48 protein-coding genes, 1 tRNA gene and 1 pseudogene are annotated in these 52,002 nt (G+C 69.4%); 25 read left to right on the plus strand and 25 right to left on the minus strand.

Annotated features, from left to right (window positions below; all coding sequences use genetic code 11):
* From MKK55_RS12230 to MKK55_RS12240, 3 genes are all read right to left on the minus strand, one after another.
* The coding region (locus MKK55_RS12230; protein WP_243934930.1) for a CsbD family protein at positions 1-201 on the minus strand (201 nt) is incomplete at its 3' end.
* Between the two features lie 116 nt (positions 202-317).
* Positions 318-1,268 (minus strand): PhnA-like protein, encoded by a 951-nt coding sequence (locus tag MKK55_RS12235; RefSeq protein ID WP_243934931.1) that lies wholly within the window; start codon positions 1,266-1,268, stop codon positions 318-320.
* Positions 1,269-1,754: 486 nt separating this feature from the next.
* Complete coding sequence (locus MKK55_RS12240; protein ID WP_243934932.1) at positions 1,755-2,828, minus strand: alpha/beta hydrolase family protein; 1,074 nt, start codon at positions 2,826-2,828, stop codon at positions 1,755-1,757.
* 336 nt (positions 2,829-3,164) lie between these two features.
* Between MKK55_RS12240 and MKK55_RS12245 the strand changes: the two genes are divergently transcribed.
* Positions 3,165-5,384 carry a CHASE3 domain-containing protein gene (locus MKK55_RS12245; RefSeq protein WP_243934933.1) on the plus strand — a complete coding sequence of 740 codons (2,220 nt, stop codon included), beginning with the start codon at positions 3,165-3,167 and terminating at the stop codon, positions 5,382-5,384.
* Between the two features lie 93 nt (positions 5,385-5,477).
* Here MKK55_RS12245 and MKK55_RS12250 read toward each other — a convergent pair whose 3' ends face one another.
* A complete protein-coding gene (locus tag MKK55_RS12250) occupies positions 5,478-5,882 on the minus strand; it encodes a VOC family protein (RefSeq protein WP_313898962.1) in 405 nt (134 codons plus the stop codon).
* Positions 5,883-6,108: 226 nt separating this feature from the next.
* Between MKK55_RS12250 and MKK55_RS12255 the strand changes: the two genes are divergently transcribed.
* Together MKK55_RS12255 and MKK55_RS12260 are read left to right on the plus strand one after the other, a co-directional pair.
* The gene (locus MKK55_RS12255; RefSeq protein ID WP_243934934.1) at positions 6,109-6,483 is read left to right on the plus strand and encodes a response regulator; all 375 of its coding nucleotides are present in this window, start codon (positions 6,109-6,111) and stop codon (positions 6,481-6,483) included.
* Positions 6,484-6,647: 164 nt separating this feature from the next.
* Entirely contained in the window at positions 6,648-7,118 is a 471-nt protein-coding gene (locus tag MKK55_RS12260) for a regulator (protein WP_243934935.1), read from the plus strand.
* Between the two features lie 93 nt (positions 7,119-7,211).
* Here MKK55_RS12260 and MKK55_RS12265 read toward each other — a convergent pair whose 3' ends face one another.
* The 3 genes from MKK55_RS12265 to MKK55_RS12275 are packed head-to-tail and all read right to left on the minus strand — an operon-like array spanning position 7,212 to position 9,172.
* On the minus strand, positions 7,212-7,931 hold the full coding sequence (locus MKK55_RS12265) for a cytochrome c biogenesis CcdA family protein (protein ID WP_243934937.1): 720 nt from the start codon (positions 7,929-7,931) through the stop codon (positions 7,212-7,214).
* Between the two features lie 9 nt (positions 7,932-7,940).
* The gene (locus tag MKK55_RS12270; protein ID WP_243934939.1) at positions 7,941-8,330 is read right to left on the minus strand and encodes a thioredoxin family protein; all 390 of its coding nucleotides are present in this window, start codon (positions 8,328-8,330) and stop codon (positions 7,941-7,943) included.
* Positions 8,331-8,371: 41 nt separating this feature from the next.
* The gene (locus tag MKK55_RS12275; RefSeq protein WP_243934940.1) at positions 8,372-9,172 is read right to left on the minus strand and encodes a pentapeptide repeat-containing protein; all 801 of its coding nucleotides are present in this window, start codon (positions 9,170-9,172) and stop codon (positions 8,372-8,374) included.
* A gap of 635 nt (positions 9,173-9,807) precedes the next feature.
* Between MKK55_RS12275 and MKK55_RS12280 the strand changes: the two genes are divergently transcribed.
* Positions 9,808-10,059, plus strand: a complete 252-nt coding sequence (locus tag MKK55_RS12280; protein WP_243934941.1) for a helix-turn-helix domain-containing protein — start codon at positions 9,808-9,810, stop codon at positions 10,057-10,059.
* 117 nt (positions 10,060-10,176) lie between these two features.
* On the opposite strand, the gene MKK55_RS12285 is transcribed toward MKK55_RS12280, so the two are convergent.
* Both MKK55_RS12285 and MKK55_RS12290 read right to left on the minus strand, forming a co-directional pair.
* Complete coding sequence (locus tag MKK55_RS12285; protein WP_243934942.1) at positions 10,177-12,915, minus strand: PAS domain-containing protein; 2,739 nt, start codon at positions 12,913-12,915, stop codon at positions 10,177-10,179.
* A gap of 172 nt (positions 12,916-13,087) precedes the next feature.
* The gene (locus tag MKK55_RS12290; RefSeq protein WP_243934944.1) at positions 13,088-14,830 is read right to left on the minus strand and encodes a sensor histidine kinase; all 1,743 of its coding nucleotides are present in this window, start codon (positions 14,828-14,830) and stop codon (positions 13,088-13,090) included.
* A gap of 297 nt (positions 14,831-15,127) precedes the next feature.
* Between MKK55_RS12290 and MKK55_RS12295 the strand changes: the two genes are divergently transcribed.
* Positions 15,128-16,027, plus strand: coding sequence for a hypothetical protein (locus tag MKK55_RS12295; RefSeq protein WP_243934946.1), 900 nt, complete (start codon positions 15,128-15,130; stop codon positions 16,025-16,027).
* A 254-nt stretch (positions 16,028-16,281) separates the two neighbouring features.
* Here the strand turns inward: MKK55_RS12295 and MKK55_RS12300 are convergent, their stop codons facing one another.
* The gene (locus MKK55_RS12300; RefSeq protein ID WP_243934948.1) at positions 16,282-17,175 is read right to left on the minus strand and encodes a LysR substrate-binding domain-containing protein; all 894 of its coding nucleotides are present in this window, start codon (positions 17,173-17,175) and stop codon (positions 16,282-16,284) included.
* Between the two features lie 111 nt (positions 17,176-17,286).
* On the opposite strand from MKK55_RS12300, the gene MKK55_RS12305 reads away from it, so the two are divergent.
* Positions 17,287-18,042, plus strand: a complete 756-nt coding sequence (locus MKK55_RS12305; RefSeq protein ID WP_243934951.1) for an SDR family NAD(P)-dependent oxidoreductase — start codon at positions 17,287-17,289, stop codon at positions 18,040-18,042.
* A 186-nt stretch (positions 18,043-18,228) separates the two neighbouring features.
* On the opposite strand, the gene MKK55_RS12310 is transcribed toward MKK55_RS12305, so the two are convergent.
* From MKK55_RS12310 to MKK55_RS12320, 3 genes are read right to left on the minus strand one after another with little or no spacing between them, the layout of a single operon-like run.
* The gene (locus tag MKK55_RS12310) at positions 18,229-18,630 is read right to left on the minus strand and encodes a nuclear transport factor 2 family protein (protein ID WP_243934952.1); all 402 of its coding nucleotides are present in this window, start codon (positions 18,628-18,630) and stop codon (positions 18,229-18,231) included.
* Between the two features lie 32 nt (positions 18,631-18,662).
* Complete coding sequence (locus MKK55_RS12315) at positions 18,663-19,265, minus strand: NADPH-dependent F420 reductase (RefSeq protein ID WP_243934953.1); 603 nt, start codon at positions 19,263-19,265, stop codon at positions 18,663-18,665.
* A 32-nt stretch (positions 19,266-19,297) separates the two neighbouring features.
* Positions 19,298-20,056 carry a 3-oxoacyl-ACP reductase family protein gene (locus tag MKK55_RS12320; protein WP_243934954.1) on the minus strand — a complete coding sequence of 253 codons (759 nt, stop codon included), beginning with the start codon at positions 20,054-20,056 and terminating at the stop codon, positions 19,298-19,300.
* A 109-nt stretch (positions 20,057-20,165) separates the two neighbouring features.
* Between MKK55_RS12320 and MKK55_RS12325 the strand changes: the two genes are divergently transcribed.
* Positions 20,166-21,095 (plus strand): LysR family transcriptional regulator, encoded by a 930-nt coding sequence (locus MKK55_RS12325; RefSeq protein WP_243934993.1) that lies wholly within the window; start codon positions 20,166-20,168, stop codon positions 21,093-21,095.
* A gap of 838 nt (positions 21,096-21,933) precedes the next feature.
* On the opposite strand, the gene MKK55_RS12330 is transcribed toward MKK55_RS12325, so the two are convergent.
* Positions 21,934-22,302, minus strand: a complete 369-nt coding sequence (locus tag MKK55_RS12330) for a hypothetical protein (RefSeq protein ID WP_243934955.1) — start codon at positions 22,300-22,302, stop codon at positions 21,934-21,936.
* Between the two features lie 82 nt (positions 22,303-22,384).
* On the opposite strand from MKK55_RS12330, the gene MKK55_RS12335 reads away from it, so the two are divergent.
* From MKK55_RS12335 to MKK55_RS12365, 7 genes and pseudogenes are all read left to right on the plus strand, one after another.
* Complete coding sequence (locus tag MKK55_RS12335; protein ID WP_279596147.1) at positions 22,385-23,947, plus strand: recombinase family protein; 1,563 nt, start codon at positions 22,385-22,387, stop codon at positions 23,945-23,947.
* A 26-nt stretch (positions 23,948-23,973) separates the two neighbouring features.
* Positions 23,974-24,843, plus strand: a complete 870-nt coding sequence (locus tag MKK55_RS12340; protein ID WP_243934959.1) for a plasmid partitioning protein RepB C-terminal domain-containing protein — start codon at positions 23,974-23,976, stop codon at positions 24,841-24,843.
* Positions 24,840-25,754 carry a plasmid partitioning protein RepB C-terminal domain-containing protein gene (locus MKK55_RS12345; protein ID WP_243934961.1) on the plus strand — a complete coding sequence of 305 codons (915 nt, stop codon included), beginning with the start codon at positions 24,840-24,842 and terminating at the stop codon, positions 25,752-25,754. The genes MKK55_RS12340 and MKK55_RS12345 overlap by 4 nt, the downstream gene beginning before the upstream one ends.
* A 564-nt stretch (positions 25,755-26,318) precedes the next feature.
* Positions 26,319-27,119: a hypothetical protein gene (locus tag MKK55_RS12350; RefSeq protein WP_243934963.1), complete on the plus strand. Its 801-nt coding sequence runs from the start codon at positions 26,319-26,321 to the stop codon at positions 27,117-27,119.
* 107 nt (positions 27,120-27,226) lie between these two features.
* Positions 27,227-28,195, plus strand: a pseudogene (locus MKK55_RS12355) (YifB family Mg chelatase-like AAA ATPase); the annotation flags it as partial.
* A 65-nt stretch (positions 28,196-28,260) separates the two neighbouring features.
* Positions 28,261-28,587: a type II toxin-antitoxin system RelE/ParE family toxin gene (locus MKK55_RS12360; RefSeq protein WP_243934964.1), complete on the plus strand. Its 327-nt coding sequence runs from the start codon at positions 28,261-28,263 to the stop codon at positions 28,585-28,587.
* On the plus strand, positions 28,587-28,919 hold the full coding sequence (locus MKK55_RS12365) for a DNA-binding protein (protein WP_243934965.1): 333 nt from the start codon (positions 28,587-28,589) through the stop codon (positions 28,917-28,919). Before MKK55_RS12360 ends, MKK55_RS12365 begins: the two co-directional genes overlap by 1 nt.
* 52 nt (positions 28,920-28,971) lie before the next feature.
* Here the strand turns inward: MKK55_RS12365 and MKK55_RS12370 are convergent, their stop codons facing one another.
* The 5 genes from MKK55_RS12370 to MKK55_RS12390 all read right to left on the minus strand — a co-directional run bounded on the left by MKK55_RS12370 (position 28,972) and on the right by MKK55_RS12390 (position 33,607).
* Positions 28,972-29,694: a glutathione S-transferase family protein gene (locus MKK55_RS12370; protein WP_243934966.1), complete on the minus strand. Its 723-nt coding sequence runs from the start codon at positions 29,692-29,694 to the stop codon at positions 28,972-28,974.
* Between the two features lie 24 nt (positions 29,695-29,718).
* The gene (locus MKK55_RS12375) at positions 29,719-30,141 is read right to left on the minus strand and encodes a hypothetical protein (protein ID WP_147843604.1); all 423 of its coding nucleotides are present in this window, start codon (positions 30,139-30,141) and stop codon (positions 29,719-29,721) included.
* A gap of 182 nt (positions 30,142-30,323) precedes the next feature.
* The gene (locus tag MKK55_RS12380) at positions 30,324-30,710 is read right to left on the minus strand and encodes a hypothetical protein (RefSeq protein WP_243934967.1); all 387 of its coding nucleotides are present in this window, start codon (positions 30,708-30,710) and stop codon (positions 30,324-30,326) included.
* A 109-nt stretch (positions 30,711-30,819) separates the two neighbouring features.
* On the minus strand, positions 30,820-32,691 hold the full coding sequence (locus MKK55_RS12385; RefSeq protein WP_243934968.1) for a methylmalonyl-CoA mutase subunit beta: 1,872 nt from the start codon (positions 32,689-32,691) through the stop codon (positions 30,820-30,822).
* Positions 32,692-32,803: 112 nt separating this feature from the next.
* Positions 32,804-33,607, minus strand: a complete 804-nt coding sequence (locus MKK55_RS12390) for an undecaprenyl-diphosphate phosphatase (protein ID WP_147727639.1) — start codon at positions 33,605-33,607, stop codon at positions 32,804-32,806.
* A 259-nt stretch (positions 33,608-33,866) separates the two neighbouring features.
* On the opposite strand from MKK55_RS12390, the gene MKK55_RS12395 reads away from it, so the two are divergent.
* From MKK55_RS12395 to MKK55_RS12405, 3 genes are read left to right on the plus strand one after another with little or no spacing between them, the layout of a single operon-like run.
* Positions 33,867-34,559, plus strand: coding sequence for a glutathione S-transferase family protein (locus MKK55_RS12395; protein WP_147727635.1), 693 nt, complete (start codon positions 33,867-33,869; stop codon positions 34,557-34,559).
* Positions 34,560-34,588: 29 nt separating this feature from the next.
* Complete coding sequence (gene queG / locus MKK55_RS12400; protein ID WP_279596152.1) at positions 34,589-35,719, plus strand: tRNA epoxyqueuosine(34) reductase QueG; 1,131 nt, start codon at positions 34,589-34,591, stop codon at positions 35,717-35,719.
* The gene (locus MKK55_RS12405) at positions 35,716-36,585 is read left to right on the plus strand and encodes an SDR family oxidoreductase (protein ID WP_243934971.1); all 870 of its coding nucleotides are present in this window, start codon (positions 35,716-35,718) and stop codon (positions 36,583-36,585) included. Before queG ends, MKK55_RS12405 begins: the two co-directional genes overlap by 4 nt.
* 16 nt (positions 36,586-36,601) lie before the next feature.
* Here the strand turns inward: MKK55_RS12405 and MKK55_RS12410 are convergent, their stop codons facing one another.
* On the minus strand, positions 36,602-37,666 hold the full coding sequence (locus MKK55_RS12410) for an esterase (RefSeq protein ID WP_243934973.1): 1,065 nt from the start codon (positions 37,664-37,666) through the stop codon (positions 36,602-36,604).
* Positions 37,667-37,769: 103 nt separating this feature from the next.
* Positions 37,770-38,333, minus strand: a complete 564-nt coding sequence (locus tag MKK55_RS12415; RefSeq protein ID WP_147843403.1) for a DUF533 domain-containing protein — start codon at positions 38,331-38,333, stop codon at positions 37,770-37,772.
* Between the two features lie 171 nt (positions 38,334-38,504).
* Here MKK55_RS12415 and mdcB point away from each other — a divergent pair, with 171 nt between their 5' ends.
* On the plus strand, positions 38,505-39,374 hold the full coding sequence (gene mdcB / locus MKK55_RS12420; RefSeq protein WP_243934976.1) for a triphosphoribosyl-dephospho-CoA synthase MdcB: 870 nt from the start codon (positions 38,505-38,507) through the stop codon (positions 39,372-39,374).
* Positions 39,371-40,291, plus strand: coding sequence for an acyltransferase domain-containing protein (locus MKK55_RS12425; RefSeq protein WP_243934978.1), 921 nt, complete (start codon positions 39,371-39,373; stop codon positions 40,289-40,291). The genes mdcB and MKK55_RS12425 overlap by 4 nt, the downstream gene beginning before the upstream one ends.
* Positions 40,292-40,418: 127 nt before the next feature.
* Here MKK55_RS12425 and MKK55_RS12430 read toward each other — a convergent pair whose 3' ends face one another.
* Complete coding sequence (locus tag MKK55_RS12430) at positions 40,419-40,772, minus strand: hypothetical protein (RefSeq protein ID WP_147728881.1); 354 nt, start codon at positions 40,770-40,772, stop codon at positions 40,419-40,421.
* 253 nt (positions 40,773-41,025) lie between these two features.
* On the opposite strand from MKK55_RS12430, the gene MKK55_RS12435 reads away from it, so the two are divergent.
* A complete protein-coding gene (locus MKK55_RS12435; RefSeq protein WP_243934980.1) occupies positions 41,026-41,913 on the plus strand; it encodes a transglutaminase-like domain-containing protein in 888 nt (295 codons plus the stop codon).
* 94 nt (positions 41,914-42,007) lie between these two features.
* Here the strand turns inward: MKK55_RS12435 and MKK55_RS12440 are convergent, their stop codons facing one another.
* The gene (locus MKK55_RS12440) at positions 42,008-43,045 is read right to left on the minus strand and encodes an alpha/beta hydrolase (protein WP_147728879.1); all 1,038 of its coding nucleotides are present in this window, start codon (positions 43,043-43,045) and stop codon (positions 42,008-42,010) included.
* Positions 43,046-43,125: 80 nt separating this feature from the next.
* Here MKK55_RS12440 and MKK55_RS12445 point away from each other — a divergent pair, with 80 nt between their 5' ends.
* From MKK55_RS12445 to MKK55_RS12455, 3 genes are read left to right on the plus strand one after another with little or no spacing between them, the layout of a single operon-like run.
* Positions 43,126-43,452: a hypothetical protein gene (locus MKK55_RS12445; protein ID WP_243934983.1), complete on the plus strand. Its 327-nt coding sequence runs from the start codon at positions 43,126-43,128 to the stop codon at positions 43,450-43,452.
* Entirely contained in the window at positions 43,449-44,438 is a 990-nt protein-coding gene (meaB, locus tag MKK55_RS12450; protein WP_147843398.1) for a methylmalonyl Co-A mutase-associated GTPase MeaB, read from the plus strand. Before MKK55_RS12445 ends, meaB begins: the two co-directional genes overlap by 4 nt.
* The gene (locus MKK55_RS12455) at positions 44,435-45,094 is read left to right on the plus strand and encodes a peptidase C15 (RefSeq protein ID WP_243934985.1); all 660 of its coding nucleotides are present in this window, start codon (positions 44,435-44,437) and stop codon (positions 45,092-45,094) included. Before meaB ends, MKK55_RS12455 begins: the two co-directional genes overlap by 4 nt.
* Positions 45,095-45,130: 36 nt before the next feature.
* On the opposite strand, the gene MKK55_RS12460 is transcribed toward MKK55_RS12455, so the two are convergent.
* Together MKK55_RS12460 and MKK55_RS12465 are read right to left on the minus strand one after the other, a co-directional pair.
* Positions 45,131-46,042, minus strand: coding sequence for a response regulator transcription factor (locus MKK55_RS12460; protein ID WP_243934987.1), 912 nt, complete (start codon positions 46,040-46,042; stop codon positions 45,131-45,133).
* Entirely contained in the window at positions 46,035-49,469 is a 3,435-nt protein-coding gene (locus MKK55_RS12465; protein WP_243934989.1) for an ATP-binding protein, read from the minus strand. Before MKK55_RS12465 ends, MKK55_RS12460 begins: the two co-directional genes overlap by 8 nt.
* Positions 49,470-49,754: 285 nt before the next feature.
* Here MKK55_RS12465 and htpG point away from each other — a divergent pair, with 285 nt between their 5' ends.
* Complete coding sequence (gene htpG / locus MKK55_RS12470) at positions 49,755-51,584, plus strand: molecular chaperone HtpG (RefSeq protein WP_243934990.1); 1,830 nt, start codon at positions 49,755-49,757, stop codon at positions 51,582-51,584.
* Between the two features lie 107 nt (positions 51,585-51,691).
* Positions 51,692-51,781: transfer RNA gene (locus MKK55_RS12475), tRNA-Ser, on the plus strand.
* Positions 51,782-52,002 lie beyond the last annotated feature (221 nt).

Consider the following 52,002-nt stretch of genomic DNA (forward strand, 5'->3'; position numbering starts at 1 on the left):
GTCCTTTGCCATGCCACCCGCCTGGTCGGCGACGTCCCGCACCGCGTCCTTGGCCTGTCCGTACAGGTTCTCGACGGTACCCCTCGCCTCGTTGGCGGTGCCCTTGGCCTGGGTCTCGCGGTCGCCCGTGACGTCGCCGACAGCGCCCTGGACCTTGCCGCCGAGTTCCTTGGCGGCGCCTGTGATGCGGTTCTCATCCATGATCGCGCTCCGGATTGGATGGTGATGCTCGACGGCCCACGGCCTGCTTGGCCGTGGGCATTCACAGTGAGCCGGTCACCCCTTGCCGGTTGGCAGGAAGCGACCCGGGACGGGGCTCAGACCCGACGCTGACCGACCGGCGCGACGATGGGGCGATCCGCGACGAGGCCCTTGGCCCCGCCACGGCCGGCGAGGAAGGCGGCGACCGCACCGAGGATCAGCGCGAGGGCGCCGTAGAGCGCACCCTGCGAGCCGACGCGAGCGGCGGTATCGGCTGCCTGCTTGGCCTGCTCCTTGGTCTTGGCGACCGTGTCGTTGAACTGCTTGGTGTAGTCCGCGACCTGGGTCCGGGCCTGATCGACCGGGATGCCCTGCGCCTTGGCGAGAGCCTGGGCGGCCTTCTCCTGCGCATCCTTCTGCTGGGCGGCGTCACCGGTCACGGCGGCGCGCATCGCGCTGACGGCAGTGTTCTTGAGGGCCTCGGGATCGTTGCCGGTGCCGTTGCGGACCTGGCTCTCGATGTTCGAGAACGGGTTGTCCATGCCCGGAAGCGACGGCGCCGCAGCCTGGGCCGCCGTCTTCACCGAGCCGCCGATCAGGTTGCCGGCCCCGCCGAGGGTGCTCGACACCGCGCTCGATGCGCCACTGACCGCACCACCGACCGCCGACGAGAGCAGGTAGATTACCACCAGGGTCGAGACCGCCCAGGCCACCAGGCCATGCAGGCCACCGGTGAGCAAGGCCGGCTTGCCCGAGAGGCGTCCGGCGAGCCAGCCGCCGGCTGCGGAGGCGAGGATGCCCGAGATCACGAACCAGATCCCGGCGCCCGAGGAGAGTGACCCTGCGGTGGGGGTGCCGTTGCCGGCCGGATCGACGGTCGACAGGCCGATGCCGAGGCCGACCATGTTGAGGATGACCTGAGCGACGAGGGCGATGACCGCTCCGGCGAAGATCGCGCCCCAGGCGACCTTGTGGACCGCGACGGTGCGCAGGTCGTCGACGGGGTGCACGCCCGCAGCGGAGCTGCGGTCGAGGTCGGCGCGCGTCGTGTCGGGCGTCAAGGCCATGTGTCGTCCCAATGCTGTTCGAAAAATATCGAGGAGCGCTCCTCCATTCGAGGCACGCCGCCTTGCTCAAGGGTCCACGCTCGACGATGTTCCGCAGATTAACATCTCGGCACGAAATCATTTGGTTCGTACGAGAATACTTGCTCCGAACGAGCGAGGCGTCCGAACACCGCTGTTCACGACGGCAATGAATCGATGTTCGGCGGCAGCGTTGCGATATCCCCGGAACTATCGAGGATACCCGATGCGAGGCCGTAGATTTGCTTTCTCGCCCATCGAACCGGACGCTCCCAATGCACCCGGATGCCGGTGGGGATACGTCTCGTCGGGTATGAGAGCGTGTCGCGCTCGTTCGGATGGTTCCGAGTAGGGCGAGGTATCGTCAGGCCGGATCGTACGCGCGGCCCTCCCTCGGGTCCCTGTAGCCGCCAGCAGGCGGTACAGGTCGCGACGCCACCATGTCGAGCGGTGATGCGGCGCGGGACATCAGGCGCGACGTCGACGGTCCGCCTGCCTCGCCGGGACCGGGAAAGGCACCGGTGCCGCGGCCAGGATCGGCTTCCAGGTCACGTTCCAATCCTCCATCGGAGCGGGATCGGAGCGATGCACGAGATCGAGGAACGCCAAGCCAGCTTCCATCGTCGCACGCTTGACCAGGGGGTTCAGCGGCCCGCCGTTCCTAAGGGACCGGTCGGTGAACACACTGTGCGAACCGCCCTGGAACACGACGAGTGCCTTTCTCTCCGTGGGGATGGCCTTGAAGACGTCGATGCGGTCCTGGACCGGTGAGAAGCGGCCGGGGATGCGGATCGTGTCCTCCGTCGTGGTCACGTGAAGGGTGGGGACGTCGACCGACGCGAGGACCGCTGCGAGGTCGGTTTCGCCGTAGAAGGGCGGGGCCGAGATGACGATGCTCGCCGTGAAGCGCGGGTCCCGGTATCCGATGGGCTTCCCGTCGCGGATCACCTGGGCGCCGGTGAGGATCAGGGTGGTGTTCGCCCCGTAGGAGTGGCCGGCCGCGACGATGCGTTTCCGGTCGATGGCGGCATGGAAGGGATTCTCACGGCCGAGCAGGCGGTCGAGGCCGAAGCTCACGTCCCGCGTCCGCTCGATGGCCTCGCGCTCGTCCGCCGCGCCGTCGAGGCGGTCGAGGAGCAGGATCGGGTTTCCCTCCCACAGCGCCTGGTCGCTGCCGACATGCTGGATGTGCAGGCTGGCGGTTCCGCGCGCCGACCATCCTTCGCCGAGGTAGCTGTAGCCCTTCCGCGAGCCGCCGAGCCCATGGGAGAAGACGATCAGCGGGACCGGCCCCTTGCGGGTCGCTGTGGCCGGCCAGTAGAGCCGCGCCGGCACCGCGCGGTCGCGTGACGGGTCGACCCACTCGAAGTCGATGAACCGTGCCTCGGCGGACACAGGCAGCGCCTCTGCCGACAGGGACGGCAGCCAACTTCCGGCACCAGCCGCCAGGGCCATCGCACCGAACCGCCGCCGGCTCAGGCCACGGGTACTCGTTTCCGACAAGGCGTCCGAGCGTGGCGCGACGTCGGCGATTGTGGTCATGGACGTCTCTCGGATCTCGGCAGGCAAGCCGATCAGGCCGGAGCCTTGTGTCCATCGTTGGGCATCCCCGCGGGGCGCGGAGGCGCCAGCCTTTCGATTGCGGTGGCAGCCCTGGTTCGCGACGGACATCGAATGTTCGCTTACGCTCGGTCCCGCCGGTTCTAAGACACCATTGCCCGGCGCTTTCGCATGACCGTTATTCCCAACCAATCGCCAAGCCCTGTGCTATGAACGAGGCGCAGGCTCCTGAGCGCCCGCCTTCCCCACGTTCGGGAGAGGGATCACGGTCTCGGCCCATGTCGGTGGCCATCGGCGGCGGACGTGGGGAACATCGGCATGACCAAGCACCTCGTCGCCCGCGCGAACGTCCTGATCCTCGCGGTCCTGCTGGCCATCCTCGCCCTCGTCGGCGCGGTGACCTGGGAGCGGCTCAACGCCTCCCGCGACGCGCGGCAGTGGTCGCAGCACAGCTACGACGTCCTCGGCACGCTCAAGGACCTCGCCATCGCCCTGCGCGACGCCGAGACCGGCCAGCGTGGCTACGTCCTCACCGGCAAGGACGAGTACCTCGCACCCTACGACGCCGCCCGCGACCGCATCGGCGTGCTCCAGGGTGAGATGCAGAAGCTCACCGCCGACAATCCGGTGCAGCAGCAACGGTTGCGGGACCTCGCACCCGTGATCCAGCACAAGCTGGAGGAACTCGCCCAGACCGTGCAGGCGCGGCGGGATTCCGGGTTGGAAACGGCGCTACGCATCGTCAACTCGGATGCCGGCAAGGCGTACATGAGGGATGCGGAGACCTCCCTCGCGGCGATGCTCGCGGACGAGGAGAAGCTACTCGCAGAACGCGTCGCCCAGAACGACGCCCGCGCCGGGTGGGTGCGTTGGATGGTGATCGGCGGCTCCGGGCTCGCCATCCTGGTCCTTTTGGCTGCCGCGCGGCTCCTAAACCAGGCATGGTCGCGCTCCCACAAGGCGGAGATCGCCCAGGGCGATCTCGTCCTGCGCCTGCGCACCACCCTCGACAGCCTCAGCCAGGGCGTCGCCGTCTTCGGACCGGATCGAAAGCTCAAGAACTGGAATCATTGCTTCCAGGTCCTGCTCGACCTGCCAAAGGCGATGGTGCGGCCGGGCACCGCCTACGCCGCCTTCGTCGAGCACACTGCGGAGCCGGGCCGACCCGCGCTGGAGACCGAGGACCAGATCCGGCATGGCAGCCAAAGGGCCGGCGAGGCGGTGACATACGAGCGCGAGCGCGCCGACAGCCACCATCTTGAGATCCGCCGCACCCCGATGCCGGACGGCGGGTTCGTGTTGACCCTTTCCGACATGACCAAGCGCGTCCAGGCCGAAGGGGTCCTTCGGGAAGCCCAGAAGATGCAAGCCATCGGGCAGTTGACCGGGGGCATCGCGCATGACTTCAACAACCTGTTGCAGGTCATCCTCGGGAACCTTGAGTTCGTGCGCGCCAAGGTGAGCGACGACCCCAGGCTGCAGCAGCGCATCGAACGCGCTTCATGGGCGGCCCAGCGCGGGGCGACCCTGACCGGCCAGCTTCTGGCCTTCGCCCGCAAGCAGCCGCTCGCGCCTGCCGCCATCGACCTTGCAGCCACCATGCCCGACCTGGTGCCGCTTATGCGTCGAACCCTCGGCGAGCATATCGACGTCCGCTACGTCGAGACCGCGGGGCTGTGGCCAGCCATGGCGGACCCGGCACAGCTGGAGAGCGCCGTCCTCAACCTCGCCCTGAACGCCCGCGATGCGATGCCGGGCGGCGGCCGCCTCACCATCGAGCTCGGCAACAAGGTGCTCGACGAGGCGTATGCCCGCGATAACACCGAGGTGACGCCGGGCGACTACGCCATGGTGGCGGTCTCCGACACCGGCCACGGCATGACCCGCGAGGTTGTGGCGCGGGTGTTCGAGCCATTCTTTACGACCAAGCCCGACGGCAAGGGCACGGGGCTCGGCCTCGCCATGGTGTTCGGCTTCGTCAAGCAGTCGGGCGGGCACGTGAAGATCTACTCCGAGCCCGGTCAGGGTACGACGGTGAAGATCTACCTGCCGCGCGCCCTGAAGGCCGTCTCGGCTGCCGCGACGCGCTCGTCCGCCCCCATCGACCTGCCGCGCGGATCGGCGACGGTGCTTGTGGTCGAGGACGAGGCGGCGGTGCGCGAGATCGCCTGCGCGATCCTGGCTGACCTCGGCTACCGCGTCCTGGAGGCGGCCGACGGCGAGGAGGGCCTGAGGATGTTCGGGCTCCATGCTTCGCAGGTCGACCTGTTGCTGACCGACGTGGTGCTCCCCGGCAAGGTGCACGGACGCGATCTATCCGAGGCCATTGTCGCCATCCGCCCGGAGGTGAAAGTGGTCTTCATGTCCGGCTACACCGAGAACTCCATCGTCCACCAAGGACGCCTCGACGACGGGGTCCACCTCATCGGCAAGCCGTTCAAGCGGGAGCAGCTCGCCCGCAAGGTCGCCGAGGTGTTGGGGTCACCCGCCACTGGCGTGAGCGAGGCGCCGAACGTCGTGGAACTGCGACCGCGTTAGGACTGCTGGCAGCAGACTGCGAGGATCCGCCTACACGTCCCGGAACGGGCCGTGACGGGTGGGGACCATCCTCGACGACAGGGGGTGATCAGGCTACGGCGGCAAGGTGAGGCGGCCATCGTCCGCGAGGACGAAGCCCGGGTTCCAGGCGACCTCCCACAGGAAACCGTCCAGATCGCAGAAGTGCCCGTGATGGCCGCCCCAGACGGCATCCTCGGCATGTCGGGTGATCCGACCGCCGAGGGCTACGGCCTGCGCGAGCACCTTGCCCACGTCGTCCCGGCAGCGCGTGTTGTAGGCGAGCGTGAAGCCCTGCAAGGGCCGGCTCTCCAAGGGTACGCCGGCGTCCTTGGCCAGGTCGGCGCGCGGATATAGGGACAGCCCCAGGCCGCCGAGCTGGAAGAAGGCGACGCCCTGCGCCGACCGCACGTGCCTGGGCCAGTCCAGACCTTCGTAGAACGAGATCGCCCGGTCGAGATCCGCGACGCCGAGGGTGATGAGGCTGAGGCGTGGTTACAAGACCGATGCTCTCCTGCGGTAGGCGCGATGCCTCCAAGAGCCGGTGCCGCCGCCGACCGTCAAGATCTCCACGGGTCTCCGATCCCCCGGCCGAAACGCGTGACCGATAGCAACTGCAGCAGGGCCGTTGGGTCGTATGATGTCGGAAAACCAAAGGACGTAGCCATCGGCGGCAACCAATCCGGCTAGGCCGTGTTGCGAAACGATGGTCCAGAAGCGCTCCATGGAAGCCTCGACCGTCCTCGTCGTAGAGGACGACGACCTCGTGCGCCTCTGCGCCGTCGAGATGCTGGAGGATGCGGGCTTCACGATCATCGAGGCGCGCCACGCCGACGAGGCGTGGTTCATCCTGCACGAACGCTCCGACATCGGCGCGCTCTTCACCGACGTCGACATGCCGGGTTCGATGTGCGGGGTGACCCTGGCCGGGCGCGTGCACGAGGCATGGCCCGGCATCCGCCTCGTCGTGACCTCGGGACGCCGTCGGTTCGCCCAGGAGGACATCCCGGACCACGGCCTGTTCGTGCCGAAGCCCTACAGCGCCGATCAGGTCGTTGACGCCATCCAGCACGCGGTCTGACCGCTGTCCTCTGCCTTCGACCGCATGTGCCAAGCTTAGCCAGTCGAAAAGGCCGCCGCATCGATCCGCCATGCGGGACGTTTCCCTCACGTCAAACCATCTGATGCGGCGGAAAGCCGTGCGTCCGCCAAGATCGGCCGGATGGGGGAGCGGAAGGAAACGGAATGCCGAAGCCCATGTTCGACGAGAGCAACATCACTTGGCGGACGCTCGACTGGCTGCCGCACATCGCCTTCTTCGTTTACAAGGTCGACGAGGAGAACCGCATCGTCGACGTCGTCTTCAAGTTCGCGGCGAACCAGAAGGTGATGCTGCACCGGCACAAGAGCCCCTACGTGACGCTGGTGATGCAGGGCGAGCTCCGGTTCTATCGCCCGGACGGGACGCACAAGGAGACCCGCCCGACGGGCAGCTACGTCTCGGGCGTGGCGAACGGCGAGCCGCATCTCGAAGGCGGCGGCGACGAGGACGCCATCGTGTTTTTTAGCAACCGCAACATCGAGGACGCACTCTACGAGTTCCTCGACGACGCCAGCAATCCGGTCCAGGTCCTCGGGATCGCGGACTTCAAGGCGCAGCTCGAAGAGCAGGTCGCGACGGGCACGTACGAGAAGGTCACCGCCAGGGCCGCATGAAGGCGAGGCAACGCCGGGGATGTGGCAATCATCCCCGGCGTTCGTAGGCGACCGATCTGGTTAGCTCGTACGGACCCGGACCGGTCTCCCGCCTCAGAGGCGGGTGGTGAGGTTGGTCAGCCAAGCCGGGGAGGCGTTGACCAAGGCGGTCTCGGCGGCCTTGTCGAAGCCCGAGGCGATCATCAGGCCCGTGGCGACGAGGATCAGGCCCAGCGCCGCCTTCAGCCCCTTGCCCAGCCCCATCATGAGGTCGCGCCATCGCATCAGTACCTCGCGCGACAGGGTGCCGAGCAGCAGCAGCGGAAGGGCCGCGCCGAGGCCGAACAGGAGCATGGTGAGCGCGACCACGCCGAGGTCGCGTCCCTGGGAGGCGAGCAACGAGGCCGCCCCGAGGGTGGGCCCGACGCAGGGGCTCCAAACCGCCCCGAGCAGCACCCCGACGCCGAACTGGCCGAGCAGGCCGGCGGTTGAGAAGCCGCCGAACCGGCTCTCGGTCCAGTTGCTCACGGGCCCCGCCGCCACGGCCAGCCGCGTCTGGGCCGCCGGGACCATCAGGACCAACCCGATCAGGACCAGCATGATGGCCGCGCCGGTCCGGAAAATGCCGGCGTCGAGGCCGATGGCGAAGCCGACCGTCGCCACGAACAGGCCGATGATCACGAACGACAGGGCCAGGCCGGCGGCGAGGGCAGCCGGGCCGAGCCTGTGCTCCGACGCCGCCGCGCCGAGCACCAGCGGCAGCAACGGCAGCACGCAGGGGGACAGCACCGAGAGGATGCCGGCGAGGAAGGCGAGGCCGAGGCTCGTGACCATGGCGTGGCCTCAGATCGCATTATCGAGGAGCGAGGAGATCGCCTCGGGCTTGGTCTCGCCGGCCGAGCGCCCGGTCTCCTTCTCGCCCTTGTAGGTGATGAGCGTGCTCTGCATCGTCGCGCCGAACTTCTTGACCACGTCCTTGCGGCTGTCGAAGTCGACGTCGAACACCTGAAGGTCCTTGAACTTCGGGTCGGCCTCAAGCTTCGACAGGATCGGCTTCTGGGCGGCGCAGGTCGTGCACCACGGGGCGGTGATGTGCACCAGGATCGGCTTGCCGGCCTTCTGGGCGGCCTCGAACGCGGCGGGGGTGTAGGTCATCTCGGCGGCGCCGGCGGCGGTGCCGAACAGCATGGGGGCGACGGCGAAGGCGGCGAGCAGGATGCGTCGGGTGGTCATGGATGTCTTTCCTTCGTGGATCGGTCGAGGTGGAAGAGGGCTCAGTTCAAGACCTGCGTGATCGCCCGGTCGACGTTCACGCGGGCCGACCAGTCCTTGGCGCTGTCCTGACCCTTGAGATCGATCAGACGGGCGGCGGTGACGTCGACGTTCTTGAAGTCGGCCCCGGCGACGGTCGCGCCGGTGAGGTTGGCCCCCGACAGGTCGGAACCCATGAGGACCACGTCGGTCAGGTCGGCGTCGGTGAGGTCGGCGTATTCGAGGCGAGAGCGACCGAGGTTCGCCCCCTTCAGGTTGGCGCCCTTGAGGTTCACCGAGACGAACACGGCCCGCATCAGGCCCATCGACTGGTTCTTGATGTCGGCGCCGCCCTTGAGGTCGACCAGCGTCGCCCCGGCCATGTTGGCGCCCTTGAAGTCGCCGATGGGCATCGACCTGCTGAGGTCTGCCCCGCTGAGGTTGGCGTCGCGGGCGGTGATGCCGAACATCTTGGCGCCCACCAGCTTGGCACCGGAGAGGTCGGCCTTGATGAACCAGGCCTGCTCCAGGTTCGCTCCGCTCAGGTCGGCGCCGCGCAGGTTGGCCTTGTTGAGCCGGGCGGTGCGAAGGTTCGCGCCCTTGAGGTTCAGGCCGGAGAGGTCGAGGCCGGCCAGCGCCTTGTCGGAGAGGTCGATGGGCTTGCCGTCGGCCTTGGCGATCAGCGCCTCGACGTCGGCCCGGGTCAGCTCGGCCTTGGTCATTGCGGACGAGTTCATGTCGGCGCCCAGGAGCAGGTCCTGCTCGGCATGGGCGGGTGCGGCTAGAAGGATGGAGGCGAGCAGAAGGGGGGCGAGGCGGCGCATGATTTCTCCCGGTTATTCGCCCTGGCCCATCGAAAGCCTGCGCTTCCTCACGGTCTTGCCGGACGGTTTTTTGTTCAGTGACGACAGTGGTATGGAATGCCGACGCAAACGTCTGTGACCCAAGTCACCGAAGGCTACGGATTCCGGAACCATAACGCTTGAGTCATGGGCATCGCGGCATCCAACGACCGCCCGCCCCGGGAGGAGGACCATGCACAGCGCCCATCAGGTCGAACGCTGGATCGAGCGTTTCCCGCTCGTCCGTGAATTCAGCGCGGCCCACCTCCAGATCGCCCGCGGCACGGTGCATTTCCCCGTGCTTGAGGAAGGGGCGATTGCCTACGAACTCCAGGGCGCCTGCGCGAACTACCTCATGTGCATCGACGGCCGGACCCGAGTGTTCCGGATGTCGGAAGGCGGCCGCGAGATGCTAATCTACAAGGTCGGCGCCGGCGGGACCTGCGTGCTAACCACACAGTGCCTGCTTTCGGGAGGAGGCTTCCCGGCCCAGAGCGTGGCCGAGGCTAAGACAGAGCTCGCAGCGTTGCCGACGGATACCTTCCGACAGCTGATGCGTGAGAGCGAAGCCTTCCGCGATTTTTGTCCTCGACGATTACACCAAGCTCTTGTCGGGGATGTTCGACCTCGTCGAGGAGGTCGCCTTCGCCCCGTTGGAGCGGAGGCTCGCACGGCGCCTGCTGGTCGAGGCCGATGCGGGAGGCATCGTCTGGAAGACCCATCAGCAGCTCGCCTCGGACGTCGGCAGCGTGCGGGAAGTCATCAGCCGCCTGTTGGGCGAGTGGGCCGATTGTGGGCTAGTGGAGGTCCGGCGAGGACAGGTGCAGGTCATCGACCGCGCCGGTTTAGCTGCCGGAACGCCGAACTGAACTCATCGCTGGAGATCAAAGCGGATATCATAACGGGCGAAATGACCTGATCGACCGCGAGTTTCCTGTCCACGGCATGCTTTCGCCCAAGCCATCAGACGACGCGCCGATGAAGGCCTAATGCCCCGGCGTCGGGGTATCCTCTGCCTGCAGCCCCCTGAGGGGCGCGTCGATGGTGCAGACGACGCCGGTGGCGGGATAGGACAGGTCGACCTCGCCTCCGAAGTTCCCGGCCAAGCCCCGCCCGATCAACCGCGATCCGAAGCCGGTGCGGGTCGGTGGCACCACGGCGGGACCTCCCGCCTCCGACCAGCGCAGGACGCAATGGGGCTCGCCGACCACGTCCCGCAGCTGCCAGGTGATCGACACCCGGCCGTTGGCCGTCGAGAGTGCCCCGTACTTGGCCGCATTGGTCGCGAGCTCGTGCAGGATCAGCGACAGCGACATCGCCGCCCTGGCCCCGACGGTGAAGGTCGGTCCCTCCAACTTGAACCGGCCCGGATTGTCCTCGTGGGTCTGGAGTGCGCTTCCGATCAGGACCTCGACCGGGGCTGCGCTGACTGAGCCCCCGAGTAGCAGGTCGTGCGACTTGCTCAGCGCGACCAGCCGCCCGGCCAGGACCTCCTTGGCGGTATCGAGATCGCTCGCCGTTCGCATGGTCTGGGTGGCAATGGACTGGACCATGGCCAGCATGTTCTTCATGCGATGACTGAGTTCCAGGTTCAGCGTCCGCTGACGCTCCTCCGCCTCGATCCGGGCCAGGGCCGCGCGGGTCCGGTCGGCGATGGTGTTGGCGAAGATGATCTCCTCAGGCTTCCAGGCGTACGGCGTGCCCTTGAGCGCGTACAGCATGCCCACGAACCTGCCGTGTTCCATTAGCGGCAGGTTGAGCAGCGAACGCACCTGGATGGCCGCCAGGGCGTCGGCGTCTTTCGCCGTGCGGGGGTCGGTCGCCACATCGCCGATGACGACGGCCTGGCCGCTCTTCAGGTCCTCGATGTAGGTGCCGTAGTCCCGAAAGCCGTGCAGCCCTCCGATGCCGGGGATCCCGGGGGTCGTCCAGCCTTCCTCGATGACGATGGTTTCCCGGTCGTGGTCCACGGTTCCGTACCCCGCATGGGACAGGTCCAGCGTACGGCCGAGGATGTCCGCAGCCGCCCGGGAGATCTCAATCGGGTCGGTGGTATTGCGAAGACGGTCGCCCAACTCGATCATTGCGCCGCGTCGCACCTCGTTCTGCTTGCGGTCGGTGACGTCGAGGAAGAGGCAACTGAAACGGTCGCCGCTTTCCTTGCTGGCGCGGACCTCGAACCACCTCTGCAGGCCGGGGACGTCGATCTCGAACAACGCCGGTTCGCCGGTGTCGACGACGTTCGCGTAGCTGTCGATCAGCCATTGCTCGATGTCGGGCACGAAGCTGCGGATCGTGAGGCCGACGCTGTTGAGTGGCAGACCGGATTGCCGGGCGAAGGCCGGGTTGATCTCCACGAACCGATAATCGACCGCACGCCCGTTTCCGTCGCGGACCAACTCACCCAGGAAGAAGCCTTCCCGCATGCCCTCGAACAGGCCGCGCCACCGCTTCTCGCTCTCGGCGACCCGCCGCTCGGAAGCCCGTTGACTGGTGATGTCGCGTGAGACGACGAGCAGGCGTTCGGGCTGGCCGTCCTGCCCCCGGATCGGGGTGACCTGAACGTCCCACCATTTGGGCGTGCCCTTGAACGTGTCCGCAGCCCCCTGGAAGTGGCCGGTACCACCGGCCAGCGCCGCCCAGACCGCCGCTTGGGCGTCGGCATTGCCGGACTCGACCCAGAAGTCGGGCCAGGGACAGCCCTTGACCGCGTTGAAGTCGACGACCTCCATGACCGCCATGCCGCCCTCGTTCATGAAGGTCAGCTTGGCGTCGAGGTCGAGCACCTTGATGCAGTCGGCCGAGGAGGCCAGCACGCTCCGCATGAAGGCGGCGTCGGCCTGCTCCTTGGCGGCGGCGTTCCTCTGCTCCGTGCGATCCCGCAGGATCTTGAGAAAGCCCTCGTGGCGGCCGTCCTCGTCCCGGAGCGGCATCATCTCGCCGTTTGCCCAGAACAGCGTACCGTCCTTGCGCAGGTGCCAGCGCTCGTCCGCGCCGCGCCCGTGCAGCAGGGCCGAGGCCATCTCCTGTTCCGGGATGCCGTTCGCGACGTCCTCGCCCGCGAAGAAGACGTGGGCGGGCCTGCCGCACATCTCGGCCTCGGACCAGCCGAGGATGCGTTCGGCGCCGGGGGACCAGCTCGTCACCATGCCATCCAGGTCCATGGAGACGATGGCGTAGTCGACCGCGCTCTCCAGGATGGCCTTGTTGCGACGGTCGCCCTCCTTACGCAGCTGGAGCGACCGCCGCAGTTCCAGGGTCGTCACGACCTGGTGCGCTAGGGTTCGCAGCACGAACGCCTGCGAGGCGGTGAGCTTGTTCGGCTTGGTGTCGAGGACGCACAGCGCACCGAGGGACACGCCGTCAGGGGTCCTCAACGGGGCGCCCGCATAGAACCGGACCTCGGGTCCACCCGTCACCAGCGGATTGTCGGAGGTTCGTGCGTCCCGCGTCAGGTCCTCGATCTCGAAGACGTCATCCTGCTGAACGGCGTAGGCGCAGATCGACTGGGACAGGGGCGTCTCGCTTTGCCCGAAGCCGGTCTCGGCCTTGAACCACTGGCGGTCGCCGTCGAGGAGAGAGATCAGCGACACCGGCATGCCGCAGACCTCGGACGCCACCCTCACGATGTCGTCGAACTCGGCCTCGGTCGGCGTATCGAGGATGGCGTAGCTGGCAAGTTCGGCCTGCCTGCGAGTGTCCGCCTGATCGCCCCTAAGGACCATTCCGCCGTCCATTTTTCTCTTTTCGATCTCGTTCCGGATTCGAAGCCGCCCTCGTCGAGGTTTGCCTACGATTGTTTCGACCATCAATGTCGTATCGTAATTCGGTCCCTACGGATCCCCACGAAGGCGTCTCGGCAGGACGTCGCAGGCCGATGGGGTGACCTTCGAACAATCAGGCCGTACCGGCCGGCCGAACGGCGGCGACTTCGCTGAAGGTGGTGAAGCGGTCCGGTTCGTCGAGGGGAACGTCGAGGCGGCAGCGCAACCCCTCCGCCGCGAAGTCGAGCCGGACGGTACCGCCGAGCTCGCGGCTGACCCCGCCCGTGATGAGGCGGGTGCCGAAGCCGCGCTTGCCCGGCTCCTGCACAGGCGGACCTGCGCTCTCGCACCACTCCATGACGAGGCGCCTGGCGCCGCTCTCGCCGGTGACGACGTCCCAGCAAACGTCGACGCGCCCCGCTTCGGTGGAGAGCGCGCCGTACTTGGCCGCGTTGGTCGTCAACTCGTGCACCGTCATGCCGAGCGCCAGGACATAGCGTGGCGGCAGGTCGAGGTCGGTGCCCTCCAGGCCGAAGCGGTGGTCCTGATCGTCCCTGAAGGGGGAGAGCTCGTTTTCCAGCACGGTACGCAGCGAGGCGCCGCCCCAATCGTCGCGCGAGAGCAGGTCATGGGTCTTCGAAAGCGAGAGGATGCGCCCCTCAAGGCGCTCGCCCCGGTCGTCGTCCCTGCGGGTCTGCCGCGCCAGGGATTGTACGGTCGTCAGGGTGTTGCGGACGCGGTGGTTCAACTCGTGCAGCATCATCGTTTGCCGCTCCTGCAGGACGTGGCTGCGGGCGACCTCCTCGCGCAGCTCGCCCTGGTGCCTCTCCAACGAGGCGGCCATGGCGTCGAATGCCTCGCCGAGTTGTCCGAACTCGCCGCTCCCGGAGATCCCGGTCCGCGCCATCAACTCGCCGGCGCGCCAAGCGCTGGCCGCCGCGAGCAGGCGCCGTACGGGCCGACGGATGAAGGCGCGTCCGGCCATGAGCGCGGCCACCAGGGCCATGGCTGCCCCGAGGCCGATCAGCACCACCCCGCGGCGGGTGGCGGCATCGATGTCGGCGAAGGCCGCAGCGGGCGACAGGCCCACCGCCACCGTCATCGAATCGAGGTCCGAGGGCAAAGCCTTGGCCACCGCCGTGATGCGCGTGTCGCCGAGCAGGCCGGGCATATCCGAGACCCCGCCGCGGTGGTCCGCAAGGGCCTTCCACAGGGCTGGGGGAAGCGGCTTGCCCGCCCATGCCTCGTGGTCCGGCAGGCGGACCAGGATGGTGCCCAGCCGGTCCGCGACCGTGAGCGTGGCATCGGGCGGCAGCCCGGCGGTGGCCTGCCGGGCCGCGAGGTAGGACAGGTCGATGCTGGTGATGACGATGCCGTCCCGCCGACCGTCTCCGTCGTCGTCGGCGATGGCTTGGGCGAACTGGATCGTGGGCCGGCCGGTGACCCGCCCCGCCCCGACCGTTCCGATGGCGAACCCACCGGTGCGCATCGCATCCTGGAAGTAGGATCGGTCGGCCACGGTGTAGGCTCCGACCGCGGACCCGAGGGTGTTGCACCGGATGCGTCCGTCCGCGTCGGCGACGCCGAAGAAGAACGAGCCGGGGACGCGCCCGACGACGGTGGACAGGTAAGCGGTGCAGGCCTTTGGGTCCTTGGCGCGGATCTCGGACAGGCCGGCGAGGATGCCGAGAACCTGTCTCGCCCCTTGGCCGAACAGACCGAGGTCGGCCGCGACGCCGCGCGCCGCGCGCATCGCCTCGTTCCGGACGGCCTCGGAGCGGGCTGCGCGCAGCGCGTACTCGTTGTAACCTTGGACGGCCAGTGCCGGGATCAAGGCAAGCACGACTAGGCCCACGATCCGCTTCGTCAGTGACATCGGGGGCTGCGTCCTGGTCCTGGGTACCCCCGTCGCGCATTCCGGGATCTGATCATTAAAATAGGTCGGGCCGCCGGAACGGCCACGGCAATCCATGCGATCCATTGTGGATGCGGGGTCGCGTGCGTCCCTCGGTATCTGCAATCCCGGGCTTTCGGATTGGTGGGCCGATGCTCAAGTCCGGCGGCAGGTCTCGGTCCCGCACCGCGTTCGCCGCTGGAACCGGTACCCAAGCCCGAACTTGCTAATGAGCCGCCGGACACGGCGGCCTTACCAAGGGTCAACGCAGGTCGACCGATGACCGAAGTGACGGAGCAGTTCAGCGCGACGCAGCGCGAGGTCGGTGGGGGAAGGCCCGGGGCGACGGCAGCCTTTCCGTATGACCGTCTGACGGTGGAGCGGTTCCGTACCGCCTTTCCACGTGCGCGATGGCGCGACGACCTGGGCGCATGGTTCGTTCCGGGCATATCGGCGGAACGCCGACTGAACTCATGGTCCAGCCGCGAATGGTCCGGCGTGCTGGCCCACGCCGACGAGCGCGGCCGCGACGCCTTCTCGTTCGAGCCGATCACCAGCCCTTACCTGGAAGTCGCCGACGACCTTCTGGTGCGGACGCCCTATTCACGGGATGTCGTGGCCGAGTTGCGCCAGGTGCCATGGGCCCGGTGGGACCCGGCATCGAGGGCGTGGCGCGTCCCGTTCCGTTCGTCCGAGGCGTTGCGCCGACGCTGGCCACTTATCGAGGAGGCCGCATGCCGGGCCGAGCCGGAGGAGCGGCGGAAACGGGCGGAAGCCCGCAGGGCGGCCCCCGAACATGCCGATAGGCTGGCAGAGGCCGCCGAACGCCGCCGCAATCGCTACCCCGTGCCGGAGATTGCGCTGCCCCCCCTCGGGCAAGTGCTGATGACCCATGCAGGCTGCGTGGTGTTGGACTCGGTTACCGGCGAGGTCGTCGAGACCCCGGTCGCAGCTTGGTTGTATCCGGGTGTTGCAAGCGTCGGCACGTTGATCTGGGCGGTGCGTCGCAGGCCGACGCATGACGAGTTGATCCGGGCCTGGCCTGCGCGGGCGGCACCGGGTCCGGAAGACCTTGCTCGCGGCTGGTGGCAGCCGACCATCGACACCTTGCGTGAGGAACGACGCAAGGCGGCTTTCCTGGAGCGCGCCCGGGAGGCCCGTCGATCCAAGTCGACGTGACGGGAGGGTGGGCGAGACCCGTCGATGAGCCAATCACCCCGAGGGGCTGTCGAAAATTCCCCACCGAAGGAAGAGTTCCGCGGGCGCTCCCCAGGTCAGCTGGGACGAGGCTGACTAATGTACCCCGACACGCTCACGGTCGGACTGCCCAGGGGGCCGGAGGCAGACCGACCTCTATCGCCGACTCCTTGGAAGGCTATGGGCCGACGTCGACACGCCGCAAGAGCCGTGTGTCCGCGGCAGGCTCTGCGCCCTCACAGGTCCGGGAACTCCTTCGCCAAGTGGTCGATGAGGGCGCGGACGGCGGGCGGCAGGCCGCGGCGGGTTGTGAAGACGATATGGACGATGCCGTCCCGGCTCCGCCATTCCCGGAAGACGCGAACGAGCTTGCCGGCAGCGATGTGGGCCGCGCAGGCGTGATCGGGCAAGAAGGCAACGCCCAATCCGTCCGCCGCGGCATCGCATAGAACAGCGTAATCGCCGCAGGTCAGTCGCGGCTCGTGACGCAGCTCATGCCTCTCCCCGTCGTCGCGCTCCAGCACCCAGGTGATCTCGCCCGCCTCGTCGCTCGTGCCCATGGTCGGGACGGAGGCGAGGTCGGCGAGGTCGGCGCGGAGGCCGCTCGCGACCTGCGGACTGGCGACGAGGATCCAGCGTGAACGTCCCAGCGACCGCATCGTGAGCGAGGCATCGCTGGTGAGCTCGTGCCGGACGCGGAGCGCGACGTCGACGCGCTCCTCGATAAGGTCGACGGCCCGGTCCGAGGCGACGAGCTGCAACTGGACCTTAGGGTAGCGGTCGAGGAAGCCCCGCACGATGCGGGACGCGAATTTCACGAGGTTGCGTGGGCAACTCATGCGGATGCGCCCGTGCGGTTCGGCCTGGGCCTCTGCGACGAGCGCCTCGGCCCGCTCTGCCTCCAACATTATGGCGCGGCAGCGCTCGTAGAAGGTCTGCCCAACCTCGGTGACGCGGAAGCGCCGGCTGGAGCGCTCGATGAGCCGCACCCCGAGGCGGGCCTCCAGCGCCGAGACCCGTCGGCTCAGCTTCGACTTCGGCTCCCGCAGCGCGCGGCCCGCGGCAGTGAAGCCGCCATGGGCGACGACCTCCGCGAAGGTGGCGTAGTCGTTGAGGTCTGGGCGCATCATCGTTCCCCGATTGGAACGTTACGTGTCAGATTTGCGGTCTGTCCGCATCATCGTTCTGAGCGCATCTATCTCGCCAGTGGCTGACACGCAGCCGAACCGAGGAGAACGACGATGACCGGCAGGTTCCAGAACAAGGTGGTGGTGGTGACCGGGGGCACCAGCGGCATCGGGCTCGCCACCGCCCAGGCCTTCTCACGGGAGGGCGCCTCGGTGTTCGTCACCGGCCGTCGCCAGGACGCGCTCGACGCGGCGGTTAAGGAAATCGGCGGGCGGGTCACCGGCGTGCGCGGCGACATGGCGAACCTCGCCGACATCGACCGCCTCTACGACATGGTCCAGCAGAAGCACGCGCAGATCGACGTCGTCTTCGCCAACGCCGGTGGGGGCGAGTTCGCGCCGCTCGGCGCCGTCACCGAGGAGCACTTCGATACGACCTTCGACACCAACGTGAAGGGCACGCTCTTCACCGTCCAGAAGGCGCTGCCGCTCCTGAAGGACGGCGGGGCTGTGGTGCTGACCGGCTCGACCGCCGGCACCGAGGGGACGCCGGCCTTCAGCGTGTATTCGGCCAGCAAAGCGGCCATCCGCAACTTCGCCCGCACCTGGATCCTCGACCTGAAGGACCGCCGCATCCGCGTCAACGTGGTCAGCCCCGGCGCGACGCGCACTCCGGGCCTCGTCGGCCTCGCCGGCGACGATGCCGAGAAGCAGCAGGGCCTGCTCGATTACTTGGGGACGCGCATCCCACTCGGACGCGTCGGCGAGCCGACGGAGGTCGCCAATGCGGTCCTGTTCCTGGCCTCCGACGAGGCGACCTTCGTCAACGGCGCCGAGTTGTTCGTCGACGGCGGTCAGGCGCAGGTATGATGATGTAAGCCGACTGCTTCCCGGCCGGCGAGGACCGCCGGCCGGGAAGGGTTGATGAGCATCCGTTGGCCGGTCGTGGCAAGGGGTGCCGAGAACCTGACATCTGCCGTGTCGGGCGCCACGGATGGACTGCGCGTCGTCAACGGTCTCGTACTTGATGACTATGCGGCAACCCCCATCGCAGGCTCAGGCCGCAGGTGGGTTGAGGAGCACCCAGAGCCGCGCGATCCTGCCGCCGACGACTTCTGCGACGTCCATCCCGGTTACCACGACTGATCCTCCCTCCGGACCAGCTTCCCACCGCAGCGAACCCAGGCCGTGATGGCCGACTGCACGTCCTATCGGGATGAACCGGAACGTCGGACCGAACTGGTCCAGCAAGTTGCCGGCGACCGCGGAAATGGCTGCGCGCCCCTGAACGACGTTGGTCGGCTCGTACATGAGCGGCTCAGCCACGAAGAGTTCGTTCAGCGCAGCCGCGCGCCTGTCGGCATCACGCTCGTTGAAGACGCTCTCCAGGTTGGCACGCAGCAGCCCGTCGTAATCGGGCTCCGCCGGTCCTTGGCTGGCTTGGTTGGTGTCGGTCACGGAATGCCTCCATGAGTGGTCGAGCTGTGGGGTCAGTTGAACTTCACGAGGTTCAGTGCCGGCAGCGGGCCGCCGGGGAACTGGACGAGGCGGCTGCCGAGTGCGAGCGGACCAAGGTCGATGCCGAAGAAGCCAAGCCGTTCGATGAGCGTGCCCACCTGCGCCTTCGCCTCGGCGTCGTTGCCTGAGTAGAACAGCACGCGCCGTCCGCCATCGCTGGCTGGGTCGCCGGCGACCAACTGCGGCTGCAAGTGGTTGAACGCCTTGACTACCCGCGCACCTGGCACCCAGCCGGAGAAAACCTCGGACGACGAGCGGCCTCCGAGGTCGACCGGTTTGAACAGCGGCCCCTCGATGGGGTTGTTGGCGTCCACGACGATGCGCCCGCCGTACTCCGGCAGGCCCGCCAGGGCGGCTTCCAGCTTCGACCAGTTCACCGCGACGAAGACGATGTCCTTCGTAGCTGCCTCCTCGCGGGTGCCTGCCGTGATGCTCGGCCCGAGCGCAGCGACGGTCTCGGCGAGGCTGTCGGGCCCGCGGCTGTTCGCGAGCGTTGCGGGAATGGCGTGGCGGGCGAGCACCGTCGCGATGGCGCGGCCGATCTGTCCGGCGCCGATGATGCCGATGGAAGTCATGGCTCTGTCTCCTTTGGTAAGAGGTCGAGGGATCAGGCGGACTGACCGCCGTCGACGTTCAGCGTGGCGCCGGTGACGTACCCGGCGTCCGGCCCGGCCAGAAACGCGACCGCCGCCGCGATGTCCTCCGGCTGGCCGTAGCGGCCGAGCGCGGCGAGGTTCTTCAGGCTCTCGGCGAATGGTCCGTCCTGCGGGTTCATGTCGGTGTTGATTGCACCGGGCTGGACCACGTTGACTGTGATGTTGCGGGGGCCGAGGTCGCGGGCCCAGCCGCGGGTGTAGGCCGCCACCGCCGCCTTGGTGGCGACGTAGTCGGCGGCGCCGGCGAACGGAACGTGGACCGCGCCGGTGGTGCCGATGGACACGATGCGCCCGCCATCCGTCATCAGCGGTACCGCGGCGCGCACCGCCGCAGCGACGCCCTTGACGTTTACGTCGAGCTGCCGGTCGAACGCGGCGCGGTCGGCCTTTGCGTCGTCGACCATGCCGGTGACGAACACCCCTGCGGAGTTGACCAGGATGTCGAGGCGACCGAACTCGGCGTGGGCCTTCTGCACCAGTGCCTCGACCTCGCCGGCGTCGGCTTGGTCTGCCCTGATGGCGACCGCCCGCCGGCCGAGCGCCTCGACCTCCCGGACCATGTCCTCGGCCCGCTCGCGAGAGGCGGCGTAGCTGAAGGCGACGTTGGCGCCGTCGCGGGCGAGGCGGCGGACGATGGCCGCCCCGATGCCGCGCGATCCGCCGGTCACGAGGGCTACCTTGCCGGCGAGGGGGTGGGATACCTGGGTCATGTCATCGCTCCATCGCATGTTCGATGAGGATGAGGATGGATCGGGAACTCCTCCTGTTTTAGCAGCAAATGGCTTGTTATGCTTTCAACGGATCGTTGAAGGAGGTGGCATGGAGACTTTGGCCAACCTCGAAGCCTTCGTGCGCAGCGCCGAGTGCGGCAGCTTCTCCGAGGCCGCCCGGCGGCTGTCGCTGACGCCGGCCGCGGTCAGCCGAAACGTCGCCATGCTGGAGCGCAACCTTGGCGTGCGGCTGTTCCACCGCTCGACGCGCAAGCTGACCTTGACCGAGGCTGGGGAGGGCTTCCGCCAGGCGGTCGCGGGGAACTTGGATGGGCTGCAAGCCGCGATTGCCGGCGTCTCCGCGGACGGCGGCGAACCAGTCGGCACGCTCAAGGTCAGCCTGCCGCCAACTTTCGGGATGAGCCACGTCCTGCCGCTCCTGCCGGGCTTCCTGGCCCGCCATCCGCGCGTCCGGCCGGAATGGCACTTCGAGAACCGCCAGGTCGATCTCGTTGCCGAAGGGTACGACGCCGCCATCGGTGGCGGCTTCGCGCTGTCCCCCGGCATCGTGGCCCGCACCTTGGCACCTGCCCACATCATTGCTGTGGCGTCTCCGGCATACATGCGAGGTCGGGTGCCGCCCGCCGATCCAGCAGGGCTCCAAGCCTGCGACGGCATCGTCATGCGGTCGCTACAGACCGGCCGCATCCGGCACTGGACCATGCGCGACGTCGCCGGCAGCGAGATGGTGGCCGGGCAGCGGGAAAGCGTCGTCGTCAACGATCCCAGCGCGATGCGCGAGGCGGCGCTGTTGGGCCTGGGCGTCGCGCTCGTCGCGGTGCCCGACGTGCGGACCGACCTGGATCGGGGCGACCTCGTGCGCCTGTTGCCGCGATGGTACGCCGATGCCGGTGCGATCTCACTCTACTTCGCCTCGCGCGCCCACCTGCCTGCGAAGACGCGAGCCTTCGTCGATTGGGTGGGCGAGGCCTTCAAGGCGGGGCGTCTGGCCGAGCGGTTTGCCGGCAGCCTAGGATGATTCGAACGACACTTACGACGGGCCGCTTAATGGGCCACAACATGTTGACTTGATGGTCGCCCGTTTTTTGTCTCCCGCGGGCCCGGCCCGGACACGTGAGAGCTTAGGCTTTGATTCAGAATTGGATCACGCCGCAGGCGTGGCGGCGTCGTTCGCGTTTATACAAGATTGTCCATAAACCGACCTTCTAGAATCAGCCCGCCTCAGCCGTAAAGCCCGCGTCAGGGTCCTCGCAAGCGGTCATAGACAGGCGTCCATGCTCTTCGGGTGTATGCTGGGCATCAAAATCTACGAGTGCATAGTCTTGGTCTTCCTTGAAGACCTTCCCCTTCTTGTTCTACTGGGCCAGAAGGTGGATTTTCGTGAACCCCACCGCTTCGAGGTCCGGTGCGGGAATCTTCCTGGGATAGAATACTTTGCAACGCGCACCATGTAATAGGCTCATCGCCGCCTGACGATACCGTTCGTGCTGACATTTCTAAAATCTGCGGCGGATGCGTCGCGCAACTCATGCAGCCGGGTAAGGAACGTCGTAAGAGCTTGTCGATTTGCCGGCCAAGTCAGTGATGAGCTTCACGTGTTCGGCGGGGGGGCGGATATGACCAACGTACTGCTCCTGCTGGCCTACCCGATCACGTAGGCGTAGTGGGCGCTGGCGCACCTAGGAAACTTGATCCTGCATGCCTTCAAGGATCCGATCGCAATGGCAAGGATCGGTAGCGCTAAAACGAAACCCATTCGCGCAACTTACTGCACAGTAAAGCTTTGCTAAATAGGCTTGCTGCTGGCCAGCATGCATCAGCTGCCATCCTGATCTCCCAACGACCGAACGGTTTGCCTACTGTTTGAGCCTTGCGATGGCGGCTAGGGCGTCCAGCAGCGCGGCCTCAACCTGAATAACTTTGGCGAGGGCGAGGTGGTCTTGCCGGTCAACGGACACCAAGAACGCATCCAGCATCTCGGGGCAGTGCCGCACAAGGTCGCGGAAGTGGTCCCCCTTCGGTGCGCATGAACCAGCGAACCAATTCTTGACCGTTCGCTCGCGCGCACCGGTCCACCGCGCCACGAGCTTAACCGCCGAGGGGCGGCCGCCCACCGAGCGGCGCAGTACCGCAGAGACCATCTCTGCGAACGTGTCCGCATGGTCGGGTGAGAGGTTTTGGTCCGTACCGCCATGAAAAGAATTGCCCTTCTTCGGAAAAGACATTCCAGCCTCCACGCGCTCTTGTTGCATCTGGGTAACGAACCCGATGCGGGGCCGAGCCCGAACCCTTGCGGGGCGTGGCGGAATGGATCGAGAGGAAGTGGCAGGGAATACAGGGTCCCGGGGATCGACCCGAGCCGTCGCCTATGTCCGGATGTCGACCGACCCCCAGCAGTTCTCCATCGAGAACCAGCTTGCCGAGATCCGAAGGTACGCGGAAGTACGGGGCTTTGAGATCGTCAGGGTCTACGAGGATGCCGGGCGCAGCGGCCTCACGCTAGGCGGACGCGAGGGTCTCACGCGCCTGATGGCCGACGTCGCCTCGGGCTCTGCCGACTTCCAGGCGATCCTCGCCTACGACATCAGTCGCTGGGGCAGGTTCCAGGACGCGGATGAGAGCGCCCACTACGAGTTCCTGTGCTCGCGCGCCGGCATCCAGGTCCACTATTGCGCAGAGCAGTTCGACAACGACGGCACGACGAGCTCGGTCCTCCTCAAGGCGGTTAAGCGCGTTATGGCGCGGGAGCACAGCCGCGAGCTTTCGGTGAAGGTGTTCGCGGGCCAGTGCCGACTTGTCGAGAGGGGGTTCCGCCAGGGCGGCATGGCAGGCTTCGGTTTACGACGGCTGCTGGTGGACGAGGCGGGCGTTCCGAAGGGGGAACTCGTCATCGGTCAGCGAAAGAGCTTCCAGACCGACCGCGTGATCCTCGTGCCCGGGTCCGACGAGGAGGTCCGTACCGTCCGTCGGATGTATCGCATGTTCGTGGAGGACGGTCGCGGCGAGGCCGAGATCGCGGCCACACTCAACCACGAGGGCGTCCGGACCGACCTTGGGCATCCCTGGACGCGGGGCACGGTGCACCAGGTCCTGACCAACGAAAAGTACGTCGGCAACAACGTCTTCAACCGGCGATCCTTCAAGCTGAAGCAACGCCGCGTCGCGAACGCCCCCGGGATGTGGGTTCGGGCGAAGCACGCCTTCCAGCCGCTGGTGGATGAGATTTGGTTCGAGCGTGCGCGTGCCATCGTCCAGGCACGCAGCCGTCGGTACGATGACGCCCAGTTGCTCGACCTACTACGAGGCCTCCTGCAGGCCCAGGGGGCGCTTTCGGGCCTGGCCATCGACGAGCGCGCGGAGTTGCCGTCGAGCAGCGTGTACCGGCGGAGGTTCGGCAGCCTGCTGCGGGCCTACACCCTTATCGGCTACGAGCCGGAGCACGACTATCGGTACGTCGAGGTCAACCGGACGCTGCGCCGGATGCATCCGGAGACGGTCGCCATGGTGATGGAGGGTATTCGACGTGTAGGCGGATCCGCGGAACGGGATCCTGTCAGCGACCTTCTGACGGTCAACGGCGAGTTCACGGCCTCGGTCGTGATTGCACGATGCCGGGAAACGTCGGCTGGCTCCCTGCGCTGGCGCATCCGTCTGGACACCGTGCTGGCGCCCGACATCACGGTCGCGATTCGAATGGATGCCGGCAACGCGACGGTGCTCGACCACTACCTACTTCCCGGCGTGGACATGACCAACCCCCGGCTTCGCCTCGCCGAACGCAACGGCCTCTCGCTCGACGCCTACCGCTTCGAGACCCTGGACACGTTCTTCGCGCTCTGCGCTCGGGCGCCCTTCGAGGATGCGGCATGACAATTCAGACGAACCGATGCGTCCGGATGATCCCGATCGACCGGGTCACCGTCCTGAACCCGAGGATGCGCGACCGCCGCAGGTTCGAGGAGCTCGTAGAGAGCATCTCTCTAGTCGGATTGAAACGGCCGGTGACTGCGACGGTCCTACCGGATCAGGATGGCATGCCGTTCTATGGCCTCGTCTGCGGGCAGGGGCGGCTCGAAGCCTGCGTTCGGTTGGGTCAAACCGAGGTGGCCGCCATCGTGATCGAGGCCGATGAGCGCGACTGCCTTGTGATGAGTATCGTCGAGAACTGCGCCCGTCGCCACCATCGACCCGTCGACCTCCTGCACGACATCACTGGCCTCAAGGAACGCGGATACGACGAGGGACAGATCGCGAAGAAGATTGGGTGCACTCAGCAGTGGGTGAACATGATCGTCGGATTGATCGAGCGTGGCGAGGAACGACTTATCGCGGCGGTCGAGACGGGAATCCTTCCCGTCAGCGTCGCCTTGGAGATAGCTCGCTCCGACGACGAGGGGGAGCAGGCTCTGCTCGCGCAGGCCTACTCCGAGCGCAAGCTGTCGGGAGGCAAGCTGGCCAAGGCACGCCGTCTCCTCGAAGCGCGGCGTCGGAGCGGGCGCGGGCTGTCCAAGAGCGCCTACGGCCGAAAGGACGGAGTGAGGCGCCCGATGTCCACTGAGGCCTTGATGCGGATGTATCATCAGGAGGCGGACAAGAAACGGCTTCTGGTGAAGAAGGCCGAGGTCACACAGACCCGCCTCCTGTTCACGGTCGAGGCGTTGCGGGTCCTCAGATCGGACGAGAATTTCGTGAACCTGCTTCGCGCCGAGGGGCTTGCGACCATGCCGCTCGACCTTCATCAACGCCTGACAGCGAGGGCGTCATGATCGCTCCGGTTCCAACCCGCCCATTCTCCCTTGCGTTCGAGCCGGACCTCGTGAACGTGAGCCTCGCCTCGCTACTGCCGGTGAAGGCCCTGCGCCCCACGGTGAAAATCAGTCAGAAGTATACCCAGATCGCCGCGTCCGTCCGCGAAATCGGTCTCGTTGAGTCTCCCGTCGTCGCTCGCGACAGGAGGATGCCTGGCTTCTTCCTGCTCCTCGACGGACACCTGCGGGTGGAGGTTCTGAAAGACCTTGAGCGAACGGAGGTGGAATGCCTCGTCTCCACGGATGACGAGGCATTGACCTATAACCGGCGCATCAATCGCCTATCCGTGGTGCAGGAGCGGGCGATGATCGTGCGTGCCATGGAACGCGGGGTGTCCGCCGACAAGATCGCGGCGGCGCTTTGCGTCCGACCCGAAAGCGTCCGTCGAAGGGTGCGCATGCTGGACGGCATCTGCGACGAGGCCGTGTCGCTCCTGCGGGACAAGCAGTGCCCCATTGCAGTTTTCGAAACGATGCAGAAGATGAGGCCTATACGTCAGATCGAAACCGCCGAACTAATGGTCGGTGCGAACAACTACACGGTGAACTACGCCAACGCGATCCTGGCCATGACCCCGCAATCCGGTCTGGTGGACGGTGGGACGCGCAAAACCGTCAAGGGCGTGACGCCCGAGACGCTGGCTCGGATGGATCGCGAGCTCGCCAAGCTGCAGGAAGCGGTCACGTCGATCGAGGAGACCTACGGCCGTGACAACCTGGAACTAACGGTGGTGCGGGGCTACCTGTCTAAGCTACTCGGCAACGGGCGCGTCGTTCGATACCTCGTTCAGAACCGGCCGGAGTTCCTCGACGAGTTCCAGGCCATTGCCGATATCAAGGCGCCTCTGACGATCGAGGCGGCGGCCTGAACGCAGCCTTGTTCGGAACATAAATCCCCCGCGACCTCGTCGAACCGCAGGGTCGTTTGGCTCCCGGCTGCCGCCGCTGCTTAAATGACACAATAGTCCATATCGCAGCGTAGGCTATGGATCTTGTAGTAAAAAACGATAACTTAGCAGCCCTTCCCTATATATATGCAAGCAGAGAAGAGCGATTTCCCTGGCGGGAAAGCGCATTTAGCAAGCGGTTGCATAGTATTCAAAGCGGACAATTCTCTGAATTTCCAATCTTTAAACGAATAAAAGCTGACATACTACTATAGATCCAACTCGTCCGGTCGAATCGCCGTCGGATAGTCCCGAATTCCGCCGTTGATCGTCGGTATGGTGAGTTCGGCTCTGCACGTGACGCGCTTCGATGCCGATTGGCGGTCGGCTGGCCGAACGGACAAGAGTTACAAGGCAGGGGCTCGTTGCCCCTGGCCTGATCCGATTTCCCGCTTCGGGAAGCATCCTGGTGGTATTCCTCGAAGCGCAGAGCGGGATAAGCAGGCCCAACGGTGGCACCCTCAACCGGGTCATTAGAGGTCGATATTGGATGCCATCTGGGTCGCGGCGCTCGTTCGGGCGCTGACCGCGGGGACCGTTGTGGTGCTCGCATCCGTGCTGGCCGAGGTGCTCGGACCGGTCTGGGGCGCGTTGATCATCAGCCTGCCGGTCACGGCCGGGCCGGTCTACGTGTTCATGGTCATCGAACACGACGCCGCCTTCGTCTCGGCGGCGGCCCTCAACGGGTTTGCGGCGAATGCCGCCACGGGCCTGTTCCTGATCGTCTACGCCAAACGCGCCCGGGATCGAGCACTTATGTCAGCTCTCGGTCCGGCGGCGCTGGCCTGGATCGCCGCAGCCATGGCCATATCCGTGGTCTCCTGGACACCGGGAGGGGCGTTCCTGCTGAACGTCACCGTCTACGGTTCCGGGTTGCTCCTCGTCCGGCCCGCCCGACTGGGAACCCTTGCACCCAGCGCTGCCGTCGCTAGGCCGCACCCTCGTGACTTGTTGGTCCGGGCGGTCGCCGTCGCCCTGTTTGTCTCTGCCGTCCTGGCCCTCAGCGCGGCGCTGGGGCCGTCGCTCACCGGTGTCGTCGCCGCCTACCCGGTCACCCTCACGAGTACGTTCGTGATCCTGCATCGCCGCGTCGGAGGAGCTGCGATGGCACGATTGGCGGGGATCACGATCCAGGGCGTGTTTGGGTTCGGGCTGACGCTACTCACGCTGCACTTGCTTGTCCGACCGTACGGCGCCGCGGCAGCTCTCTCCGGAGGCTTCCTGGTCTCGTTGATTTGGTCTGTGGGGCTACTTCTCCTGCAGCCCCGGACACCTCGGGCCGTCTGAAATCGAGGCTTCACAGATCCCGATCGACAAAGCCGCCCGATGCTCAGCGGCTGACACGATAGCCTGCTAGGGGGACATTTTTCGACTGGGAGCAGCCAAACCGCATTCCGCCCATGTCGATCATCGAACGAACTGGCGGCTCCCGACCTACGTCGGTCGCTGGTGTAATGGGCTACAACATGTTGTTTAACGGGCCGCCCGGGGCGGGCAAGTCGATGCTCGCCGCGCGCCTGCCCTCGATCCTGCCGCCGCTGACGCCGCGCGAGCTGCTCGCGGTCTCGATGATGCAGTCGGTGGCCGGGGAGCTGAAGGAGGGGCGGCTGTCGGATCGGCGCCCGTTCCGGCAGCTGCACCATTCGGCCTCGATGGCGGCGCTCGTCGGCGGCGGGATCAACGCGCGGCCGGGCGAGGCCTCCCTGGCCCATGGCGGCGTGCTGTTCCTCGACGAGCTTCCCGAGTTCACGCCGCAGGTCCTCGATTCGCTGCGCCAGCCGATGGAGACCGGCGAGATCATGATCGCGCGGGCCAATCACCGCATCACCTACCCGGCCCGCTTCCAGCTGGTCGCCGCGATGAACCCGTGCCGGTGCGGGCAGGCGCTGGAGCCGGGCTATGCCTGCCGACGTGGCCCGAACGAACGTTGCATGGCGCAGTACGGCGCCCGCATCTCCGGGCCGTTGCTCGACCGGATCGACCTGCGCATCGAGGTCGCGGCGGTGACCGCAGCCGACCTGATCCTGCCGCCGCCGGCCGAGGGCTCGCGCGAGGCCGCCTCGCGGGTCGCGGCAGCGCGCGACCGCCAGACCGCGCGCTACGACGCCGCGGGCTTGGCCGCGGGCACCACCAATGCGACCTGCCCGGCCAGCCTGATCGAGCGGGTCGCCGCCCCGGATGCCGACGGCGCCGCGCTGATCCGCACCGCCGCCGAGAGCATGCGGCTGACCGCCCGCGGCTTCCACCGGACGCTGCGCGTCGCCCGCACGCTCGCCGACCTCGACGGCGAGCCGACGGTTCGCCGCCTCCACCTCGCCGAAGCGCTGTCGTATCGCGGGCGGGGGGAGAAGGCGGCCTCGTGAGATGGGCAACGCTGACGAGCGGAACGATGTCGCCTTGTATGGTGCCCTATATGGTACTATCCTGAGTGAAGATCCTCGAATTCATCGACGATTCCCATCGATCGCCGTTCGCCGACTGGTTCGACAGGCTCGATCCGTTCGCTGCGGCCAAGGTGACGATCGCGCTGGCACGGATCGAGAAGGGCAAACTTTCCCATGTCAAATCCGTCGGCTCGGGGGTGCAGGAATACCGGCTCGATTTCGGTCCGGGCTACCGATTGTATTTCGGCAGAGACGGCGAAACATTGATCATTCTGCTCTGCGGCGGCACGAAGCGCCGTCAGCAAGCCGACATCGATCGGGCGATCGAGAATTGGGTCGCCTACAAGCACCGCAAGGCGCAAGGACACTGATGCCGCTCACGCGCAGTTTCAAGGACACCGTGAAGGCGCGTGCCGCGCGCGATCCGGCCTTTCGGGAGGCCCTGCTGACGGAGGCGGTCGAGAGCTTCCTTGCCGGCGAGCTCGACGTCGGCAAGACGGTGTTGCGCGACTACATCCACGCGACCATCGGGTTCGACCGCCTTGCCGCCGAAACCGGCTCCTCGACGAAGAGCTTGATGCGGATGCTCAGCGCCGACGGAAACCCGACGGCCAGCAACTTGTTCTCGATCCTCGGCACCGTTCAGAAGGAAGCCGGCCTGCGTCTCACGGTGACGGCGGGGCGGTCGACCGCGTCCAGCTGATCGCAGCCTTCGCGTTGGCGCCCCGAGATCGCTCAGGGCCGCCGCTCCGGCGTCATCCGTCGAGCGCGGCGTAGCGGCGGAAGATGCCCTGCTCGTTGAACGGGATCCGGCGCGGGCTCGCGAGGTAGGCCGCGATCCGCGGGCGCACCGCGACCGTCGCGTGCAGCGCGGCCACGCGCGGATGGTCGGGGAGCCGCGCCGCCATCGCCTTCGGGAAGGCGTAGCGCAGCCCGTCGATCAGCTGGAACAGCGACAGGTCGGCGTAGCTCAGGCGATCGCCGACGAGGTGGGTGCCGTCGTTGCGGGTGAGCACGTGCTCGAACCACGCCAAGAACTCGGGGATGCGGTCGGCGCGGAAATGCGCGGCGCGGCGCGCGGCTTCGGTCGTCTGGTCCTCGTAGGCGAGGCCGGCCGCGATCGGGTGGTGGGTGTCGTGCGCCTCGGCCACCATGTCGGCGATGGTGAGCTGGATCTGGTGCGTCCAGATCCACTCGTCCTCGGCCGCGCCGACCAACCCGAGCCGCGGGCCGAGATAGAGCAGGATCGCCGCCGTCTGCCCGACGACCACGTCGCCGTCGCGCAGGAAGGGCGGTGCGAAGGCCGGGCGCGGCTCGTCGAGATCCTCCAGGATCCGCGTCAGCGCCGGCAGGCCGAGACCGTCGGTCTCCGCCTCGCGGGCGACGTCGACGTAGGCCGCGCCGGCCTCTTCCAGGGCGAGGCGCACGAACTCGCCGCGCCCCTGCAGCATCGGCCAGTAATAGAGCTCGTAGGGCATCGCCGCGCCGTCACGCGCGCGGCGTCACTCGCCCGGGGCCTCGTCGGCGGCGGCCTTGTCGGCCGGCGGCTCGGCGCTGGCGACGGTCTTGCGCTCCAGCATCGGCTGGAGGCGGAGCGCGAGCTGCTGGTCGAGATGGCGGGCGTAGGCGCCCTTGAAGAACTTGGCGCCGGTGCCGCCGCCGTAGAGGCGATCATGCGCCGCGATCATCGCGTCGACCTCGGGACGGCAGAGAAAGCCGATCACGCCGGCGGCCTGGAACCAGCGACCGGCGCGGGCGTGGTTCATCGCGCCCGGGTTGGCCATCACCGTCTCGGCGAAGCAATCGGTCGCGGCCTGCTGCAGCGGCGCCAGCACCTTGTCCGCCTCGGGCTTCGAACGCTCGCGCGCCGTGGCCGGCGCGAGGGCGAGGAGGAATGCGAGCGCACCGAGCAGCGGGGTCTTCATGGCGCGGGAAGCCTCGAACGAGTGATCGATCGAGGCGAGTATTCCCCAGGGATTTTGTCGGGAACAGGGCCGTCCGCGCCGCAGCGCACGCGCCGGGCGCGATCCTGCGCCATCGTCGCTTCCGCGTCACAGCGGCGCCCCCGCCACCGCCGCTTCGACCGCCGGTTTCGCCTGGGAGCGTCCTAGCCGCGGCGCTCGGCGTTCCAGCGGCCGCTGCATTCGGGGCCGCCCTGGGTCGACCAGGTGCCGGCGCCGGTCCCCTGGCGGCCGAGGCGCCCGACGACGTTGGCGGTCGCCGCCCCGTTTGAGATCGTCGCGCGCACCGACCCGTTGGTCGCGACCCGGCCGCTGATCGCGAAATCGCCGCCGGGATAGCTGGCCTCGCCGCGCTGGATCCGCACGCCGTAGCGATAGGCCCGGTCGCAGATGCCGGATTCGGTGATGACCTCGATGCTCCAGTTGCCGTCGTAGCGATCGGGGATCTGGACCTTCTTCCGGGCCGCGTCGGCGGGGCTGAGGCCGGAGGCTGCGAGGATGAGGAAGGCGGAGGCCAGCGTCAGTGCTTTCATCGGATCCCGATCGGGCGAGCGTGTCGAGTGCCCGGCACGCACCGCGCGGGCGTGCAGGCATGTCCGCTTCGAAACACGCGACGGCCGGATCGGTTGCCGATTTCCCCGCTCAGGCGCGGGCGGCCCGCCTCAGGGCGTCGTTCAGCAGCGCCAGAAGGTCGCCGCCGGCATGGAGGAAGCCGTGGACGCCCGCCGCCGCGAGCGGTTCGGCGAGATCCGCCCCCGGCTTGCCCGCGAGGTAGATCGTCCCGGCGCCGGCCGCCGCCAGGGCCTTCGCCGCGGAGACGGCGCGGGCTTCGTAGACGGCGTCGGAGGAGCACAGGCAGGCGGGCGCCGCACCCGAGGCCTTGAACGCCTCGGCGAGGCTCGCATCGTCGGGGAACCCGTCGTTGCTCAGCGCCTCGATGCCGCCGGCGGCGAAGGCGTTGGCGGCGAAGGTCGAGCGGGCGTTGAACACCGCGACCGGGCCGAGATTGGCCAAGAACACCTGCGGGCGCTTCCCGGTCTTGTCGAGGAAGCCGTCGGAGGCGTCGCGCAGGGCCTCGTAGGGCTCGGCAAGCCGCTGCGACGGCAGGGCGTCGCAGGCGACCGCCGTTCCGCTGCCGAAGCTCGCCGCCGGGGGGGCGGCGACGGGCGCCACGTCGAGCACCGCGACCGGCTTCTCGGCGAGGTAGGGGAATTCGGTGGCGCCGGTCAGCGCCTCGCGCCGCGTCGCGACGTTCTTCGCCCGCGTCTCCCGGGTGATCTCGATCCGGCGCTGGAGCTTGCCGACGCTGAGCGAGGCGACGATGCCGCCCTCGCGCTCGATCGCCCGGAACGCCTCCCAGCCGGCCTCGGCCAGCTGCGCGGTCAGGCTCTCGAAGCCGCCGGCGCCGGCGGCCGGATCGGCGACGCGGGCGAGGTTCGATTCCTCGATCAGCACGATCTGGCTGTTGCGCGCCACCCGCCGGGCGAAGGCGTCGGGGAGACCCAGCGCCTGGGTGTAGGGCAGGGCGGTGACGGCGTCTGCGCCGCCGAGCCCGGCCCCGGTCGCCGCCATCGCGGTCCTCAGGATGTTCACGAAGGGGTCGCGCCGGGTCATCATCCGCCACGCGGTCTCGGCCTGGAGCCGCAGCGGCTTCGGAGCGAGCCCGCAGGCCTGCTCGATGCGGGCCCAGAGCCGGCGCATCGCCCGAAACTTCGCGATGGTGAGGAACTCGTCCGCGTCGGTCACGAGCAGGATCCCGACCGCGTCGCGGGCCCGTTCCAGCGACACCCCTTCCGCCTCCAGCACCCGGAGATAGGTCACGGCCGTGGCGAGCACCGCGCCCAGCTCGGCCGCCTCGCCGGCGCCGGCCTCGTGATAGGGCCGCCCGTCGGCCAGGAGCGCGCGCCCGGTGAAGCCGGCGGCGTCGAAGTCCTTCACCGCCTGCCCGAGCTTCGGCGCGATCTCGGACCACACCGCCCCGAGGCTGCCCGAGGCGGCAAGCGTGCCCACCGGATCGATGCCGAGGTCGAGGTCGCAGGCCGACAGGTCCTCGCCGCGCGCCTTCGCCAGCTCGACCACGAGGCGGGCCGCCTCCAGCCCGAGCGGGCCGGCGTCGACGCGCAATCCGATCAGCGGCAGCATCACGCCGGCGAGCGCGGCTTCCAGCTCTTCGACCGTGCGTGCGGTCAGGCCGTAGCCGTGGGCCGCCGGCGCGCCGGAGAACACCAGGGTCAGCGCATCGGCGCCGCCTTCGAGGTCGGCCAGCGCCTGCCGGTTCGCCTGCTCGATCTCGGGATGGTCGACCCGCTGGGCGATGCGCCACGGGCCGGCCGCGCGGACCGGCTGCGGCACGGGCTCGGCCGCCTCGTAGAGCGGCTCGATGCGCAGGCCGTCCGCCGTCTTGGAGACGAGGCGCTTCTCGTAGTCGGCGCCCTTCAGAACGCCCTCGACGAGGCCGAGCCAGCGCGCGCGGGTCGCGGGCTCGAAGAGGTCGGCAAGCGGTCTGTCTTCCATCGCGGAGGGCCTTCAAACGGTGCCGGGACGCGGGTCTTTCGCCCGCTCTCCCCATCCGTCTGCCCTCGCACGGCCCCGCTGGCGAGGCAATCGACGGCGGCGACCGTATTTTTTATCCAAAGATGATCAGGCCGGCGAAGCCCGCCGAGCCGACGATGATGCGCCACCACGCGAACAGCCAGAAGCCGTGGCGGGAGACGTAGTCGAGCACCGTCCGCACCACGACGAGGGCCGAGACGAAGGCCACCACGAAGCCGATGACGATCAGCCCGACGTCGTCGCCGTTGAGGTTCTTGTAGTTGTCGAGCAGGTCCTTGGCGAAGGCGCCGGCCATGGTCGGCATCGCGAGGTAGAACGAGAACTCGGTGGCGGAGCGCTTGTCGGCGCCCATCAGCATCGCGCCGACGATGGTGGCCCCGGAGCGCGACACGCCCGGGATCATCGCCAGGCACTGGAAGATGCCGATCTTCAGGTCCATCGGCAGGGTGAAGTCGTAGACGTCGGTCTTCTTCACCTCGAGATCGGTGTCGTCCAGGACGAGCAGCACGAGCCCGCCCGCGACCAGGGTCGCGCAGACGATCCACGGGTTGAACAGGTAGGCCTTGATCACCTTCGAGAACAGGCCGCCGATGATCGCCGCCGGCAGGAAGGCGAGGAGGATGCCGAGCACGAACCGGCGCGCCTGCGGGTCGTTCGGCAGGGCGAACGCGATGCCGAGCAGCCGGCGGAAATACACCGCCAGGATCGCCAGGATCGCGCCGAGCTGGATCAGCACCTCGAAGGTGTTGTTGGGCGAGTGGAACCCGATGAAGTGCCCGACCAGGAGCTGGTGCCCGGTGGAGGAGACCGGGATGAACTCGGTCGCGCCCTCGACGACCGCGAGCACGACCGCCTTCGCGATGCTCATCGCATCCATCATCGCAGATCTCGCATCATCGCTGGTCTCGACCGTTCGCGCCGCGCCGGCCGGCGACCGGCCTGAGGGAGTGGGATCGCCGCCCGCGGCGGGACGCCTACAGGCTTCGCCGACGATGGTGAACGAGCGGTTACCGCGTTCCGTGCGGCGTGTTAATGAGGCGGCAACGATCGAGCAATCATGATCATCCCACGCTCGGTCCCGCGGGTGTCCCGTGCGGCGCGTCCCGCCGGCCCTTTTCAGTCCGACAACGGCCTCGATGGCGACGCTCTATCACTTTCCCTTCTGCGCCAACTCGCGCTTCATCCGCCTTGTCCTGGCCGAGATGGGCCTGGAGCCGAGCCTCGTCGAGGAGCGGCCCTGGGACAGGCGCGACGAGTTCCTGCTGATCAACCCGGCCGGCACCACGCCGGTGCTGATGGAGCAGGGCGGCCTGGTCGTGCCCGGCGGCGGCATCATCGCGGAATACCTCGACGAGACCCGCGGCCTCGGCCTCACCGGGCGCCGGCTGATGCCGGACCATCCGGCCGAGCGGGTCGAGGTGCGCCGGCTGATGGACTGGTTCCTGGTCAAGTTCGAGGCGGAGGTCACGGGCTACCTCGTGACCGAGAAGATCGCCAAGCGCTTCATGACCAGCGCCACCGGCGGCGGCCCGCCGGACATGAACGCGATCCGCGCCGCCCGCACCAACGTCCGCTACCACCTGAAGTACATCGGCTACCTGATGGCGCGGCGCCGCTGGATCGCCGGCGACCACCTGACCTATGCCGACCTCGCCGCCGCGGCGCACCTGAGCTGCGTCGACTACCTCGGCGACGTGCCGTGGGACGAGGACGAGACCGCGCGCGACTGGTACGCCCGGGTGAAATCGCGGCCCTCCTTCCGCGCGCTGCTCGCCGACCGGGTCGCGGGCATGCCGCCGGCCGGGCATTACGCGGACCTGGATTTCTGACCGACCGCCGCATCTTCGCAGGCCGGGACCTGCGCCGCCTCGTCGAGGCCCGCGCCCGCCACCTGGGCTTCTGCGACCTGCAGGTCACCCGCCCGGAGGCGGTGCCGGAATTGCCCGGACGCCTCGCCGCGTGGCTGGGCGAGGGCGCCCACGGCACGATGGGCTGGATGGAAGACCGCGCCGACCAGCGTGCATCGCCCAAAACCCTGTGGCCGGGGGTGCGCAGCATCATCGTGCTCGCCACGAACTACGGACCGGAGACCGACCCGCTCGATCTGCTCGCGAAGAAGGATCGCGGCGCGATCGCGGCCTACGCCCAGCGCCGCGACTATCACGAGGTGGTGAAGGGCCGGCTGAAGGAGCTCGGCGGCTACCTCTCAGCCAAGGGCGACGTGCGGGTGAAGGTGTTCTGCGACACCGCCCCGGTGATGGAGAAGCCCCTGGCCGCGGCGGCCGGTCTCGGCTGGCAGGGCAAGCACACGGTGCTGCTGTCGCGCGATCACGGCAACTGGCTGCTGCTCGGCGCGATCTACACCTCGGCCGACATGGAGCCGGACGCGCCCGAGCCCGACCATTGCGGCTCGTGCCGCGCCTGCCTCGACATCTGCCCGACCAACGCCTTCCCGGGCCCCTACCGGCTCGATGCGCGCCGCTGCATCTCCTACCTGACGATCGAGCATGCCGGCCCGATCGCCGCGGAGTTCCGAACCGCCATCGGCAACCGGGTGTTCGGCTGCGACGACTGCCTCGCCGTTTGCCCCTGGAACAAGTTCGCCCGCGTCGCGCAGGACGCGCGCATGGCCGCCGATCCCGGCCTCGACGCGCCGCCGCTGGCCGAGCTCGCCGCCCTCGACGACGCCGCCTTCCGCAGGCGCTTCGCCGGGACGCCTGTGAAGCGCACCGGCCGCGACCGCTTCCTGCGCAACGTCCTCATCGCCGTCGGCAACTCGGGAGACCCGGCGCTGGCGTCCTCCGCCGTGCAGAACCTCGCGGACCCGGCCGCGATCGTGCGGGGCATGGCGGTCTGGGCCTGCGGCAGGCTTCTCGGCGCCGCGGCCTGCCGTCCCCTTTACGAACGCCACGGGCTCGGCGAGACCGATCCGGACGTTCGGGCCGAGTGGCGTGCCGCGCTCGACCCGCCCGCGGAGATGCCATCATGACCCTGTTCGTCTTCGGCCTCGGCTTCTCGGCCCGGCGTTTCTCGGAATGCGCGCGCGGCCGGTTTCCCCAGATCGTCGCGACGGTGACCGAGCCGGACAAGGCCCGCGCGATCGAAGCGGAGACCGGGCTGTCGATGAGGGCCTTCGGCCCCGAGGCCGACGACCCGCGCATCCCCGCAGACCTCGCGGCGGCCGACGCGCTGCTCGTCTCGGTCCCGCCCGACCGCGACGGCGACCCGGTGCTGCGGCGGTTCCGCGACGACATCGCCCGGAGCCGGATCGGCTGGATCGGCTACCTCTCGACGATCGGCGTCTACGGCGACCAGGGCGGCGCCTGGATCGACGAGACCGCGCCGGCGACGCCGAAGAGCGCGCGCTCGCAAGGGCGGCTGGCCGTCGAGAACGCGTGGCGGGCGCTCGGCGCCGAGACCGGCAAGGCGGTGCAGGTGTTCCGGCTGTCGGGCATCTACGGCCCGGGCCGCAACCCGATCGTGAAGCTGCGCGACGGCCGATCCCAGCGCATCGTCAAGGCGGGGCAGGTCTTCAACCGCATCCACATCGACGACATCGCCACGACGCTGCTCGCCTCGCTCGACCGGCCGCGCAACGGCGCGGTCTACAACGTCACCGACGACGAGCCGGCGCCACCCCAGACCGTCACGGAATACGCCGCGGCGCTCACCGGCCTGCCCCTCCCGCCGGAGGTCGACTTCGAGACCGCCGACCTCTCGCCGATGGCACGCAGCTTCTACGGCGAGAACAAGCGCGTGCGGAACCGCCTGATCCGCGCGGAACTCGGCGTCGACCTCGCCTTCCCGACCTATCGCGAGGGGCTGCAGGCCTTGAAGGACGAGGCGGCCGGCTGACGGAGCCGGCCCACCGTCACGGGCGCGGCGGCACGTGCGCGTCGAGCCAGGCGGCCAGCCATGCGGCCACGTCGAGGCTGTTCCTGTCCTGCATCAGCATGTGCGAGTTGCCCGCCATGCCGACGTCGGGCAGCAGGACCAGCTCCGCCTTGCCGCCGGCCTTGTTGGCGGCCTCGACGAAGGCGCGGCAGAGTTTCAGACGCGGGGCCCAGCGCGGCACGCGCTCGACGTAGTCGCCCCACAGCACGAGGATCGGCAGGTCCCTGTAGGGTGCCAGGTCGTCCTTGGCCGGATCGGGGCAGGCGGCCGGCTCGATCGCCACGAGGCCGCGGATGCCGGCGCGATCGAGCGCGGCGGTCTGGAACGGGTAGATGCCCGATTGCGAGTGGCTGATCAGGATCGCGCCGTCGAGCCCGGTTTTCTCGATCGTCTTGGCCAGCTCGGACAGGGCCGGCACGGTCGGGTTCGGGGTCGGCAGGGTCGCGGCCCAGTCGGCGACCATCTGCTTCCAGAACTCGGCCTGCGCCTCCAGCGGGAACTGCATCCCGGGAAACACCTCCGGATATTTCGGGCCGAAGCGGAAGATCGCCCAGGCCGGCTCCTGGCCGGCCGACACCACCGGCGGCAGCGTCTCGGGCGCCGCCTGACCGGTCTTCACCGCGTTGATCCTGGACGGGTCCACCGCCGAGCGGCCGCGACCGGCCTGGTCGATCACGTAGGTCGGGAACCCGGTGCGGACGAAGAACTCGTCCCAGCCCATGCGCCCGTCCGGCGTCGTCTCCCAGGTCTTGCCCGTGAGGCAGCAGCCGTGGATCAAGACGATCGCCGGGCGCTTGGCCTCCACCGGGATCTGGTAGCGCACGTAGACCTGGTCGACGCTGATCGTGCCCGAGGGCGCGTAGGCCGGCAGCGTCGAGAGGGTGTCGGAGGCGACGCTGCGGCCGCCGACGAAGAAGCTGCCCTGCCGGGCGATCGTCAGCGGCCCTGCGGGCTCGGCCGCCGCGGCGGGCGGGGCGAGCAGGCTCCCGATCAGGGCGATGGCGGCGAGACGCCGCGGCGGCGTCGTGTTGTCCTCGGACATGCGGTTCCCGGTTCCCCGCGGCGCCGTCTTCCGTGGCGCCGCAGCCGGAACCTAGCACCGCCGCGCCCGCCGGCATCAACCGGAAGGTGCGGCGGCGCGACGATCAGGCCGAGAGTTCACGCTCGACGCGGGCCGCGGCCTCGGCCGGCACGTCGAGCGCCTCGGCCAGCATCTTGAGGAACTGGCGCTCCTGCATCGTGTCGAGGTCGATCGCCAGGGCCGCGGCGGCGTAGATCCGGGCGGCGGCGTCGGAATCGTCGACCGCGTCGGCGATCTCGTCGATCTCGGCCGGGTTGGCGAGCTCGCGCTCGAGCCAGGCGCGCCCGTCGCGATCGATGCCGGCCGCCGCGACGGCCTCGTCGAGCCGGCGCCGCTCGGCCGCGTCGACCAGGCCGTCGGCCACGGTCGCCGCCACCATCGCGCGCAGCATCAGGCGCGCCTCGTCCTCCGGCACGTCCTGGAACGCCGCCGTCTGCGCCTCGTCCGGCTTGCCGCCGCGCAGCGCCCGGAAGGCGAGGCCGCCGATCAGCGCGAGGCCGCCCAGGGCCGCGCCGGCCAGGGCGCCGCCGCGCGCCTTGACGAGGGCGTCGACGATCGACTTCGCGTCGACGGACTTCTTGGGATCAACGGGCAATTTGGCGTCGGCGGTTTTGTTCAGATCGGGCATCGCGGGCTACTCCGAACGCGGGCGGGGATCGGACCGGCAACGACCGGACGGGGCCAAGGTTCATCGGCATCTTCCGTCGCGCCGGTGGCGGTTGCCGGATTCGGGCGAGGCGGCGATAGAGGGCGGCACCAGCCGATGGCGCTCCTTCCCCGTCCCCTAAGCCGAGAGGCCATGACGACAGCCGCACGATCCAAGAGCCCAAGCCTGCCTCTGCGGGACGCCGAGCGCGCCAGGCGCATCGCGGCCGTGGCGGCAACCGCGTTGCGGCTCGAGCTCGACACCTACCCCAAGCCCGGCCTCGTCAGCCGCGTCGACAGCGGCAGCCATGCCGACATGGACGCCGCCACCTTCGCGGCGAGCACGGCGGCGATCGAGCCCTACCTCGCCGACCTCGCCGCCGCCGGCGCCCAGGAGGCGACGATGCCGGCGCTGCGCCGCATCGGCATCGCGGCCGAGGCGGCGATGCGCGCGGCGACCGGGGGCGTGAACACCCATCGCGGCGCGATCTTCGGCCTCGGGCTGCTCTGCGCGGCCGCCGGGTCGTTCACCGGCGAGACGATCCCCGCCGGCGGGCTCGGCGGCCGGATCCGCCAACGCTACGGCGACGCCATCCTCGACGGCCCGGTCCTGCTGCGCGCCCCCGGAGCCGAGGCCCGGCGCCGCCACGGGGTCGGCGGCGCGCCGCACGAGGCGGCCTCCGGCTTCCCCCACCTCTACGGGGTCGGCCTACCGGCCCTCGACCGCGGCCGGCGCCTGCGGCCGGACGATCCGGAGGCGGCGCGTGTCGAGGCCTGCCTCGCGCTCATCGCCACTTTGGAGGACACGAACCTGCTGCATCGCGGCGGCGAGGCCGGCTACGCCTTCGCCCGCGACGCCGCCGCCGGCTTCATCACGGCCGGCGGCGTCGGCCGGTCGGATTGGCGCGCCGCGGCGGAGGACCTCCACCGCGCCTTCGTCGCGCGCAACCTCAGCCCCGGCGGCGCGGCCGACCTGCTGGCGATGACGCTGTTCGTGGACGCGATCGAGGCGCCGTGCCCATGACGCTGGCGATCCTCTGCTCGGGGCAGGGCGCCCAGCATCCCGGAATGTTCGATCTCACCGCCGACCTGCCGGCGGCGCAGGCCGTGTTCACCGCGGCGCGGCCGCTGCTCGGGGCCGACCCGCGCGACCTCGCACGCGCCGGCGGCGAGGCCCTGAATGAGAACCGCACCGGGCAGATCCTGTGCTGCGTCGCGGCGCTCGCCGCCTGGACCCTCGTCTCGGAGGCGGCGCCCGGCCGCCGGATCGTCGCCGGCTACAGCATCGGCGACTTGGCCGCCTGGGGCTGCGCCGGACGCTTCTCGGCCGAGACCGTGCTGGCGCTCGCCGCGGCCCGAGCCGAGGCGATGGATGCCGCCTCCGGCTCGGGGTACGGCCTCGCCGGCATCCGCGGCCTGCCGCAGGCGCGGGTCGCGGCGATGGCGACCGCGCAGGGCTGCCACCTCGCGATCCGGAACGCGCCCGACAGCGTCGTGATCGGCGGAGCGGTCGGCGGATTGGAGGCCGTCCGCCGCGACGCCCTCGCGGCCGGCGCGCAGCGCGCGGTGCTGCTTCCGGTGCGGACGCCGTCGCACACCCCGCTCCTCGCGGACGCCGCCGCCCGCTTCCGCGAAACCCTGCGCGAGGCTCTTCCTGACAAGCCGGCGCGCACGGCGCCCCGTCTGGTCAGCGGGCTCGACGGCAGCACCGTGTTCGATGCCGCGGCCGGGCTCGACAAGCTCGCGCGCCAGATCGCCACCACGATCGATTGGGCGGCCTGCCTCGACGCCTGCCGGGAATACGGCGCCACCACCGTGCTCGAGCTCGGCCCCGGCCACGCGCTCGCGACGATGGCCGCCGCGGCGCTCCCCGACGCGCGGGTGCGGGCGCTGGAGGATTTCCGTTCCGCGGCGGGCGTGACGGAGTGGCTCTCGGCCTAGGGAACGCTGCGCCCGAAGCGCTCTCCCTCCCCCCGCGGAGGGGGGGAGGGGGGACGTGAAGCTGGGCGCCGGAGCGTTCAGTGGGCCCGGCAGCCCGGTGCCCGGCGGGCCAGCGCGCCCGAACCCGTCATGAATCGAGGGCGTCGGCCTCGTCGATGTCGAGGAGGAAGACGATGTCGGCTTCGTCCTCGTCGTCCTCGCCCTCTTCGGTGGTGGCGTCGTTGGCGGCGGCGTGGCGCGGATCGTCCTCGAAGTCGCCCTCGCCGTCGTCCTCCGCCAGCGCGTCCTCGAAGATCTCGATCTCGTCCTCGCTGGCGGCGCGGATCTTGAGCTCCGAGGTGCCGTTCCAGAGCGGCGCGCCGTCGCTCGTCATCTTCTGGATGTCTTCCTTGAAGCCGTCGCAGGTGAAGAGGTCGCGCGCGGTCTCCTCGTCGCCGTTGATGACCGCCACGGCTTTGCCCTCGATCTCGAGCGTGAACATCGCTGACTTCCCTCTGGTTACCGTGGTTGCGGAAGGCCCCGCATCCGGGCCGTTCGCGCCTGCGCCGCAAGAAAGCTCTGGAACTTCCGCGCACCGCTCTCAATCCGGTCGCGGGGATGCTGTAGGGGGGAACGGTACACCCGCCAACCCCGAATTATCGCGCCGTCCGAGCCCTCCGCGGTCCGCCTCCTGCTTGGACCCGGCGACGGCATGGCGTGGCCGGCGCCGGCCCAGGAAAGAAGGATCATCCCGGATGCGGATCAGGCTCGGCTGCGAGATGCGCTACGCCTTCCCCTATCCCGTGCCGATGGTGGTGATGCTCAACCTGCATCCCTCCTGCGCCGACGCCCTCGAGGCCCCCGATGCGATCGTCACCCATCCCGAGGTGCCGGTCGAGACGTACCGGGACAGCTTCGGCAACCTGTGCGGTCGCCTGATCGCGCCGGCCGGCGCGTTCACCATCGGCACCGACGGGGTCGTCGCCGACGACGGGTTGCCCGATCCCGCCGAGCGGGACGCCGAGCAGCACCGCGTCGAGGACCTGCCGGCCGAGACCCTGCTGTTCCTGCTGCCGAGCCGCTACTGCGAATCCGACCTGCTCGCCGACGAGGCCTGGCGGCTGTTCGGCGACGTGCCGCCCGGCTGGGCCAGGGTGCAGGCGGTGTGCGACTTCGTCCACGCCCACCTCGCCTTCGGCTACGAGTTCGCCCACCGCGACCGCACCGCGCTCGACGCCTACCAGGGCGGGCGCGGGGTCTGCCGCGACTTCACCCATCTCGCGGTGGCGTTCTGCCGGGCGCTGAACCTGCCGACCCGTTACTGCACCGGCTACATCAGCTTCATCGGCGAGCCCGAGCCGCATCCGGCGGGCGATTTCTGCGCCTGGATGGAGGTCTATCTCGGTGGGCGCTGGCACGTGTTCGACCCGCGCAACAACGCGCCGCGCATCGGCCGGGTGATGGTCGCCTACGGGCGCGACGCCGCCGACGTGCCGCTGACCCACACCTTCGGCCCGAACCCGCTGGTCGGCTTCCGGGTCTGGGCCGACGCCGTCGCGGTGATCGACCACCTCGACGCGGGGGCCGCCGAGGAGCCGGAGGAGCCGCTGCCGCCGCAGACCATGACGACCCGGATGGGGTGAGGAGCGTTCATTCTTGGTCGTATGGGTCGGGACCCATGAGGCCCGGCGGACGCCCGCCGCCCCGCGGTCGCGGGGGCCGGATCACGATCCGGGCTCAGGCCCCGCTGCCGCCGCGCGAGATCGCGCGCTTGACCACGCCCTGCACCTCGGGGTTCGAGAGGAACAGGTCGTGGTTGATCAGGCCGCCGCCGTAATCCGAGGCGTCGGCGACGCGCACGCCCAGCGCCTCCAGGCGGTCGCGGTCGGCGGCGCCGGCGCGCACGACGCCGCCGGCGATGGCGCCGGAGAGCTCGAGCGCGCGGTCGTTGGTCGACGAGATCACCGTGATCTTGTGCACGTCCGCGCCGAGCTTGGCGACGCTGCCCGTGAACAGGTCGATGTCGATGTCGGGGGCGGCGAGCACCACGGCACCGATCCGATTCATCGCCGCGTCGCCGGCCTCGGCGCGCAGCATCCGCAGGGTCTCCAGCGTCAGCAGCGTGCCCATCGAGTGGGCGACGATGTTGATCCTGCCCGCGCTCTGGGTCGCCGCGAGGGCCTTCAGCAGGTCCTCGAACGCGTCGCGCGACCACAGCGCGCTCTCGCGGTCGTAGCCGTAATCGAAGGTCGCGGCGGCCGACGGCCAGGTGAACAGGCCGGAGACGCCGCGGAAGCGGATGCCGTCCGAGAGCCGGGCCGCGCTGACGGCGGCCGACTCGAACGATTCGCGGTAGCCGTGGACGTAGATCAGCACGTCGCGGCCGAGGGCGGCCTCCGCGAAGGCGTTGGCCGCGCCGGGGCCGGTCTCGACCTTCGGCACCGCGCCGATGGTCCAGTCGCCGGAGATCACCGACGAGACCTTGCCGAGCAGCGACCGGTCGGGCGGGGACAGCCGCACCTCGGCGAAGCTCAGGCCGCGTCCGCGCTCGGCGTTGAAGTAGGGGGGCTTGGGCGGGCTGCCGACGGGCTTGCGCGTGGTGGCGACGAGCAGGACCGGCATCACGTCGAGGGCCGACTGCCTCTCGGGCAGCGCGACCGTCCCGGTCGAGAGGCTGTCCGTGACGCAGCCCCCGAGGGACGGCGCCAGCACGGCGGCCCCCCCGAGGGCACCGAGACGGACGAAGGCGCGGCGGGTCGGAGGCTGGCGCAGCATGATCTCGGGTCTGTCCGGCACGAGGGGAGACGGCGATGTGTCCGGCTCCGAGACCTAGCCTGTGCCGCAGGATCATGACCATGGCAGGGCGTAAGCGTGACCGTTCGTCCGGTGGATTGCGGGCATCCGGCGCGGCGGCCGGGAGCCTCCTCCTGAACGGCGGCGGCATACGGCGGTCGGAAGGGCAGGGGGATGCCTCACGATTGGAAAAGGACCCGCCGTGTTCACAGCGCGAAACCCTTTCGATCGCCAGATCGTCACCGGCGCGTCGCGCGATCGGCCTGGCCACCACCGCCTCCGTCCTGTCCGGCACCGGCGGCGCTGATGCCGGGATCGCGATCGGCGCGGGCCGACCCGGTCCGTGCCCCTCGACGAACGCCGCCCGCCCCGGCATGAAGGGCGGATGACGCCTCCTTCCCTCGACATCGATGCGCTCCGCACGCGGCTGCTCGCCGGCGACCGGGCCGCGCTCGCCCGCGCCATCACCCTTGCCGAGTCGAAGCGGGCCGATCACCGGGCGCTGGCGCGGGACCTGATCGACGCGGTTCTGCCGCAGACCGGGCAGGCGATCCGCGTCGGCATCACCGGGGTGCCCGGGGTCGGCAAGTCGACGACGATCGACGCGCTCGGCGCCAACCTGACGGCCGCCGGCCACAAGGTGGCGGTGCTGGCGGTCGACCCGTCCTCGACGCGCACCGGCGGCTCGATCCTCGGCGACAAGACCCGGATGGCCCGCCTCGCCCTCGATCCCAACGCCTTCATCCGTCCGTCGCCCTCGTCGGGTACGCTCGGCGGCGTCGCGGCCAAGACCCGCGAGACCATGCTGCTGTGCGAGGCGGCCGGGTTCGACGTAATCCTGGTCGAGACGGTGGGCGTCGGCCAGTCCGAGACGGCGGTGGCGGACCTGACCGACTTCTTCCTGGTGCTGATGCTGCCGGGTGCCGGCGACGAGCTGCAGGGCATCAAGAAGGGCATCCTCGAGCTCGCCGACATGATCGCGGTCAACAAGGCCGACGACGGCGAGGCGGAGCGGCGCGCGAACGCCGCGGCCGGCGAGTACCGCGCGGCGCTCCACATCCTGACGCCGGCCTCCGCCACCTGGACGCCGCCGGTGGTCACCATCTCGGGCTTCCACAACCTGCGCCTCGACGCGATGTGGGACCGCGTCGTCGACCACCGCCAGAAGCTCACCGCCACCGGCGAGATCGCGAGGAAGCGCCGCGAGCAGGACGTGAAGTGGATGTGGGCGCTCGTCCACGAGCGTCTGCACCAGCGCCTCGTCGGCACGCCGGAGGTGCGCAAGCAGACGGCGGAGGCGGAAGGCCGCGTCGCGCAGGGCGAAGCCTCGCCGGCCGCGGGCGCGGCCGCCATCGCCGAGCTGATCGGGCTTTGAGCCTGGCGGCTTCCAGCGGATCGCCGGTTCTTCTGATCACCGGGTTCGGCCCGTTTCCCGGCATGCCGCGCAACCCGAGCGCGGCGCTGGCGCGCCGCCTCGAAAGGTCGAGCCGCCTCAGGTCGGCCCTCGGTCGCGCCCTGCGGGTGCGGGTGCTGGACACCACCTACGACGCGATCGGCACGCAGCTCGTGCCGACGCTGGCGCAGGCGCCCGCGGCGGTGCTGATGCTCGGCGTCGCCTCGCGGGCCAAGCGCATCCGCGTGGAGGCGCGGGCCTGCAACCGGGCGAGCCGGTTCTACCCCGATGCGTCGGGGCGCCCGTCCGCCCACCTCACCCTCGATCCGGACGGACCGCCGGCCCGCCGTGCCTTCGTCGCGCCCCAGGCCCTGGCGATCCTGCGCCGGCACGGGCTGGCGGCGGGGCGCTCGCGCGATGCCTGGCGCTACCTCTGCAACGCCAGCTACTTCCGCGCCCTGGCCGAGCCCTGCCCGGTGCTGTTCGTCCACATCCCGCCGGCGGCAGCGGTGAGGCGGCCCCGCGACGCGGCGCGCCCGCGGCACGGCCGACCCGATCCCGCGGCGCAGGCGCGGGCGCTCACGGAGGTGGCCTTGTTCCTTTGCGTTCGGGGACGGGCGGCCGCCTCGAAGCGGTGATGCTGCTTCGAATGTCTCACGTCGCCGCCGCGTCGCTCACCCCAGATCCTGCAGGTGCCGCGCCGCGATCACCGAGGCGGCGGTGCGGTTCTCGACGCCGAGCTTGGCGTAGATGCCCTCCAGGTGCTTCGTCACCGTGCGCGGGCTCAGCCCCAGGATCTCGCCGATGTCGCGGCTCGACTTGCCGCGCGAGAGCCAGAGCAGCACCTCCGCCTCGCGGCCGGTGACGCGAAGCCGATCGCGCAGGCGGTCCAGGCCCGCGGCGGTGTCGTCGCGCGAGAGGCGCAGCAGGATCTCGTCGCCGGTCCGGCCGATGAAGCTGAGGACGTGGGCGCGGCCCTCGCGGTCGCGCAGGCTCAAGGGCGCCGCCGCGCCGCCGTCCAGGGCGTCGCGCAGCCAGGCGCGGCTCGTCGCCGGCAGGGCGAGCGACGCGCCGGGATCGGCCGCGAGGTCGGCGAGCAGGCGCGCGGCCTGCGGCGTGCACCAGGCCACCGCGCCGGCCGCGTCCACGGCGAACAGCGTGCGGCCCGCGGTGTCGAGGGCCGCACGCGCGCTCTGGGCGGCGCGGGCGCTCGCCAGGTGGACGCGGATGCGGGCGAGGATCTCGTCCGGCGCGATCGGCTTGGTCACGTAGTCGACGCCGCCGGCGCCCAACCCCTTCACGATGTGCTCGGTCTCGGTGAGCCCGGTCATGAAGATCACCGGCACGTGCGCGACCTGCGGCTTCGCCTTGAGGCGGCGGCAGGTCTCGAACCCGTCCATGCCCGGCATCATCGCGTCGAGCAGGATCACGTCGGGGGTGATCTCGTCGACCAGCGCCAGGGCGAGGTCGCCCGCCACCGCCACGAGCACGGTGGCCCCGGAGCGCTCGATCGCCTCGGTGAGGAAGCTCAGGGTGTCGGGGGAATCGTCGACGACGAGGACGATGTCGCGCTGCGGCTCAGGCATCCGAGGCGAGGCCTTCCCGATCCACCGTCCGCTCCACGGCCTGCTCGGACATCTCCTGGAGGATGCGCAGGTAGCGCCGCATGTCGAAATCCGCCACGAGGCCGCGCATCTCCGCCACGAAGGCGCCCGGCACGCGCGCATCCTGCGCCATCTCGGCGAGCTTGGCCTCGATGCCGCGGATGTGACCGATCCGGCCGAGGCGCAGCAGGTCGCCGACCTGCTCCGGCGACGGCCCGGCGGTCGCCTCCGGCGGCGGCGTGCCCGGGGCCGGCGGCGGCTCGGGCTCGGGTTCCTGCGTGCCCGTCCATTCCAGGCCGAGCAGCTGCGTGATCCGCTCGAGGAAGTCGCGCAGGTCGAAGGGCTTCGCGATGATCGCGTCGTGCGGGGCGTCGTCGCCGCGGATCGGGCTGATCTCGTGGACGTTGGCCGACATCATCGCGATCCGCCCGGAAAACCCGGTCTCGCGCAGCCGCTTGGCGACCGCCCAGCCCGAGAGCCCCGGCATCGCGATGTCGAGGAGCAGCAGGTCGGGCCGATCCGCCTGCGCCGCGGCGAGGCATGCCGCCCCGTCGGCGGCCTCGATCACGACGAGGCCCTCCGGCTCGAGGATCTCGCGCATCAGCGCGCGGTGGCCGGCATCGTCGTCGGCGACCAGCACCGTCCGCCGGGCGCCGCCGTAGGCCCGGGCCGGGACGGCCAGCGGAAGCGGCGTCGGCGCGGGGCGCGAGACCGAGGCCAGCATCAGGCGGAAGCGGAAGGCGGTGCCGCGGCCGAGCTCGCTCGTCACCGAGATCTCGCCGCCCATCACCTGCGCCAGCAGGTTGGCGATGGTGAGCCCGAGCCCGGTCCCCGGCGTGCCGGCGGCGGCCGGCGTCGCGCCGCGCTCGAACGGCTCGAAGATCCGCTCGAGGTCGGCCTCGGGGATGCCGGGCCCGGTGTCGCGGATCGTGAACACCGCCACCTGGCTGCGGTAGCTGAGGTCGAGCGCGACGTGGCCGCTCTGCGTGAACTTGATCGCGTTCGAGAGCAGGTTGAGCAGCACCTGCCGCAGGCGCTTCTCGTCGGTGGCGACCACCGCGGGCAGGATCTCGGGCCGGGTGAAGCGGAAGTCGAGGCCCGCGGCCTGCGCCTGCAGCCGCACCATGTCGACGATCTGGTCGAGCACGTCGGCGATGCGGATCTCGTCGCGGTGGATCTGCAGGCGGCCCGCCTCCATCCGCGAGATGTCGAGGAGGCCGTCGATCAGGCCCGACAGGTGCTGCGCGCTGCGCCGGATCACCCGGATGCCGTTCTGGCGCGCGGGCGGGATCGCGACGTCGCCTTCGAGCAGCTGGGCGTAGCCGAGCACCGCGCTGAGCGGCGTGCGCAGCTCGTGGCTGATGCCGACGACGTAGCGGCTCTTGGCGAGGTTGGCGGCTTCCGCCGTCTCCTTGGCCGCCTGGAGCTTGGCGTCGGTGACCTTGTGCGCCTCGATCTCGGCCTCGAGCAGCGCGGTCTGGCGCCGGGTCTCGGCCTGCGCGACGCGGCGGCTCTCGTGGGCCAGCACGAACAGCCAGGCGACGACGCCGAGGATGACGATCAGGATGAAGAACACGCTGGTCAGCGCCGCCCGCAACGCCGCGCGGTGCTCGGGATGCTCCAGCGTCGCCCCGGCATGGACGATGCCGAGGATCAGGCCGACCACGGCGACCAGCGTCAGCATCAGGGCGAGGTAGCGCCCGAGCGGCGCGCCGATCCAGGCCGCGGTGCGTGCCGGCACGATCCGGCCGAGCGCGCCTTGCGCCTGCGCCTCCAGCTTGCCGTGCGGCTTGCACAGGTCTCCGCAGCGGGCGTCGAGCGAGCAGCACAGCGAGCAGATCGGCCCGTCATAGGCCGGGCAATGGGCCATGTCCTCGCCCTCGAACGGCAGCTCGCAGACCCGGCAGACGATCTCGGAGTCCCCCCAGTCGGCCTTCGGCGTCCGGGCGAGGTAGTAGCGCCCGCCCGTCCCCCAGGCGATCAGCGGCGCCGCCGCGAACGCGACGCCGAGCGCCAGCAGCGGCGCGAACGGTTGCAGGGCGTGCCCGAGCAGGCCGGCATGGGCGAGGTAGCCGGCGAGCAGCGCCAGCGTCATCGCCCCGGTGCCCACCGGGTTGACGGCGTAGAGGTGCGCGCGCTTGAACTCGATGCCGGGCGGCGACAGGCCGAGCGGCTTGTTGACCGCGAGATCCGACGCCAGCGCCCCGACCCAGGCCGAGACCACGACCGCGTAGAGCGGCAGCGTGCTGGCGATGGTCTTGTCGATGCCGAGCTCCATCAAGAGCAGCGCGATGGCGACGTTGAACACCAGCCACACGACGCGGCCGGGATGGCTGTGGGTGAGCCGCGAGAAGAAGTTCGACCACGCGATCGAGCCGGCATAGGCGTTGGTCAGGTTGATCTTGAGCTGCGAGACCACGACGAAGCCGGTCATCAGGAGCAGCGCGGCCTCCCGCGAGGGCGTGACGTAGCCGAAGGCGACCGCGTACATCCGCGTGGGCTCGGCGGCGTTCTCCGGCGCGACGCCGTGCGCCATCGCCAGCACCGCGAGGAAGGCGCCGAGCAGGATCTTGAGCATCCCCGGCACGATCCAGCCGGCGCCGGCCGCCAGCACCGCCGCCCACCAGCGCCGGTCGATCCGCCCCGCCTGCCGCCCCTTCGCCTCCGGCACGAAGCGCAGGAAGTCGACCTGCTCGCCGACCTGCGCCAGCAGCGCCAGCAGCACGCCGACGGCGAGGCCGAAGCGGGCCGCGTCGAGCCCGGTGCCCGCGCCCGGGGCGAGGCCGGGGAAGGCGAGCAGCGCCGCGAGCGGCGCGTCGCCCTTCCAGGCGATGCAGGCCAGCGGCAGCAGGTTGAGGCCGATCCACAAGGGTTGGGTCCCGATCTGGAACCGGCTGATCAGGCGGATGCCGTAGACGACGAGCGGGATCACGATCGCGGCGCAGGCAAGATAGCCGATCCACAGCGGCAGGCCGAAGCAGAGCTGCAGCGCCAAGGCCATGATCGCGGCTTCGATGGCGAAGAACAGGAACGTGAAGCTCGCATAGATCAGCGAGGTCACGGTCGAGCCGAGATAGCCGAAGCCGGCCCCGCGGGTGAGCAGGTCCATGTCGACGCCGTAGCGGGCGGCGTAGATCGTGATCGGCGCGGCGGTGGCGAAGATCAGCACGCCGACGACGAGGACGGCGGCCAGCGTGTTGGGGAAGCCGGTGGCCAGGACAAGCGTGCCGCCGATCGCCTCCAGCGCCAGGAACGAGAGCGAGCCGAGCGCCGTCTGCGCCACCTGGAACGCGGACCAGCGCCGCGCCTTCTTGGCGGTGAAGCGCAGCGCGTAATCCTCCAGCGTCTCGTCGGCGACGAGGCGGTTGTAGTCCCGGCGGATCGGGATGATGTGCTGGCGCCCGCTCATGGCGTGGTGGTCGGTCCCGAATCGTCCCCGGACGGCGTGGCCCGCGGACCGTGCGGCATCGATAGGCCGGATCGGCGCAGGATACGCAAAAATCGTGCGCCGCCCGCGCGGCTCGCGGGGGGGCGACAGCATTGAATTCGCGGGACCGCGACGGCATATCGCCACCGCATCCGCGCCCCGGGTCCTGCGGGATCGGGCGCCGCGCGGACCTGTCCTGATGCGCTGCCCGACGACGAACCGACGTCCACTTCGTCCGGCGGCGCCTTGTGAAGTGGAGCGACGAACGTGAGCGAGACGGTGGAGCGGCACGAATTCGGTGCCGAAGTCGGGCGGCTGCTGGATCTCGTGGTCCACGCCCTCTATTCCGACCGCGAGATCTTCCTGCGGGAGCTGGTGGCCAACGCCGCCGACGCGATGGACCGCCGCCGGTTCGAGGCGCTGACCTCGGCGGCGAGCGCGCTGCCCGCCGACGCGAAGGTGCGGATCACCCCCGACAAGCCGGCGCGCACGCTCACGGTCTCGGATGCCGGCATCGGCATGAGCAAGGAGGACCTCGCCTCCAACCTCGGCACCATCGCGCGCTCGGGCACGCGGGCCTTCTCGCAGACGCTGGCGGAGGCCAAGCCCGACGAGAAGCCGAGCCTGATCGGCCAGTTCGGCGTCGGCTTCTACTCGGCCTTCATGGTCGCCGACCGGGTTACCGTCACCTCGCGCCGCGCGGGCACCGACGAGGCCTGGACCTGGGCCTCGGAGGGCCAGGGCAGCTACACGCTCGAGCCGGCGACCCGCGAGGAACCCGGCACCACGATCGTGATGCACCTGAAGGAGGACGCCGACGAGTACCTGGAGAGCTACCGGCTCGACCACCTCGTGCGCAAATGGGCCGACTTCATCACCGTGCCGATCGCCATCGTCGAGGACGGCAAGGAGGAATCGGCCAACCAGGGCACCGCGCTCTGGCGCAAGCCCAAATCCGAGATCACGCCGGAGCAGTACGAGGAGTTCTACCGCTCGGTCGGGATGAACTTCGACAAGCCGTGGGCGACGCTGCACTGGCGCGCCGAGGGCGCGCTCGAGTTCTCGGCGCTGCTGTTCGTGCCCGGGATGAAGCCGTTCCAGGCGGTCGAGGGCGAGCGCGAGAGCAAGGTTCGCCTGCATGTCCGGCGCATGTTCATCACCGACGACGCCAAGCTGCTGCCGTCCTGGCTGCGCTTCGTGCAGGGCGTGGTCGACACCGAGGACCTGCCGCTCAACGTCTCGCGCGAGATGCTGCAGACCACGCCGGCGCTGGCCAAGATCCGCCGCGCCGTCACCGGCCGGGTGCTCTCCGAGCTGACGAGCCGGGCCAAGGACGCCGAGGGCTACCAGGCCTTCTGGGAGAATTTCGGGCCGGTGGTGAAGGAGGGCATCTACGAGGACCACGAGCGCCGGGCCGAGATCGCGCCGCTGCTGCGCTTCAAGTCCTCCGCGGTCGAGGGCTGGACCGGGCTCGCCGACTACGTCGCCCGGATGAAGGACGGCCAGGAGGCGATTTACTACCTCGTCGCCGACGACGCCGACGCGCTCGCGCGCTCGCCCCAGCTCGAAGGCTTCCGCGCCCGCGGCCTCGAGGTGCTGCTGCTCTCCGACCACGTCGACGCGTTCTGGCCCGAGCAGCTCGCGCGCTTCGAGGAGAAGCCGCTGCGCTCGGTGACGCAGGGCGCCCTCGACCTCTCGAAGTTCGCCGGCGACGGCGAGGCTGCCGAGCCCCCGGCCGGGATCGAGGGCCTCGTCGCGAAGATCAAGGCGGCCTTGTCCGAGGACGTCTCGGACGTGCGCGCCACCGACCGCCTCGTCGACAGCGCGGTGGTGCTGGCCGCCGGCGGCAGCGGCCCCGACCTCCAGATGCAGCGCCTGCTGCGCCGGGCGGGCCGCGCCGCCGGCGGCGGCAAGCCGATCCTGGAGATCAACCCGCGCCACCCGCTGATCCGCGCGCTGGCCGAAGGCCCGGAGGTCGCCATCGCCCCGGCCGCCGGCACCCTCCTCGACCTCGCCCGCATCCAGGACGGCGACACCCCGCGCGACCCGGTCGCCTTCGCCCAGGTCGTCGCGGCGGCGCTCGCCGCGAAAGCCTGAGGCGCACGGCGACCTTCGCCGGCGACGACGATCGAAAGATCGCATTCCGGCTTGTGATCCGGCGGTGCTTCATGCTAGGCACCGCCGGTCTCGACGAGGCACCTCGCGGAGAGGTGGCAGAGCGGTTGATTGTACCGCACTCGAAATGCGGCATGGGTGCAAGCCCATCGGGGGTTCGAATCCCCCCCTCTCCGCCAAATCACCCCTAAGCCATTGTGATGACGGCATCTTCTTGATGCCGTGGGCTTTCAGCGCGCTCCTGCTACGAAGGAGTGCTACGAAGCCAGAGGCAGATGGTGGGTCTCGTCCAGCGTCGGGGCATCTTCTATGTCCGTCGCACCATCCCGGATGCGCTGCGCGCCGACATGCCGGCCGTGCTCGGAACGGCGGGGTCTGGCATCTTCGACGAAAGCGCGCC

This window comes from Methylobacterium sp. J-059 (assembly GCF_022829485.1).
Classification (GTDB): domain Bacteria; phylum Pseudomonadota; class Alphaproteobacteria; order Rhizobiales; family Beijerinckiaceae; genus Methylobacterium.

Coding starts and splice junctions, on each gene's coding strand:
- MKK55_RS12235 (WP_243934931.1), bottom strand. CDS start 1,268: ATGGCCTTGACGCCCGACACGACGCGCGCCGACCTCGACCGCAGCTCC.
- MKK55_RS12240 (WP_243934932.1), bottom strand. CDS start 2,828: ATGACCACAATCGCCGACGTCGCGCCACGCTCGGACGCCTTGTCGGAA.
- MKK55_RS12245 (WP_243934933.1), top strand. CDS start 3,165: ATGACCAAGCACCTCGTCGCCCGCGCGAACGTCCTGATCCTCGCGGTC.
- MKK55_RS12255 (WP_243934934.1), top strand. CDS start 6,109: ATGGTCCAGAAGCGCTCCATGGAAGCCTCGACCGTCCTCGTCGTAGAG.
- MKK55_RS12260 (WP_243934935.1), top strand. CDS start 6,648: ATGCCGAAGCCCATGTTCGACGAGAGCAACATCACTTGGCGGACGCTC.
- MKK55_RS12265 (WP_243934937.1), bottom strand. CDS start 7,931: ATGGTCACGAGCCTCGGCCTCGCCTTCCTCGCCGGCATCCTCTCGGTG.
- MKK55_RS12270 (WP_243934939.1), bottom strand. CDS start 8,330: ATGACCACCCGACGCATCCTGCTCGCCGCCTTCGCCGTCGCCCCCATG.
- MKK55_RS12275 (WP_243934940.1), bottom strand. CDS start 9,172: ATGCGCCGCCTCGCCCCCCTTCTGCTCGCCTCCATCCTTCTAGCCGCA.
- MKK55_RS12280 (WP_243934941.1), top strand. CDS start 9,808: ATGTTCGACCTCGTCGAGGAGGTCGCCTTCGCCCCGTTGGAGCGGAGG.
- MKK55_RS12285 (WP_243934942.1), bottom strand. CDS start 12,915: ATGGTCCTTAGGGGCGATCAGGCGGACACTCGCAGGCAGGCCGAACTT.
- MKK55_RS12290 (WP_243934944.1), bottom strand. CDS start 14,830: ATGTCACTGACGAAGCGGATCGTGGGCCTAGTCGTGCTTGCCTTGATC.
- MKK55_RS12295 (WP_243934946.1), top strand. CDS start 15,128: ATGACCGAAGTGACGGAGCAGTTCAGCGCGACGCAGCGCGAGGTCGGT.
- MKK55_RS12300 (WP_243934948.1), bottom strand. CDS start 17,175: ATGATGCGCCCAGACCTCAACGACTACGCCACCTTCGCGGAGGTCGTC.
- MKK55_RS12305 (WP_243934951.1), top strand. CDS start 17,287: ATGACCGGCAGGTTCCAGAACAAGGTGGTGGTGGTGACCGGGGGCACC.
- MKK55_RS12315 (WP_243934953.1), bottom strand. CDS start 19,265: ATGACTTCCATCGGCATCATCGGCGCCGGACAGATCGGCCGCGCCATC.
- MKK55_RS12320 (WP_243934954.1), bottom strand. CDS start 20,056: ATGACCCAGGTATCCCACCCCCTCGCCGGCAAGGTAGCCCTCGTGACC.
- MKK55_RS12325 (WP_243934993.1), top strand. CDS start 20,166: ATGGAGACTTTGGCCAACCTCGAAGCCTTCGTGCGCAGCGCCGAGTGC.
- MKK55_RS12330 (WP_243934955.1), bottom strand. CDS start 22,302: ATGTCTTTTCCGAAGAAGGGCAATTCTTTTCATGGCGGTACGGACCAA.
- MKK55_RS12335 (WP_279596147.1), top strand. CDS start 22,385: ATGGATCGAGAGGAAGTGGCAGGGAATACAGGGTCCCGGGGATCGACC.
- MKK55_RS12340 (WP_243934959.1), top strand. CDS start 23,974: ATGATCCCGATCGACCGGGTCACCGTCCTGAACCCGAGGATGCGCGAC.
- MKK55_RS12345 (WP_243934961.1), top strand. CDS start 24,840: ATGATCGCTCCGGTTCCAACCCGCCCATTCTCCCTTGCGTTCGAGCCG.
- MKK55_RS12365 (WP_243934965.1), top strand. CDS start 28,587: ATGCCGCTCACGCGCAGTTTCAAGGACACCGTGAAGGCGCGTGCCGCG.
- MKK55_RS12370 (WP_243934966.1), bottom strand. CDS start 29,694: ATGCCCTACGAGCTCTATTACTGGCCGATGCTGCAGGGGCGCGGCGAG.
- MKK55_RS12375 (WP_147843604.1), bottom strand. CDS start 30,141: ATGAAGACCCCGCTGCTCGGTGCGCTCGCATTCCTCCTCGCCCTCGCG.
- MKK55_RS12380 (WP_243934967.1), bottom strand. CDS start 30,710: ATGAAAGCACTGACGCTGGCCTCCGCCTTCCTCATCCTCGCAGCCTCC.
- MKK55_RS12385 (WP_243934968.1), bottom strand. CDS start 32,691: ATGGAAGACAGACCGCTTGCCGACCTCTTCGAGCCCGCGACCCGCGCG.
- MKK55_RS12390 (WP_147727639.1), bottom strand. CDS start 33,607: ATGGATGCGATGAGCATCGCGAAGGCGGTCGTGCTCGCGGTCGTCGAG.
- MKK55_RS12395 (WP_147727635.1), top strand. CDS start 33,867: ATGGCGACGCTCTATCACTTTCCCTTCTGCGCCAACTCGCGCTTCATC.
- MKK55_RS12405 (WP_243934971.1), top strand. CDS start 35,716: ATGACCCTGTTCGTCTTCGGCCTCGGCTTCTCGGCCCGGCGTTTCTCG.
- MKK55_RS12410 (WP_243934973.1), bottom strand. CDS start 37,666: ATGTCCGAGGACAACACGACGCCGCCGCGGCGTCTCGCCGCCATCGCC.
- MKK55_RS12415 (WP_147843403.1), bottom strand. CDS start 38,333: ATGCCCGATCTGAACAAAACCGCCGACGCCAAATTGCCCGTTGATCCC.
- mdcB (WP_243934976.1), top strand. CDS start 38,505: ATGACGACAGCCGCACGATCCAAGAGCCCAAGCCTGCCTCTGCGGGAC.
- MKK55_RS12425 (WP_243934978.1), top strand. CDS start 39,371: ATGACGCTGGCGATCCTCTGCTCGGGGCAGGGCGCCCAGCATCCCGGA.
- MKK55_RS12430 (WP_147728881.1), bottom strand. CDS start 40,772: ATGTTCACGCTCGAGATCGAGGGCAAAGCCGTGGCGGTCATCAACGGC.
- MKK55_RS12435 (WP_243934980.1), top strand. CDS start 41,026: ATGCGGATCAGGCTCGGCTGCGAGATGCGCTACGCCTTCCCCTATCCC.
- MKK55_RS12440 (WP_147728879.1), bottom strand. CDS start 43,045: ATGCTGCGCCAGCCTCCGACCCGCCGCGCCTTCGTCCGTCTCGGTGCC.
- MKK55_RS12445 (WP_243934983.1), top strand. CDS start 43,126: ATGGCAGGGCGTAAGCGTGACCGTTCGTCCGGTGGATTGCGGGCATCC.
- meaB (WP_147843398.1), top strand. CDS start 43,449: ATGACGCCTCCTTCCCTCGACATCGATGCGCTCCGCACGCGGCTGCTC.
- MKK55_RS12460 (WP_243934987.1), bottom strand. CDS start 46,042: ATGCCTGAGCCGCAGCGCGACATCGTCCTCGTCGTCGACGATTCCCCC.
- MKK55_RS12465 (WP_243934989.1), bottom strand. CDS start 49,469: ATGAGCGGGCGCCAGCACATCATCCCGATCCGCCGGGACTACAACCGC.